This is a genomic window from Desulforamulus aeronauticus DSM 10349, assembly GCF_900142375.1.
In the GTDB taxonomy this organism is placed as follows: Bacteria; Bacillota; Desulfotomaculia; order Desulfotomaculales; family Desulfotomaculaceae; genus Desulfotomaculum; species Desulfotomaculum aeronauticum.
In genome coordinates this window covers 113,018-170,688 of the sequence record NZ_FRAR01000009.1, presented here as the reverse complement: position 1 = coordinate 170,688, position 57,671 = coordinate 113,018, and the positions used below count along the sequence as shown (strand labels likewise).

At 45.0% G+C, this 57,671-nt stretch carries 55 protein-coding genes (1 of these 55 cut by a window edge); 8 read left to right on the top strand and 47 right to left on the bottom strand.

The window, feature by feature from the left end; translation table 11 throughout:
• Window positions 1-281 precede the first annotated feature (281 nt).
• Complete coding sequence (locus tag BUA78_RS06190) at window positions 282-860, bottom strand: DUF4309 domain-containing protein (RefSeq protein WP_072912005.1); 579 nt, start codon at window positions 858-860, stop codon at window positions 282-284.
• 534 nt (window positions 861-1,394) lie between these two features.
• Here BUA78_RS06190 and BUA78_RS06185 point away from each other — a divergent pair.
• Window positions 1,395-1,619: an FmdB family zinc ribbon protein gene (locus BUA78_RS06185; RefSeq protein WP_072912002.1), complete on the top strand. Its 225-nt coding sequence runs from the start codon at window positions 1,395-1,397 to the stop codon at window positions 1,617-1,619.
• Window positions 1,620-1,794: 175 nt separating this feature from the next.
• On the opposite strand, the gene BUA78_RS06180 is transcribed toward BUA78_RS06185, so the two are convergent.
• From BUA78_RS06180 to BUA78_RS06160, 5 genes are all read right to left on the bottom strand, one after another.
• Complete coding sequence (locus BUA78_RS06180) at window positions 1,795-3,090, bottom strand: BsuPI-related putative proteinase inhibitor (protein ID WP_072911999.1); 1,296 nt, start codon at window positions 3,088-3,090, stop codon at window positions 1,795-1,797.
• 214 nt (window positions 3,091-3,304) lie between these two features.
• The gene (gene ccsB / locus BUA78_RS06175) at window positions 3,305-4,159 is read right to left on the bottom strand and encodes a c-type cytochrome biogenesis protein CcsB (RefSeq protein WP_072911996.1); all 855 of its coding nucleotides are present in this window, start codon (window positions 4,157-4,159) and stop codon (window positions 3,305-3,307) included.
• Window positions 4,156-5,343 carry a cytochrome c biogenesis ResB family protein gene (locus BUA78_RS06170; protein ID WP_238456742.1) on the bottom strand — a complete coding sequence of 396 codons (1,188 nt, stop codon included), beginning with the start codon at window positions 5,341-5,343 and terminating at the stop codon, window positions 4,156-4,158. The genes ccsB and BUA78_RS06170 overlap by 4 nt, the downstream gene beginning before the upstream one ends.
• Window positions 5,344-6,621, bottom strand: coding sequence for an ammonia-forming cytochrome c nitrite reductase subunit c552 (locus tag BUA78_RS06165; RefSeq protein ID WP_072911993.1), 1,278 nt, complete (start codon window positions 6,619-6,621; stop codon window positions 5,344-5,346).
• Between the two features lie 60 nt (window positions 6,622-6,681).
• The gene (locus tag BUA78_RS06160) at window positions 6,682-7,113 is read right to left on the bottom strand and encodes a NapC/NirT family cytochrome c (protein ID WP_072911990.1); all 432 of its coding nucleotides are present in this window, start codon (window positions 7,111-7,113) and stop codon (window positions 6,682-6,684) included.
• Window positions 7,114-7,303: 190 nt separating this feature from the next.
• On the opposite strand from BUA78_RS06160, the gene BUA78_RS06155 reads away from it, so the two are divergent.
• From BUA78_RS06155 to cooS, 3 genes are all read left to right on the top strand, one after another.
• The gene (locus BUA78_RS06155; RefSeq protein WP_072911988.1) at window positions 7,304-8,062 is read left to right on the top strand and encodes a class I SAM-dependent methyltransferase; all 759 of its coding nucleotides are present in this window, start codon (window positions 7,304-7,306) and stop codon (window positions 8,060-8,062) included.
• 10 nt (window positions 8,063-8,072) lie between these two features.
• Window positions 8,073-8,759: a Crp/Fnr family transcriptional regulator gene (locus tag BUA78_RS06150; RefSeq protein ID WP_072911985.1), complete on the top strand. Its 687-nt coding sequence runs from the start codon at window positions 8,073-8,075 to the stop codon at window positions 8,757-8,759.
• Between the two features lie 151 nt (window positions 8,760-8,910).
• Entirely contained in the window at window positions 8,911-11,013 is a 2,103-nt protein-coding gene (gene cooS, locus BUA78_RS06145) for an anaerobic carbon-monoxide dehydrogenase catalytic subunit (protein WP_072911984.1), read from the top strand.
• Between the two features lie 43 nt (window positions 11,014-11,056).
• Here the strand turns inward: cooS and BUA78_RS06140 are convergent, their stop codons facing one another.
• The 9 genes from BUA78_RS06140 to nrdR form a co-directional block, all read right to left on the bottom strand.
• Window positions 11,057-12,289 carry a discoidin domain-containing protein gene (locus BUA78_RS06140; RefSeq protein ID WP_072911981.1) on the bottom strand — a complete coding sequence of 411 codons (1,233 nt, stop codon included), beginning with the start codon at window positions 12,287-12,289 and terminating at the stop codon, window positions 11,057-11,059.
• Window positions 12,286-14,037, bottom strand: a complete 1,752-nt coding sequence (locus tag BUA78_RS06135) for a DUF2339 domain-containing protein (protein WP_072911980.1) — start codon at window positions 14,035-14,037, stop codon at window positions 12,286-12,288. Before BUA78_RS06135 ends, BUA78_RS06140 begins: the two co-directional genes overlap by 4 nt.
• A gap of 133 nt (window positions 14,038-14,170) precedes the next feature.
• The gene (locus BUA78_RS06130) at window positions 14,171-14,473 is read right to left on the bottom strand and encodes a carboxymuconolactone decarboxylase family protein (protein ID WP_072911977.1); all 303 of its coding nucleotides are present in this window, start codon (window positions 14,471-14,473) and stop codon (window positions 14,171-14,173) included.
• A 59-nt stretch (window positions 14,474-14,532) separates the two neighbouring features.
• Window positions 14,533-15,312, bottom strand: coding sequence for a DUF169 domain-containing protein (locus BUA78_RS06125; protein ID WP_072911967.1), 780 nt, complete (start codon window positions 15,310-15,312; stop codon window positions 14,533-14,535).
• A gap of 144 nt (window positions 15,313-15,456) precedes the next feature.
• Window positions 15,457-15,885, bottom strand: a complete 429-nt coding sequence (locus BUA78_RS06120; RefSeq protein ID WP_072911966.1) for a MarR family winged helix-turn-helix transcriptional regulator — start codon at window positions 15,883-15,885, stop codon at window positions 15,457-15,459.
• 348 nt (window positions 15,886-16,233) lie between these two features.
• Entirely contained in the window at window positions 16,234-16,866 is a 633-nt protein-coding gene (locus tag BUA78_RS06115) for a 4Fe-4S binding protein (protein WP_238456741.1), read from the bottom strand.
• Window positions 16,867-17,185: 319 nt separating this feature from the next.
• A complete protein-coding gene (gene nrdG, locus BUA78_RS06110; protein WP_072911963.1) occupies window positions 17,186-17,692 on the bottom strand; it encodes an anaerobic ribonucleoside-triphosphate reductase activating protein in 507 nt (168 codons plus the stop codon).
• Between the two features lie 12 nt (window positions 17,693-17,704).
• The gene (gene nrdD / locus BUA78_RS06105) at window positions 17,705-19,735 is read right to left on the bottom strand and encodes an anaerobic ribonucleoside-triphosphate reductase (RefSeq protein ID WP_072911961.1); all 2,031 of its coding nucleotides are present in this window, start codon (window positions 19,733-19,735) and stop codon (window positions 17,705-17,707) included.
• Window positions 19,736-19,750: 15 nt separating this feature from the next.
• Window positions 19,751-20,212: a transcriptional regulator NrdR gene (nrdR, locus tag BUA78_RS06100; RefSeq protein WP_072911959.1), complete on the bottom strand. Its 462-nt coding sequence runs from the start codon at window positions 20,210-20,212 to the stop codon at window positions 19,751-19,753.
• A 390-nt stretch (window positions 20,213-20,602) separates the two neighbouring features.
• Here nrdR and splB point away from each other — a divergent pair, with 390 nt between their 5' ends.
• Window positions 20,603-21,661 carry a spore photoproduct lyase gene (gene splB / locus BUA78_RS06095; RefSeq protein ID WP_072911956.1) on the top strand — a complete coding sequence of 353 codons (1,059 nt, stop codon included), beginning with the start codon at window positions 20,603-20,605 and terminating at the stop codon, window positions 21,659-21,661.
• A gap of 132 nt (window positions 21,662-21,793) precedes the next feature.
• Here the strand turns inward: splB and BUA78_RS06090 are convergent, their stop codons facing one another.
• Together BUA78_RS06090 and BUA78_RS06085 are read right to left on the bottom strand one after the other, a co-directional pair.
• Complete coding sequence (locus BUA78_RS06090; RefSeq protein ID WP_072911954.1) at window positions 21,794-22,492, bottom strand: winged helix-turn-helix domain-containing protein; 699 nt, start codon at window positions 22,490-22,492, stop codon at window positions 21,794-21,796.
• Between the two features lie 119 nt (window positions 22,493-22,611).
• On the bottom strand, window positions 22,612-24,213 hold the full coding sequence (locus tag BUA78_RS06085; RefSeq protein WP_072911951.1) for a methyl-accepting chemotaxis protein: 1,602 nt from the start codon (window positions 24,211-24,213) through the stop codon (window positions 22,612-22,614).
• A gap of 214 nt (window positions 24,214-24,427) precedes the next feature.
• On the opposite strand from BUA78_RS06085, the gene BUA78_RS06080 reads away from it, so the two are divergent.
• A complete protein-coding gene (locus BUA78_RS06080; RefSeq protein WP_238456740.1) occupies window positions 24,428-26,737 on the top strand; it encodes a GGDEF domain-containing protein in 2,310 nt (769 codons plus the stop codon).
• Window positions 26,738-26,818: 81 nt separating this feature from the next.
• On the opposite strand, the gene BUA78_RS06075 is transcribed toward BUA78_RS06080, so the two are convergent.
• The 29 genes from BUA78_RS06075 to BUA78_RS05940 all read right to left on the bottom strand — a co-directional run bounded on the left by BUA78_RS06075 (window position 26,819) and on the right by BUA78_RS05940 (window position 56,518).
• Window positions 26,819-27,394 carry a class I SAM-dependent methyltransferase gene (locus tag BUA78_RS06075; RefSeq protein ID WP_072911949.1) on the bottom strand — a complete coding sequence of 192 codons (576 nt, stop codon included), beginning with the start codon at window positions 27,392-27,394 and terminating at the stop codon, window positions 26,819-26,821.
• Window positions 27,395-27,572: 178 nt separating this feature from the next.
• A complete protein-coding gene (ldhH, locus tag BUA78_RS06070; RefSeq protein WP_072911946.1) occupies window positions 27,573-29,717 on the bottom strand; it encodes an L-lactate dehydrogenase (quinone) large subunit LdhH in 2,145 nt (714 codons plus the stop codon).
• A gap of 13 nt (window positions 29,718-29,730) precedes the next feature.
• Window positions 29,731-30,318, bottom strand: a complete 588-nt coding sequence (locus BUA78_RS06065) for a LutC/YkgG family protein (RefSeq protein WP_072911943.1) — start codon at window positions 30,316-30,318, stop codon at window positions 29,731-29,733.
• 296 nt (window positions 30,319-30,614) lie between these two features.
• Window positions 30,615-30,884 (bottom strand): YlmC/YmxH family sporulation protein, encoded by a 270-nt coding sequence (locus BUA78_RS06060; protein ID WP_072911940.1) that lies wholly within the window; start codon window positions 30,882-30,884, stop codon window positions 30,615-30,617.
• 160 nt (window positions 30,885-31,044) lie between these two features.
• A complete protein-coding gene (sigG, locus tag BUA78_RS06055) occupies window positions 31,045-31,818 on the bottom strand; it encodes an RNA polymerase sporulation sigma factor SigG (protein WP_072911938.1) in 774 nt (257 codons plus the stop codon).
• A gap of 193 nt (window positions 31,819-32,011) precedes the next feature.
• Complete coding sequence (gene sigE, locus BUA78_RS06050) at window positions 32,012-32,737, bottom strand: RNA polymerase sporulation sigma factor SigE (protein ID WP_072911935.1); 726 nt, start codon at window positions 32,735-32,737, stop codon at window positions 32,012-32,014.
• Between the two features lie 32 nt (window positions 32,738-32,769).
• Window positions 32,770-33,663 (bottom strand): sigma-E processing peptidase SpoIIGA, encoded by an 894-nt coding sequence (spoIIGA, locus tag BUA78_RS06045; RefSeq protein ID WP_072911932.1) that lies wholly within the window; start codon window positions 33,661-33,663, stop codon window positions 32,770-32,772.
• Window positions 33,664-33,881: 218 nt separating this feature from the next.
• A complete protein-coding gene (locus tag BUA78_RS06040; RefSeq protein WP_238456739.1) occupies window positions 33,882-34,115 on the bottom strand; it encodes a putative signal transducing protein in 234 nt (77 codons plus the stop codon).
• Between the two features lie 2 nt (window positions 34,116-34,117).
• Entirely contained in the window at window positions 34,118-34,267 is a 150-nt protein-coding gene (locus tag BUA78_RS20165; RefSeq protein WP_175548979.1) for a hypothetical protein, read from the bottom strand.
• A 156-nt stretch (window positions 34,268-34,423) separates the two neighbouring features.
• Window positions 34,424-35,476, bottom strand: a complete 1,053-nt coding sequence (gene ftsZ, locus BUA78_RS06035) for a cell division protein FtsZ (protein WP_072911927.1) — start codon at window positions 35,474-35,476, stop codon at window positions 34,424-34,426.
• Between the two features lie 43 nt (window positions 35,477-35,519).
• Complete coding sequence (locus BUA78_RS06030; RefSeq protein WP_072911925.1) at window positions 35,520-36,494, bottom strand: cell division protein FtsA; 975 nt, start codon at window positions 36,492-36,494, stop codon at window positions 35,520-35,522.
• 78 nt (window positions 36,495-36,572) lie between these two features.
• Window positions 36,573-36,914 (bottom strand): small basic family protein, encoded by a 342-nt coding sequence (locus BUA78_RS06025; protein ID WP_072911922.1) that lies wholly within the window; start codon window positions 36,912-36,914, stop codon window positions 36,573-36,575.
• Window positions 36,914-37,618 carry a DUF881 domain-containing protein gene (locus tag BUA78_RS06020; RefSeq protein ID WP_072911920.1) on the bottom strand — a complete coding sequence of 235 codons (705 nt, stop codon included), beginning with the start codon at window positions 37,616-37,618 and terminating at the stop codon, window positions 36,914-36,916. Before BUA78_RS06020 ends, BUA78_RS06025 begins: the two co-directional genes overlap by 1 nt.
• A gap of 12 nt (window positions 37,619-37,630) precedes the next feature.
• Window positions 37,631-38,335, bottom strand: a complete 705-nt coding sequence (locus BUA78_RS06015; protein WP_072911917.1) for a DUF881 domain-containing protein — start codon at window positions 38,333-38,335, stop codon at window positions 37,631-37,633.
• A gap of 11 nt (window positions 38,336-38,346) precedes the next feature.
• A complete protein-coding gene (locus BUA78_RS06010; protein ID WP_072911915.1) occupies window positions 38,347-39,084 on the bottom strand; it encodes a cell division protein FtsQ/DivIB in 738 nt (245 codons plus the stop codon).
• A gap of 286 nt (window positions 39,085-39,370) precedes the next feature.
• Window positions 39,371-40,624, bottom strand: coding sequence for a UDP-N-acetylglucosamine 1-carboxyvinyltransferase (gene murA, locus BUA78_RS06005; RefSeq protein WP_072911912.1), 1,254 nt, complete (start codon window positions 40,622-40,624; stop codon window positions 39,371-39,373).
• 14 nt (window positions 40,625-40,638) lie between these two features.
• Window positions 40,639-41,550 (bottom strand): UDP-N-acetylmuramate dehydrogenase, encoded by a 912-nt coding sequence (murB, locus tag BUA78_RS06000; RefSeq protein WP_072911911.1) that lies wholly within the window; start codon window positions 41,548-41,550, stop codon window positions 40,639-40,641.
• Window positions 41,551-41,552: 2 nt separating this feature from the next.
• Window positions 41,553-42,941, bottom strand: a complete 1,389-nt coding sequence (gene murC / locus BUA78_RS05995) for a UDP-N-acetylmuramate--L-alanine ligase (protein WP_175548978.1) — start codon at window positions 42,939-42,941, stop codon at window positions 41,553-41,555.
• A gap of 302 nt (window positions 42,942-43,243) precedes the next feature.
• The gene (gene murG, locus BUA78_RS05990; RefSeq protein ID WP_072911906.1) at window positions 43,244-44,359 is read right to left on the bottom strand and encodes an undecaprenyldiphospho-muramoylpentapeptide beta-N-acetylglucosaminyltransferase; all 1,116 of its coding nucleotides are present in this window, start codon (window positions 44,357-44,359) and stop codon (window positions 43,244-43,246) included.
• A gap of 104 nt (window positions 44,360-44,463) precedes the next feature.
• A complete protein-coding gene (spoVE, locus tag BUA78_RS05985) occupies window positions 44,464-45,567 on the bottom strand; it encodes a stage V sporulation protein E (RefSeq protein ID WP_072911903.1) in 1,104 nt (367 codons plus the stop codon).
• A gap of 38 nt (window positions 45,568-45,605) precedes the next feature.
• Window positions 45,606-46,967 (bottom strand): UDP-N-acetylmuramoyl-L-alanine--D-glutamate ligase, encoded by a 1,362-nt coding sequence (murD, locus tag BUA78_RS05980; RefSeq protein WP_072911902.1) that lies wholly within the window; start codon window positions 46,965-46,967, stop codon window positions 45,606-45,608.
• 238 nt (window positions 46,968-47,205) lie between these two features.
• Window positions 47,206-48,207, bottom strand: a complete 1,002-nt coding sequence (mraY, locus tag BUA78_RS05975) for a phospho-N-acetylmuramoyl-pentapeptide-transferase (RefSeq protein WP_072911899.1) — start codon at window positions 48,205-48,207, stop codon at window positions 47,206-47,208.
• Window positions 48,208-48,221: 14 nt separating this feature from the next.
• Window positions 48,222-49,589 (bottom strand): UDP-N-acetylmuramoyl-tripeptide--D-alanyl-D-alanine ligase, encoded by a 1,368-nt coding sequence (locus tag BUA78_RS05970; protein ID WP_072911897.1) that lies wholly within the window; start codon window positions 49,587-49,589, stop codon window positions 48,222-48,224.
• 78 nt (window positions 49,590-49,667) lie between these two features.
• Window positions 49,668-51,134 carry a UDP-N-acetylmuramoyl-L-alanyl-D-glutamate--2,6-diaminopimelate ligase gene (locus tag BUA78_RS05965; RefSeq protein WP_084082328.1) on the bottom strand — a complete coding sequence of 489 codons (1,467 nt, stop codon included), beginning with the start codon at window positions 51,132-51,134 and terminating at the stop codon, window positions 49,668-49,670.
• A gap of 123 nt (window positions 51,135-51,257) precedes the next feature.
• Window positions 51,258-53,402 carry a stage V sporulation protein D gene (locus BUA78_RS05960; protein WP_072911891.1) on the bottom strand — a complete coding sequence of 715 codons (2,145 nt, stop codon included), beginning with the start codon at window positions 53,400-53,402 and terminating at the stop codon, window positions 51,258-51,260.
• A 28-nt stretch (window positions 53,403-53,430) separates the two neighbouring features.
• On the bottom strand, window positions 53,431-53,970 hold the full coding sequence (locus BUA78_RS05955; protein ID WP_072911889.1) for a cell division protein FtsL: 540 nt from the start codon (window positions 53,968-53,970) through the stop codon (window positions 53,431-53,433).
• Between the two features lie 38 nt (window positions 53,971-54,008).
• Window positions 54,009-54,950 carry a 16S rRNA (cytosine(1402)-N(4))-methyltransferase RsmH gene (rsmH, locus tag BUA78_RS05950; protein ID WP_072911886.1) on the bottom strand — a complete coding sequence of 314 codons (942 nt, stop codon included), beginning with the start codon at window positions 54,948-54,950 and terminating at the stop codon, window positions 54,009-54,011.
• A gap of 173 nt (window positions 54,951-55,123) precedes the next feature.
• Entirely contained in the window at window positions 55,124-55,552 is a 429-nt protein-coding gene (gene mraZ, locus BUA78_RS05945) for a division/cell wall cluster transcriptional repressor MraZ (protein ID WP_072912053.1), read from the bottom strand.
• A gap of 162 nt (window positions 55,553-55,714) precedes the next feature.
• Window positions 55,715-56,518 (bottom strand): histidinol-phosphatase HisJ family protein, encoded by an 804-nt coding sequence (locus BUA78_RS05940; protein WP_072911884.1) that lies wholly within the window; start codon window positions 56,516-56,518, stop codon window positions 55,715-55,717.
• Between the two features lie 154 nt (window positions 56,519-56,672).
• Here BUA78_RS05940 and BUA78_RS05935 point away from each other — a divergent pair, with 154 nt between their 5' ends.
• Window positions 56,673-56,894 carry a hypothetical protein gene (locus tag BUA78_RS05935; protein ID WP_072911881.1) on the top strand — a complete coding sequence of 74 codons (222 nt, stop codon included), beginning with the start codon at window positions 56,673-56,675 and terminating at the stop codon, window positions 56,892-56,894.
• Between the two features lie 46 nt (window positions 56,895-56,940).
• On the opposite strand, the gene BUA78_RS05930 is transcribed toward BUA78_RS05935, so the two are convergent.
• A complete protein-coding gene (locus tag BUA78_RS05930; RefSeq protein ID WP_207650487.1) occupies window positions 56,941-57,303 on the bottom strand; it encodes a GNAT family N-acetyltransferase in 363 nt (120 codons plus the stop codon).
• Window positions 57,304-57,579: 276 nt separating this feature from the next.
• Here BUA78_RS05930 and BUA78_RS05925 point away from each other — a divergent pair, with 276 nt between their 5' ends.
• A protein-coding gene (locus BUA78_RS05925) for an Hsp20/alpha crystallin family protein (RefSeq protein ID WP_072911876.1) crosses the window boundary here: on the top strand, window positions 57,580-57,671 show its beginning. Its footprint extends 352 nt past the window's final position; 92 of the gene's 444 nt are visible here — the first part of the coding sequence; the start codon lies at window positions 57,580-57,582; the stop codon falls past the right edge of the window.

Genomic DNA, 57,671 nt, shown 5'->3' with positions numbered 1-57,671 from the left:
TTTCCTTTTTGGGTTATCTATTTACTTTTCTGCACAATTCCTCTATTGAGCTCTAGCAACAATATTTTAGTTTTATCGGCAAGTTGTGTTAAAAATTTCATTATTTTGGGTTGAAAAAAGAGCCAGTTTCTCTACAAACTGTTTGTTCTCTCCTTGATAAAGACACATAACTGCCATAACTAACAACTTAGGAATAAACGAAATGAATCATATACCTACCACATCTTTATCACATTAACCTTTGTTGCCAAAATATGTTGTCGGTACCCTTCTAGTAAATCTTACTCACTTTTGACTAAAGCACTGGTTGTCGGTGAGTTTTCATCCTTTGCGAAAAAAATAACTGAGTTATTTCCAATCTTGTAAAGTAAATAGTAATCTTTTTCTGGATTAACACCCTCCTCAAGAGGACTTCCAAGCTTCTTTTTAATATTATCCGGGGTCATCCCTATCGTTGCTCTCTCAATTTCCATTCCTTTCCAAACAGCAAATGATGCTACCCTCCCTTGCCGTTCCATCGAATCTAAGAAGAAGATAATTTGTTCATACGAGAGATAATAGCTTCCCTCAAAAATACCTTCCTCCTTTGGGCTACCCAGTGTAGTTAGAATATCTTCACACTGCGACCCAATGCCAAAATCCATTCCTTTTACCTTAACTTGCATACTCACTAAAGGACCATGCTTTTTTTCTGAAGGGATTTCTTTTGACTCTTGCTGTAGAGTTGGTGTCTCTGGAGAAAGACTATCATCCTTCCCAGGATCTTTTGAAACTTGTCTTTGATTTAAATTTAGTAGGTTATTTCCCACTAATACAAATAAAATTATTAGAAATATTGTGATTAGAAAGGTTTTTTTCAAAAATATACCCCCTTTTGGTAATCACTCTGAAACCCTTTCACATACTGCCCCGAGTCAGATTAAATGGGCCATATATGACTGACACCATAACTAATCCATAAAATGAAGGGTTATAGTTTATCACCTGCAAACCCAACCACGTCACAAAAACATTCCGGTTATTGAAAAAAGAGAATTACCATCCAAGATATATCGAGCATTCTCTACACCTCCAGCTCTTTTTACTGGAAGTTCGCCACAATTTTCTAAATCCCTTGGGAACATATTCCCATTTTTTAAGCGTAATCCTTTAAGGTTATCTCAAGCTGCTTGTTTAGAGGTTTAAAATCCTGTGTATGGAGCATTATATAGATGGATATACTAGTTAACTAAGAAACAAGATTTCAGAGTTGCAAATAAAAATGTATTTTTGTGAGGGTTGCTTGTTGTTTGTTTCTGACTTTTCCTTGAGTTCATTTTACGAGTAATTCGGTTTTATGATAAAATGATATGAGAATTGGCCCTTAACCAAAGGCTATCTTGGAGGTGTTTTTTATGCCAATGTATGAGTTCCGCTGTGAAAAATGTCAACACAAATTTGCCAAACTGTGTTCAATGGGGGACACTGGCGAGAATTTAGTTTGTCCTTCTTGCCAAGCCGCTGCCCCCAAAAGAATCATGTCTGGCTTTCGGGTAGATAATCCAGGTGCACTGGCTGGTAGCCGGGGGGACAGTTGTCACGGCTGTACTTCCAGTAATTGCAGTGCCTGCCGACATTAGAGCCTTAGTAGCTTTTAGCCAAAGTCTACCATCCAGTGTCTAAAGAAGCATGGCGGTGAATCGCCAAGCTATCTATGTGGATTTATCAAAAAGGCGCGAGTTTAAAGTACATTCTTCCTACTTTTATAATCCTATGAAATTGTTAAACTCCCCGGAGATCCCGGGGAGTTTAATTTTATCTACTGAGGCAGCGTATTTCTGCAAAATCGATTCTTACCCTGCTTCTGTTGCCGGTTGAAGGATTAAAGGTAAGTACCAGTTCTGCAGTTTCGGCGGTTCTGGGAACATCACCGGTGGTAAAGGAAAATAACTCATACCGCTCATCTTCCAGTAAAGCCGGTGAAAAAGGACCTTGGGGAACTACTCCCACCACAGTACCTGCCCGATTACGGAAAAGTACCTGTACGCCAAATTCGAAATTGCCTGGCAGACCACGCTCAACAGCTTCAGCCACCCGGAAACTTACTCGGTTGTTGCTGCCGGCCACGATAGGAATCCGCTGGGATAAGGTTGCGTTTTGGGTGGGAACATTGCCTAACAGGGCAGCATACCGGCCGGAGAAAGCTGCCGTCGTTTGGGTCACATTCGTAGCACTCCAATCTACAGGCCTAGAGGATGAAGTCCAGCTTTCAAAACTGGGATTTCTCAGTAAATTTGCCCCGGTACACTGAATGGGTCCTGGTGTGGGTCCCGGGGTTGGTCTGGGGGTTGGCCGGGGAGTTGGTCTAGGAGTTGGCCTGGGGGTTGTTGTGGGTGTTACGCCGCCCAAAATTCTAAAGGGTATGCTGATAATCTCATCCCGTAAGCCTCTGGCCACATTGCTAACATTTAAAACATATCTGCCCCCAGACACCTGACGACCAGAATTATCCCTTTGATCCCAGGTGTTTTCGTAAACGGCAAAGGCATTTCTCCCTATAATAACCGTTCCAGACGTCTGACTAAAACTGCGTCCCCGGGAATATCGCCAAACTTCGGCTAGATTTCTGGAATCCCGCACCACTAATTCTAAGCGCTGGCCGGTCGTATAGCGAAGCCTCATCTCCCCACCGGAAATATTAATCTTATACAAGCGAATGCGAAGCCGCTCACCCTGCCGAAGTTCGTCGTTGCTGATCACCAGAACATAGATTAAGTCATCCACTACTCTGGTAGTATAAGCTCCATAGGGTCTGGCGGACGCGAGAACCGCATTGATTCGATTTTGATTAGCCCGGATAGTTGCTTGCTCACCGGGTTGGCTCGATGTCGCTCCCAAAACGGGTGTATCGGTTACCTCCGGATCGGGTGTTGTAGGAGGTGCTGTGGTATCTGGCTCACTCAATTCAGGTACCGTAATTTCTTGCCCCACAAAAATAGTATCCGGGTTGGTGATTTGAGGGTTAGACTGTAGCAACTGCTCCAGTGTAAGACCATATCTAGTGGCAATAGCACCTAATGTATCCCCTGACTGAACAACATAAACTGCCATTCTCTATCCCTTCCTTTCCATAGTAGTACTAAAATATTTTATGAAGGAAGGAGTAAAAAGGTTCAGAAAAAACCATTGGACTGACTGATATTGCCTTGGAAACCAAAAATTCTGCTTGCCTACAAAAAACAGAGCCCCCGCTTCAGCTGCCGGCGGAGGCTTTGTTAGCTTTAAGGCCAATTGATGCACAGTGGTTCGTTGTGCAAGTCATTCTTTAAGTATAACTGTGTAAACCAGGCATAAGCCAGGTCACACCGAAGAGAGTGAACATGACTGCCGCAAAACCTAAAATGGCTAACCAAGCGGTTCTCCTGCCTTGCCAACCACGAGTAAAACGACCGTGCAGAAACAAGGCGTATACCAACCAAGTAATCAGTGCCCAGGTTTCCTTCGGGTCCCAACTCCACCAGGCACCCCAAACCTGTTCGGCCCAAACGGCCCCGGTGATGAGTACCAAGGTAAGGAAAACAAAGCCAAAGGCAATTATCCGATATAGAAGTTTATCCAGAGTTTCGCTGCTGGGTAGTAGAGACATACCCTGGGTGACTGCGGAAGCACCGTCACTAGTAGAGCTTAGGGCTACTGGCTGGGAATCACGAATTAAATAGAGCACCCCTACCCCAAAGGATACCCCAAAGGCCCCATAGGCAAGAATTGCGGTGGCGACATGAGATTGTAACCAGTAGCTTTGTAGCGCTGGCATGAGAGGCCGTACCACAGTTGTTGTCATCATACTGGCCGCTGACATTAAAACCACTGCCACCGGTATTACCACAATACCCAGCAAGGGTACCGGATGTTTTTTCTGGGTAATTAAAAAAGCCAAAATCACTCCCCAGGCAAAGAGCACCGTAAACTCGTACATATTGGCAAAGGGCAGACGCCCTACAGTGACTGTACGTTCCACCAGTCCAACCGTATGAACCAACAGACCTAAGCCTACCACCCCTAAAGCCGTAGTGATCAATCTTTTTCTTTCGGTCAGGGTATAGGCTAGAAAGATGAGGGTACCCAGAGCGTAAAGATAAAGGGTTGTATCAAAGGCATATCTTTCTACCAGTTCTATCATGATTGTAAGGCACGCTCCTCCCAGGTAATGCCGCTTAATTTTTCCAGTATCAGATCTTCCTGCTCCTTACCTTTTATTCTATGGCGGGCAGCCAGACGAACCTCTGTGCCCGTTGTACTGGCAGAAAGCAACAGCCAGATTTGATTGGATCTCACATATAACCGCATGGGTAGAGCGAGCAGAAAGAGGATAAAACCTGCCCAGATCAGTGGTAAGCCTGGGTCCTTCTTTACTTGCAGCCCGGTATAGGTAGTTCGTTTGGTAAAGACGATTTCTTGACTCAGAATATTGATCGGCTCTCCCAGCTCCGCAATACCCATGGTAAAAGGAACTCCGTTGCTAAAGACATAATACCTGGGCCACTGTACGGCCAATTCCAATTTAGCCGGTCCGCCAAGAAAAATAGGATCTCCTTCCTCTACATCGAAGTCGACACTGCGATTTTCCTCCCTCACCGCACCCTGCAGATGGTAGCCAAAGGCGGTTTGATACACTTTAACACCTTGATACTGGAGTGGATTGTTGACTGAAACAGTTTTTTCCAGTGCTTTTTGGTTGGCTGATAACACTTCAATATGGGAAGTGTACTGCTTTGCTGTACCATCCTCATAGGTATCCACATGAAACTTCTTGATATTTAAATCAAAGGGATAGCCATCGTGACTTAACAGAGCCTTACCGGGTACTGCTACTTCATAATACTTCTCTTGGCCGAAAACTCCCCCCACCACACTACCGGCAATTACAAAAACCATCGCCAGGTGCAATAGCGGTGAGCCTAAAACAGCCCAACCATTTTTGCTGCCGGAGATCATGGTTCCTTGTTGGACGCTTTGTACCCTTAAACGGAAACCTAACCGGCGAAGCTCTGCACCGGCTTCCTTAACTGCCCGTTCGGGGGAACAATTTGCCAGTTCTAAGCATCTGTATTTTCCTTCTTGCTCTAAAGCCGCAGGAAAGTTACGCCTATTTTTCAGTAGGGTAGCTAATCTTCTACAGGTGCAGGCTAACAGATTTATGGTTAGTAGAGCACTGGTGGTCAAAAACCAGGGAGATGTAAAGATACCCACGTAAAAAGTCCCTATAATGGAAAGAACAATCACTAAACATAAAAGAGCTAACCCCAGGGACATGGAGGTAAAAACCTTCCATGCCCCTGTCATCATTAACTTCAGCTTAAACATTTACTCTGCCCCCCGTGCTCTGCGGGCTGCGGCAATGGCCTGGTGGGCCAAATCAATGGATTTACTCAAGTTTTTCATACCCTCCTGAGTGTTGTGAAAGCCCATACTGTTTTCAGCAGACATGTAATCCCAACGCCACTGGGAGGAACGGTGTAAGGCTCTGGCCTCCTCCAGAATTTTCGGATTAACTCCCGCTGTTTTAGAAGATTTTTCGATTTCGTTAATCGCCTCAACGTTTAGTGTACCAGCCCTTCTTAAGGCTTCAAAGTTGCGATCCTGGTAATAGTGAATACGATTTAACAGCCACTCTTCACCCTCGCGGTGACACTGGGTGCAACTCTTGTTAATGGTACGGGTTGGACTTACCCACCAGTGGGAAGTCACTTTAACATTGCCAATCCTTTCATAGGGCATATGGCAATCTGCACAAGCGACCCCGGCAGCAGCGTGTACACCACCCTGGGAAAACTCATAGTCCGGGTGCTGTGCTTTGAGCAGGTTGGTGCCGGATTGTGGTTGCGTCCAATCAACGTGGATGGAATTTTGATAATTGCCGTAGTATTCTTCCATCTGATCGGCGGTCCAACCCTTATCCCAGGGGAAGGTTACCTTCTTTTCTTTGTTAAAGTAGTACTCCACATGGCACTGGGCGCAAACCAGTGAGCGCATTTCTTGGCGAGAGGCGAGCTTCCAGTCCTTATCGATACGCTGCAGGGCTTCGACCAAAGCCGGTCGGGTAATGCGCAGGCTCATATCCTTTGGATCGTGGCAGTCGGAGCAGCCGATGGCGAATTTTACCTGCTTATACATCTCTTCATACGTAAATTTACCAAAGTCGTCACCATATTTCTCCAGTAAGCCCGGTATGGCAGGGGATTTGCAATACAAGCAAACTGCCCCGGCCTTTCTCCGGGCGGGAGTGATCTTGGAGTTATCCTCCAGGGCATAGAAATGGCTTCTTTCTTCGTTATATTCCTCAGAGAAACCATAACCGGCAAAGAGAGTTTTCATTTCAGGTTGTTGTTCCGCCTTGGAATATTTATCACTACCGCCATATTTCGTGCGAACCCCGGTTTCCTTACCCTTTAAAAAGCTGTCATACGTCCTTGGGTAGTGTTTTCCCCAGACAGAGGAATCAATTTCCTTTTCTCCGATCGGTGGAAGTTTTGCCGTTTCCGCCTGGACCCGGTTGTTCTTTTGGAAGGACATATACATAGCCCCCAACACGACGATGCCAGCAATGGCCACCAGGGCCAGAATAAAACCCTTTGACTTCACATAATGCGCCCCTTTCAGAAGTAATGATTCACTGTTTTTACTTTGAAATGCGGATTCGTATTACAGCGAATGTGGTGTGTTGCGGTGACAGTCCCAGCAATTTCGGGTTTTGCCCTGGGGTGTTTCGTTGGTTGGTTCCAGTAGTGTCTCATGACAACGATAGCAATTTTCCTGTGTCACCACCCCACCATGATGGCTTAGTTTAATGGGTGTCGGCCAGTTTCCTAAAATCATTTCAATAACGTCCCGAGATCCTACATAGGCTTTATAGTAGGCCCCACGCACCATATCATGAGGAATATGACAGTCGCTGCAGGAGGCTGCCTGCATGTGAGCACTGTGAACCCAGGTATCCACCCAGGATTCCATCACATGGCAGGCACCGCAAAAACCCGGTCCATCCAGCCGTTTATTGATAGCTGGTATTTTCGTAACAAGTGGACTCAGCAGGAGCAGCACTCCCACACCGGCAATTAGGAGGGTTTTCTTCATAATGACCCCCTTATCTGTTAATTTTTTGGATAAACAAACATATTCTGTAGCAAAAAAACAATCTCTATGCATTTATAAACCAGCATTGCCATATTTTCCAGCTTCTATTACAATGAAGACATCCATTGACGCAATGATGCAAGACAGAAACGCTGGGTAAACTAAAAGAAAAAAGCTTTGAGGTGTCATAATGTATAAAGACTTAAGTCCGTATTACGATGATATTTTCCCAGCCGGACAGGCTCAATTAAAGTTCTTTCGCCAACTGTTCACCGATCACGGTGTCAGCAGGGTATTGGACTTGGCTTGTGGCTCCGGTAATTATGCTCTGGAATTTGCCAGATGGGGTCTTACTGTGGTAGGAATTGATTACGAACAAAACATGATTAAATTGGCCCGGGAAAAGGCCCGCAAAGAAGGACTAACGGTGGATTTCCGTACAGGTGACATGAGAAAATTGGAGGATATAGAAGGTAAATTTGATGCCGTTATCTGTATTGGCAATTCCATTGTCCACCTCTTAACTGATAAAGACTTGTTGACAGCTCTCAAGCAAATGAAAGAACGGCTGTATCATGGGGGAGTATTGCTCCTGCAAACGGTTAACTATGACCGTATTCTCAAAGGTAATATTACTCAGTTGCCAGATATTATTAACCGCCAGGCAGGCCTCGTTTTTACCCGCCAATACGAGTTTCGTGCAGATGGCTTAATTGACTTTATAACTTCTCTAGCGAAAAATGGTAATAACGGCAGCCAAGAATCCTTGGGCAGCGGTCAGGTACCCCTACGTCCTTTAACCCGTGCCGATCTGGAACAGAACTTAGCCGCTGCTGGTTTTGAAGGAACCGAAGTGTTTGGCGGGTTCGATGGAAAACCCCACAGTTGGGACAGCCAAGCAACGGTCATCAAAACCTTTCGTCGCAGATCCTGCAGTTTAAGTAAGTAGAGTAGGAGGCATGTCATTGGAAAATCTGAAATACTTAAAAAGGATTCCCCTGTTTTATGGCTTGGCTGATGAGCAACTTTTAGAAATTTCTAGCGTGCTTTTGGAACGCAGCTATCATAAGGGACGTTTTATTTTTATGGAAGGCGAACCAGGCGAGGCTATCTATATCCTGAAATCCGGTTTAATTAAATTAACCAAACGACTGGAGGACGGTCGGGAACATATTTTACATTTTGTCAATGCCGGGGAAATCTTTGCAGAAGTAGTGCTGTTTGACGGCGGTACTTATCCGGCCACTTCAGAAGTTCAGGAGGACTCTGTGGTAGGAGTGCTGCGCAACCAGGACATTGAAAGACTCATCAGTAAGAACCCTGTGATGGCTGTGGAAATGCTGCGTATCATGTCCCGGCGTTTGCGCACCGCTCAGGAAAAGGTGATGAACCTTGCCCTGCATGATACCACCCGCCGGCTAGCCTTTGCCCTCATCAAGATGGCCGAAGACCATGGCATTAAAAAATCAAAGGGAATCTTTATTAACATGAGCCTAACCAATCAAGAGTTGGCCAATTTAACAGGCAGTTCCCGGGAAACGGTCAACCGGATGCTGAATGGTTTTAAGCGGTCCGGTGCCATTGATGTGGAGCGGCAGCAAATTGTGGTGTTGGATAAAGCAAAATTGGAAGATTTATTGAGATAAGGAAGCCTGCGGATACTTCCCTTTGAAATACTCTGTTAGTTACTATACTTTCAGCAACAAGTAACACCTTGTACTATACGGGGTGTTTTTTATTGCATAATAATTCCTTCTTAGGGAATAATCACATCAGAAATCCTTAAGGAGGGTTATCATGTCTGACTTAATCCACAACAGCGATCCCACTCACCGTTCGGATACCAACGATCCCAGTGCCCATCAGGATCGCAATCAAAAGGAAGTACCCTATAACTATCGCAAATTTGAACCCTCCCCCCAGGGGGAGGCCATGCATCACTGGCAACGGGAGCATATCAAAAACAAGGATGACCAATCTAAAGAAGGTTACCCCTTAAACGTCATTGTAGATCCAGCCATGCGGGAAATGTACCAGGTAGTCCATAACCAGGGCTTAACCAACGTATTTGATCGTTTCTCGGAACAACAGCCCCAGTGTAATTTCTGTGCTCCCGGCCTCTCCTGCCAGTTGTGCGCCAACGGCCCCTGTCGTATCTCGAAGAAGGCCCAACGTGGTGTTTGCGGTGTTGATGCCCATGTCATGGTATCCCGGAACTTCACCTACCGCCATACCACCATCGGCACCTCTGCTAACTGCTATCATGCCATGCAGGCAGCCCGTACCTTAAGAGCCGCAGGCACCAGCCCTGAAAGCGGTCTGAAAATTCGAGAACCGGAAAAACTGAAAAAATATGCCGAGTTCCTGGGCCTGGACACCAATAAACCCATTGAAAAGTTAGCCGTGGAATTCGCCGATTTCTTTCTGGAAGATCTGCATCGACCTAACTTCATGGAATCAAAACTGGTGGAAGCCTTTGCCCCCTCTCGCCGTAAGGAGCTGTGGCGCAAACTGGGGCTATTCCCCGGTGGTGTCTTTTCCGAGGTAGGCTTTGCCCAGACTAAGTGTATGACCAACCTGGGGGCAGACCCGGTGGATTTCCTGCTAACCTGTGTACGTCTCGGGGTGGCCAACGAGTTTCAGGGTCTGTTTGCCCTGGATATCTTACAAGAGATTCTCATTGGTACCCAGGAAATCACTCAACAGAAAATGAATATGGGTCTCTTGGATCCCAAAAAGGTAAACATCATCACCAACGGTCATATGCCCTTACTCGCCCACGTGGTCATTGATCTAGCCTCTACTGACAAATGGCAGCAGAAGGCCAAAGAGATCGGGGCAGAGGGCATCCAGATCATGGGCCATGTCTGCGAAGGCCAGCAGCTCATCAACTACTCTGGTTCCCACCATATGTCGGCCCTGGCTGGTCAGGAAGGGGAGTGGTTATCGGAAGAATATCTGCTGGCCACTGGCTGTGTGGATCTGTTCATGTTTGATTATAACTGTTCCGTGCCTACCTTGCCTCTGTATGCCGAACGGTTTGGTACCAAACTGATGAGTGTCGACCCGGTTATTCGTATGCCGGATACCGAAGCGTTGGCTTTTATGCCCGAGCAAATGGCCAAACAAGCCGAGAAATGTCTGGAACGGGCGCTGGAATTCTTTAAAAAGAGGCAAGAAGAAAATCGCGACGTCTATGTACCGCCCCATGTCAGTGATTGCATGGTGGGCTTCTCCACTGAATCGATTAAACAAGCCCTAGGTGGCAGTTGGCAGCCACTAATCGACCAGATTGCCAATGGTAATATTCGCGGTATTGCCACCATGGTGGGCTGCACCACCGCCCGTTATGGTCAGGGCGGCAGCAACGCCTTTAAGTTGGCTAAAGCCCTGATTGAGCGAGATGTTTTAATCTTGTCCGGTGGCTGTGTTTCTGCCGTTTACGAATATACCGGCTTATGCAAACCCGAGGCCGCCAAGGAAGCAGGCTCCGGCTTGCAGCAGGTTTGCCAATCTCTGGGCATTCCACCGGTTCTGTCCTATGGGGCTTGTGTGGATGTGGGTAAAATGACCCATACGGCGATGGAACTGGCCGATGCTTTGGATGTGGATACCAACGCCCTGCCGCTGGTCATCGGTGCCCCGGAATACCTGGAACAAAAGGCGGTAGCCGATGCTTGCACCGCTGTGGCCATGGGTTGGTTGGTTCACGTTGCCCCGGTACCCTCGGTAACCGGTAGTGAAGTGGTGGTAAAAACCCTGACTGAAACCACCGAAACCTTGGGTCTCGGGAAAGTAATGATCGAGCTGGATGCTGAGAAGGCTGCAGATATTTATCTGGAACATATCGAGAAAAAACGGGCAGAACTAGGCTTGTCTTCCAATCTGCCAAAGCATTAGAAAAAGCAGTGCCGGCTGTTTCATTCAACAACCGGCACTGCTTTTATCTCTTACTCTTCATATTGTTGATAATGATTAGTCCTAACAACAGCGCTACCGAAATAATGGCTGCATTCAACAGCCAGCGATTTCGTTCAGTCCAGGGTTTTTCTTGCGGCTTGTAATTTTCATTAACCTGCTGTTCTGCCGGTGCAATAACAGGCAAATCTTGTTTCTGTACCAAGTGAGAAAATTGCTGCACATCATAATTGACCATTTTCGCTTCCGGATTGCCGTACCAAATCCGGTGCTTACCTGTTGGTAAGTCCACCAGCAGTTTAGGAGCTTGCCCCCAGACTGCTACTCCTTTGATTATTAGTGGTGGGCTATCCTGGTTGTGAATAATCAATCTTAGATACCTGCCACAGTTTTGTTGGAGGGCTATCGTAGTATGGGTCACTTGGTGTTCCGACCATTGATGCTGATAAATACTACTGGAACCTAAACCAATCCAATCGCTGCCGTTAAAACTATGAAAGGCTTCCACTTGTCGCTGATAGTTTCTCCCTTCGATTTGCAGTTCCAGGTGATCTAGATTATATCCCTTAACTGCCAAATCGAGATCCACAAGGGTGCGCTTTGCTGCCTGTTCAGTCTTTAACAGAGTAGCCGGTAAAGAGGTAAAATCCTGGTCCGCCACGGGGATAAGGTTGATTGATGCTTCGTTGACAACCAGCGGCTTCTCATCTTTGCCCTGAATGGTGACCCGGACCAGGCGAAAATCTACCGTGGGATAAAGCAATTCGGTATCTTTAATAGCAGACCCCACTGAGAAGATTTTATCCTTCTTTATCAGGCTCCAGTTTTGATTATCCGTACTTCCTTCAATGATTACTTCTCTGAGGTAATCATCCTTCGAATCTATCTCCAGAGTAATACAATTAGTTACGGTAGGTTCTGACATGTTAAAGGTTAAAGAGGTAAAGTCCTTCCCGGTAACATGATTAATAATTCCCTCATTTTCTAGAACATAAGTTCCCAGGCCATGAATTTCACCCCCGGTAAAGGGCACTATTTGGTAGGGTAACTCCTGCCCCTGTTCGCTCACAATACGGATATCGGCAAAATCTTGCCGGGTGTGTTTTAGTATTTCCTCGTCCAATTGAAGGAGGGTTAAGCCTTCCTCTGAGGCCGACAGTGGCTTATTAAACTGCCACTGCGCCACCTGAAAATCTGCAAAGGCAGGCAGTGCCAGTAGTAGCACGAAAACTAACGTTAACAGCCGGGCATGCTTCATGCCTCATCCCCCTTGCCCCGACGTTGATAAACAAAAGAAACGGTAACTAGAATAGCTCCCACAATAAACAGAATTAGTACCCGGAAAAGCATGGCCAAATCACTTAGATCGTGCAGCATGACTTTTAGGGTAGTTAGGCAAAACAAAGCTAAGGCCAGGAGACGCAAACCCTTGATGTTTCTGGTCATTCCCAGCACCATCAGGAGCACCGCCAAAGCCACCCAGGCCAGGGATACGGAAAAGTCTATGGAATAAGCCAGTTTAAAATAGTGTATGGCGTTTTCCACTTCCCACGTGATTTGTTTAAGGGCCAACAGGGTGCCGATAACTGCAGCGGGCCATACCTTCTTCCTTTCATCCTCTGCCAGATCTGGCTCGTAATAAAACAAATAAGCCACTAGAAAGAAACCCACCACCGATAAATTCGCTGCCAGAGAGTAGGTGTTGATAAGTGGTAGCGGGGTTTCTTGAAAATAGGGGGTTCCATCCAGATGTAGGCTAAGGGCTACAAATCCCAGCAGGACAATACCCGCACGACACACCCAGACGTTTTTCGCTCGCATACCACTATAGATGAGTATTATCGCCTCCACCAACCAAGCGGCAGCAATAACCTCTTCCTTTTCTAGCTGCAACGGAATGGCCAATGTTACAAAAGCCAAGCCAGTGCCCAGCAGGGCAAGCAACAGCAATTCATCGCCGTGCTTTCTTTTTTGCAACGTAAGAGCCACCACTAGATAAAGAACTGCCAGCAGGACTGCAAATAAGCCTAACCAGTCACCATAATGACTGTCTACGTTAGCTGCACTGGCCCCAAAATAAAAGGCGGCATTAAGCACCAGTAAGACAATATCCCACCCTCCGGTGGGTTGACGATGTTTGATATTATGTAAGAAAACCAGGGTGCCAAAAATAATAAAATAGACGGTCAGAAACCCTTGGTTAATCCACAAAGCTGTCATCTCAGGTTGATAGCTAGCATTTGCACTGACAATGTAAACCAGCACCGTACCCACGAAGGCTAAAAGCTTCAAACTGCGCCATTGTTTGAAATAGGCTAAATAAAGGACAGCCAAGTCTAACACGGTCACATAGCCCAACAGTGCGACGGGGTTGGCCTCTTTACTGCCAATCAAGAAGGGGGTTAAAAAACCACCCACCGTGGCCAGGATCGCTACCCCAAAAGCTTGCTGCCGAACAGCCAGGAGCCCACCGGCCAGGGCGGTAAGCACCAGCAGACCAAAGGCAACGCCGGAACCAATAAGGTGATAGAAGTTTGCCGCAGCAAAGGTCGTTAAATAAATAATACCAATGCCACCACCGGTAAATCCCTGAGAAAAATACCGGTATTGGCGTCTCATGACAATATCACCGGCCAATAACAGGCCCAGTCCCCCGATATAACCAATAACCACCCGGCCTAACTCACCAATCCACTGGTTATCGAAGGAATATTTTAAAAAGTAGGCCATAGCAAACAATAAAACCACAATCCCTACTCTGTTTAATAATTTTCCTCCAATGGCATGCTCCAGGCTTTCTTTGTTTAGTGTTATTTTTTTTAATGGTGAGGCTCCTTGCCGTTTCGTTTCGGTTTTATCACTCAAGACTACTTCTGTTGGAAGTGTTTTGGGGGTGCTAATCTTCTCTACCTTTTCTGCCTCTAAAGCAGCTACCCTAGCGGTGAGTTGCTTCACCTCTGTCCTCAGATATTCTATTTGATCTAGTAGTTCTCTTTGATCAGACATTGCACCAACTCCTTTGCAGTAAAATTCAAGAGTGGTGATCAAAAACCCTGTCAAAGTTAGAAAAACTTGGCTTACGCCAAGTCCTTAATACAGGCCAAAAAGACCCGAGCCAAAGTAAGCTCGGGTCTTTCTATTAATAGGCTTTCCAAGCCTGAGGTAAGGCACTTAAGGTACTGGGTACGCCAGTGGAAGGCAGTGCCAGAAGAATGGCTCCCACCACTTCATCTTGGGTTGCTCCAGCTTCTTTCGCCAATTGGATATGGCCTGTTAGCGCCTCTTGGTTTCGAATAGCGGCTGCAATACCGATAGCCACTAAATTAGCTGTCTTTGCATCCAAAGTGCATTCGGCCAGGACAGCTTGCCGTAAGCCCTGAATGGCCCCGGCAACCTGAGGCTTTTCCTGGCTTAGCTGTTTTAGAATCGTTAAGAGTTCCATCAAGTCCCCCCATTATCAAAGACATTTTTGAATCGTATCAAAACCCCTGGTCAATTCTACTAGTTATTTCTTTCCTTTATTTTTAGCCATACGTCTTGAGTTAAAAAGGATTCTTCTACATGTTCTTCCATCTCAAGAAACATTTTATACGGTACACTAAAGGAAAGAATATCTTTGTCGACCTTATTACGAGCCGAAATATCAAAAAGCCCAATCACACCGCGTGGGTTTTCAGATTTTCCTTCATTGAGCGGTATAATACAAATACTGTGACACCCAGCCCCGAAGGGAGAAATTACATTATCGCCACCGTGCCGGTTATAATTTGCCAGAACTACAAGAGCGGAAATTTGATCAGGTGTCGCTAGGAAAACAACGACTTCTGGTTTTTCAGTAGGTAAAACTTGTTCAAGAGGTTTAAATACCACGTACTCCGTAGGAACATCGTAATAGGGCAGGGCATCCGTAAAGGATTTAGCGAGTTCAGGGGTCTTTTTATAAGCCTCCCCGTGGCTAATTGCGGGCATGTTCCTAACAACCGCTTGACCAAATTCGGTTTGGCAAAATTCAGGATTACCTATTGACAAGAAGTATTCTATGCCGCCGGGAAAATTAACATAGGTATTGCCAAAACCCAACCCAGCACCGCCGCCAATACAGCCGTAGGTTTTCCGGTCAAATACTACCGTCTTTCCCTTTGCTGCACCTGCCAACATGGCAATTACACAACCCCAACGACCTTCCTTAAATTGCAGTGCTCCTTCAGGTTTTTCATCTGTAAAAACAATCGCTACCGGGGAATACTTTAAATTAATGGAATCAGCAATTTTACCTCTCATCTCTATCATCTCCTAGTTGATAATTTTGGGGGTTCTGATTTGGGCTATGAATCAAGATGCTTAAACACTTCTTACAACTAATGTTGGATTTTTTTAAACTACCTAACCTCTTAGTTGTCATAACAATTATTTAGGAATAAAAAATCATCGATCAAGGTTTGCATATATTTTGTTAAGAATAACTATAGCCTCCTTCACTTGTTTTTTATCAATATCTTTTAATGCCTTATCAAGCACTTCCAATGCTAAAGGAATAAGTTTATCTTTTAATTCCCGCCCCTCATTTGTCAGGGAAATTAGAAAAGCTCTGTTATCATCTGGATTCACTTTTCTTGCAATAAATCCTTTTCTTTCGAGCTTTGTAAGAATTCTTACTGTTGTGGGTTGATCCTTCGAGGTCAGTTCTGCCAACTCTTTAGGGGAAACTTCTTCTCTCTCCCATAAACGATTTAAAACCGCCCACTGCTCGGGGGTTACATCGTAAGCTTTGATACTGTGTAGTAAATGATTCTTCATGCGTGTGCTTGTTCGACTTAAAATAAAACCGAGGCTATTATCAAGCTGAAATGTCATTCTCGACTCCTCTATGCAAACTATTGTCAAGACAATTATATGTTTATAGCCTTAATTATGCAACCCTTTTTACACTTTCAGAAAGCATAAAATTTCTATTGACGAAAATATAAGAAAAACTAAGGCTTCCGCCTAGGTCAAAAGCTTAGCGTACCCTAAAGGGCATAACCTAAAGGTCACAAGTAAACAACAAACCAAGTTTTTCTAACAGGTATTGGGGAATTTTCTATTGTCTATTTACTACTTTCTTACCCCTATAAAAAGAAAAAAGACTCGGCAAAATGCCGAGTGATTAAAAAGGCGGGATGTGTAATTTAATATCACACACTTGTCAATTATATGGCATAATTAGACACGTGTCGAGATTTTTTTATCATTTTTTTGCTTTATTCTTTCCAGTAAAGCACCAAATCTTTCACCAGGCTGCCCTTCCTTTAATAAGAGCTCAATAGCCTGCTGCAGATAACTTACTGCCCCCTGTTCATCCGTCAATAAACAAACGTCTTTAGCCAGCATAGGACGGCGACCCAGCTTACCTCCCCAGATCACCCGGTAACCCCTCAGTCTAGTGTGAATGGTTCCAGTGGGACAACTACGGGCACATTGACCACAGTTAAGGCACAATGAACGGTCTATCTGCGGACCAGCTTCATTGATCACAATACTGTTGTCCGGGCAAACTGTTACACACAATCCGCAGCCCGTGCAACCTTCCCCCACTTCCGGTACACTCTGCCCCTGCAATCCGAAATCCTTCACCTGAGGCTGACTGCAAGAGTTTGGACAGCCAGCAATAGCTATTTTAAAAATATCATGGTATTTCGCTTTGACTCCACCCAAGTGCCGCCTCTGTCTGGCGGAAAAATCATGCTCTTGCAAAAGATCTTGGCAAGCCTTTTCTATTTGAGCCAAATCTATTATGGCATTGTGGCAATCTCGACAGCAAGTAATCTCATACATCTCAGAACCATGAAAATCCAACCCTTCACCTCCCCGGTAATCTCCTGATAGATAACTACGTTATCTAATAATTAACATTACATTCTTAGGATCCTCTTTCCGTCTTAATCTTACTCCCTACGGATGATTCAAGAAGTGAGTTACCCTACGTAACACCTGTAATGTTAGTCACAGTTAGAAAAACTTGGCTTGTTTACCCGTGACCTTTAGGTTATGCCCTTTTATGCCAAGTCTTTAGACGCCAGCGGAAACTTAGTTTACCCTTAGGCATATCGGAAAGTTTTATACTTTCCGATATGAAAAAATCCCTGTGCTTTGCACAGGGATACATACGTCAATTTTACCACGTCGGTGGCTGCCATTGCACCACTTCAGCAGCTTGACGGGTCTTTACCAAATCAATCAACCGTTGATTGGCAGACCCCCGAAAGACCAACTCCAGGTCTTTTTTATCTTGTACAAAGGGACCATCTACCAGTACATCCACCAGTTGCAGAACAGGCAAGTCTTTGACTTCTTCGTACAAATAGCCGGTGTACATCCAAACATCTAATGACGGGTAGTCTGCTCTTAATTGCCGCACCAAAGCAGACACCGCTTCCGGCTGCAGCAGTGGATCACCGCCGCTAAAGGTAATGCCCTGGGTTAAAGGAGAAATGGAAGCCTTGATCTCTGCCAAAACTTCCTCCAGAGTTACTTCCCTGCCTGCCTGTGGGTTTAATAACGCTTCATTGTGGCAACCCGGACAATGGCGTGGGCACCCCTGTAGAAATACCACTGTCCGTAATCCTGGCCCATCCACTACACTGTTAGCGGTAATGCCGCCCAGGCGAAGTTTTATGGTCAAGGGGTACACCTCCTAGCCTCTGGGATCAAACCCGGAGTGTACGGTCCTATCGTTAAGTTCTGCTACTTTAGCATCGTTAAAGCGATCCACCGTGCTAAGATAACCGGTGATGCGGCGCACCCGGCGAATTTCTTGAGATTCGCAACGGGGGCAACTGTCCTGGTTAATGACGCCTGTCACACTGCAAGAAATGCAGTAATCCACGGGGAAGTTGATGGCGGCATACCCCATGTCACTGGCCTTCATATGTTTAATGATGGCCTCCATAGCTTGGGGATTATGCAGTGGCGGTGAAGCCATTTCAATATAACTAATGTGCCCGGCGTTGCAATACTTATGATAGGGGCCTTCCAATGAGATCTTGGCAAAGGTATCAATGGGATAACCCACCGGCACATGGAAGGAATTTGTATAGTACGCCTTATCCGTTACACCAGGTATAATCCCAAACTCTTTACGGTCTATCTTGGCAAAGCGACCGGAAACACTCTCCGCCGGGGTGGCCAGCAGGGTATAGTTTAGATCATATTGCTCGGAGGCTTCCTCTGCCTTACGGCGCAGATAAGAAATAATCTCCAGTCCCAGTGCCTGAGCTTCCTCACTTTGGCCGTGGTGCTGGCCGGTTAAGGCCACCAGTGCCTCGGCCAGTCCGATAAAGCCCGGAGCGAGGGTACCATGTTTAATAACTTCTGCAATCGTGTCATTGGGTTGTAGGCTTTGAGAATCTAGGTACAGCCCCTGCCCCATGACAAAGGGCATATCCCGCACTTTCAACTTGGCCTGCACTTTATAACGGTGATATAACTGGCGGCAGGTTAAGTCGAAGGTTTCATCCAATAGGCGATAAAACTTCTCCAGGTTCCGTTCGGCCTTAATAGCTATCCTGGGCAGGTTAATGGTGGTAAAGGATAGGTTGCCGCGTCCGTCGGTGACGGCTGGGCCTTTGCGGTTGGCCATTACCCTGGTACGGCAGCCCATATAGCCCACCTGATCCCCATACTCCTTGTTAAAGGAGGAATCCATAAAGCTAAAAGTGGGGTTCAATCGCTTCGCAGACACCTTCATGGCTAATTGGAATAAATCATAGTTAGGGTCCTCAGGATTTAAGTTAATGCCCTCTTTTAATTTAAAAATAATGTTGGGAAAGATGGGGTTTTCCCCTCTGCCCAGACCAGCTTCGTAGGCTAACAGCAGGTTACGGGTAACCCGGCGGGCAGCTTCGGAAGTTTCGGTGCCCAGGTTTAGACTGGAGAAGGGCACCTGGGCCCCAGCCCGGCTGTGCATACTGTTTAAATTATAGATTAAGGCTTCCATAGCCTGGTAAGTCTCATGATCGGTGGCATCTTCCACAAAGGGGGCAATGTCCCGGTCAAAGAAAGCAAAGGATTGACCACCGTGCATGTCGTTTTGGGAACTCTGCAGAATAATAGCTGCCAACGCAGTGGCTGAGGTGGGCCGTTTAGGTGGACGAATATGTCCATGCCCGGTATTAAAGCCTTCTTGCAGTAGTCTTCCTAAGGGAATTTGAATACAAGTTAGGGTTTTTCCATAGAAATCCAAATCATGTATATGCACATCCCCCCTGGCATGGGCCTGGGAAATTTCTTCAGGGATTAAGCGAGTTAGGTAGTACTTTTTGCTGGCAGCACTGGCAATTTGCAGCATTTTTGCTGAAGGGGAATTGGAAACATTGGCATTTTCTCGGTTGGTTTCTTCTAGAATCTCCTCCACGGCATCCATCAAATCACTCTTGGAATCGCGTAGGCGGGTCCGTTGATGACGGTACAAGATGTAGGCCTTAGCGGTACGGGCATGACCTGACTCAATTAGCACCTTTTCTACCATATCCTGTACTTCTTCTACCCCAAAAATGTGACCATTATATTGTTTCTTTAGCATTTTTAAGACTTCTAAGGTTAGCTCCATAGCAGTCTGGCGGTCTTCCCCACCTACCGCTTTGGCAGACCTAAAAATAGCATCGGTAATTTTCGTTTCATCAAAGGGTAGTTCTCGGCCGTCCCTTTTTCTAATCTTTGCAAACATCTCTACAGGGCCCCCTTATCTCTCTTTACTCTTCAACAGCTTCTCCACTTCGTGGAGAAAACTATAGATATTGCCAAACTGTCGGTATACCGAGGCAAAACGAACATAAGCCACCTCATCCAGCTCTAACAGTTGGTTCATAACCAGTTCCCCCACCGCTTGGCTGGGGATTTCCGGTTCCATCTGGCTGCGTAATTCCCTTTCAATATAGTTCACAGTATCTTCTATTTTCTGGATCGGAACCGGTCTTTTTTCGCAGGCCTTCATAAAACCCGCCACTAGTTTAGTCCGGTCAAACACTTCTCGACGTCCATCTTTTTTAACCACTACCAGTGGACGTTCCTCCAGCCGCTCATACGTGGTAAACCTTTTACCACAATCATTGCATTCCCTACGGCGACGTATACTGCTACCTTCATCGGCAGGCCGGGAGTCTAAGACCCGACTTTCCGGAAAATTGCAAAAGGGACAATGCATTAAACTCACCCCCCAGATATAGGGCTAAAACACAAATAGGCGCAACCACAACAACATCTTGTAGTCAGTCTAATTATAAAATACCATATATAGTGAGTCAAAACCTCTCTGCAGTAATATTTGCCAACCAGAGAGACTAAGGTTGTCTATACCTTTCATTTTCTTCCATTTTCTTTAACAGTTATCATCCAGTTAAAATAGGGCAGAAGTCCTAGCTTACATATTCTCTTCTGCCGGTGACATACTGTTAGAAAAACTTGGCTTTGACACACAGACCAAAAGTTAGTTTTTCTATCCTGATAATAATAACTGTAAAGTCAGGATAGGTAGGTAACCAAATTTAGTGGCATCCCTCTAGAAGTTAACTAAAAACAAGGAAGGTTTAATTTTATGACAAAAGCGGTCTTAGAAAAGTCAGCTGCCAGACATATTTTCATACCTAAGAGAGTTTTTATTGAACCCGCCGCCCTACATTATGAGCTGGGCCAACACTTGCGGGATTATTTCAGTGCTGAGGGTATTCCTGTCACAGTCACCGGTTCCCATAATCGCATTGTAGGTATACCAGGAAAAACACCTCAGGAAGGATTTTTTGAGGCCAAACGGACCCTGGTCATTGGAGTGCGCAAAGGTAAAGAATTTCAAACTTGTAAACCTTCGGCTCATTATCAACTCCCCCTGGTTACCAGTTGCCCAGGCAAGTGTGAATATTGCTATCTGCTAACCAATTTAGGTAAAAAACCTTACCTTCGCATCTATGTCAATCTAGATGAAATACTAAGCCGAGCCAGTGACTATATCCAGGAACACCTGCCTCGGGAAACCATCTTCGAAGGAGCCGCCACCTCCGACCCCATTCCCGTAGAGCGTTATACCGGCGCCTTAAAGCAAGCTATCGAATTCTTTGGACAGCAGGAACATGCTCGTTTCCGTTTTGTGACCAAATTTACCGATATTGATTCCTTATTGGAAGCCAAACACCACGGACGCACCCGTTTCCGTTTTAGTTTGAATACTGATTACGTCATTACTAAATTTGAACATGACACCCCTTCTATGACAGAACGAGTGGCCGCAGCCAGTAAAGTAGCTCGTGCTGGCTATCCGCTGGGCTTTCTGGTGGCACCCATAATGATCTATGCGGGTTGGCAGCAGGGCTACAGTGAGCTTTTTGCTGAACTGGATCGGGTTTTAGATCCGTTATCCCGCAAAGACCTAACCTTTGAGCTAATCACCCATCGCTTTACCCGACGGGCCAAGAACAATATTCAGGAAATCTTCCCTAAGTCCCAGTTAGATATGAATGAAGAGTACCGCCAGTTTAAGTACGGGCAGTTTGGTTATGGTAAATACATCTATCCCAAAGAAAGTATGTCTGAGGTAAAAGTACATCTGGAAAATCTGCTGAACAGATATTTTCCAGAGGCTAAGGTAGAGTATTTAGTGTAGGGGGTCGCCAAAAATCGAATAGGTCGCCTTGACAGGGACAAAATAGGCTTAGTTGAGAATACAACTAAGCCTACGCATTTCTATGTTCATTAATAGTTAAACTCGGTAATAAGCCCCTCAAGACAACATCATTTAGTCAAATTTATAGCCAACTCCCCGAACTGTAATGATATACTTCGGAACCGCCGGGTCTTTTTCGATTTTTTGGCGAATATAGCGTATATGAACATCTACTGTACGGCTGTCATTATGGTATTCAAAGCCCCATACACGATCTAGCAAAACGTCTCTGGTAAAGACCTTACCGGGATGAGTTATTAGGATCTTCAATAATTTAAATTCCTTTGGCGTAAAACTAACCAATTGTCCAGCTACGGTAACTTCATACTTATCTAAATCTAATACTACATCCCTCACACTTACCTTTCGAGTGCTATCAACCACTTTATTGGCATCGGCATACCTAAGTCGCCTGAGATTGGCCTTTACCCGGGCCGCTAACTCCCTGGTGCTAAAGGGTTTGGCTATATAGTCATCGGCACCCATTTCCAGTCCGAGGATATTATCTATCGTTTCCCCTCGGGCCGAAACCATTAAAATGGGTACCACTGTTGTCGGTTGTTGGCTGCGCAGACGCCGGCAAACCTCCAAACCATCTAGTTTAGGCAACATAATATCCAGTATAATTAAATCCGGGGCTTCTAGTTGTGCTAACTGGAGTCCTTCTTCGCCGTCAAAAGCAACTATAACCTCATGATTATCTTTCTCCAGTGTATACTTGATGAGTTCTGTGATATTACTTTCATCATCAATCACTAAAATTTTAGACATCCAGCCACCTCAATTAATAGTCTTGATTAATTATACTTTGTACGTGTTAAGAGTTGGCAAAGAGAGTATTAAAACAATATTAAAACCGTCCATAAAGTCATTTTAAAAGCTGTTGAAAGTTATATTTTAAACTTGAGGAGCACGCCTTGTAATCCCTCTGATAAATTTTTCAGACCTATGGCAGCCGTTTTAGCTTCTTGCATGGCCACCGTTTGTCTTTGGGAAGTAACCGCCATTATTTTGCCCCCGGCTTCAATTTGCTGGGTATCCGTTACTACATTGCGCACGTGTTCAGAAAGATACTGTACCTCTTGGATAATTTTATGAAAAAGTCCTCCCACTTCACCAACCATTTTATTGCCTTCCTGAACCTTTTGATTACCACTGGCTAAGGATATACGCGATTTGGTAGCTGCATTTTGGATTTCCAGCATTAACTTGTTAACTTCTCCGACGGACTGTGCGGCTTGCTCTGCTAACTTTCTCACTTCATCTGATACAATCGAAAAACCTTTACCCGCCTCTCCTGCCCGTGCAGCCTCAATGGCCGCATTTAAGGCCAGTAGATGGGTCCTCTCCGCAATACTACTAATTACCTCCACGAACTGGCTTGTCTTGTTAATGGCAGAATGAAGATCCTGCACAGAGGTTTCAACTTCGTTAGATACTTCTAGTATGTCCTGCATCTGGTTGATCACCAATGAAATCCCCTGATAACCTTGTTTAGCCTGCTGACAGGCTGAATCTGCTTGTTGGAGCATTTGTTGCGAGCGCTGGGACAGATCTGTGATCCTACAGGCATTTTGATTTGTGGTGGCAGAAATAGACTCGGCCCCTTGGGATGTTTGTTCTGATTGAATGACCAATTGATTGGCTGCTTCATCCAAATTACCCGATAATTGACCTAAATTTTGCAGTATCTCTCTAAAACTCAGTCGCATTTGATTCAGGGTACGAGTCAATTGCCCTACTTCATCGGAGGAGGTACAATGAATCTCCTGTCTAAAATCTCCTATAACAAACTTTTCAGCCTCTTTAGCGGTGTGTATGATTGGACTTCTAATCATTTTTGTCAAGAAAACACTAAGGATCATACCTACCACAATCGTAAAAAAATTCAGGAGCAGGGTGGCAGTAATAACTTTATCCTGTTCGGAAAGTGAGGCTGACAAGCTACGGTTAAATAAGTCGTTGTTCTTCTTGGCTATAGTGCCTAATTCACTTTCGATTTGCCCCTGCAGAATAGAAATTTCGTTCGACAGAGATAACGTTTTATTTCTCAACTCTTGGGCCTTATCAATCTCTCCGGTAGCCACTGTGTGGTGGAAGTTTCGAGCTAAGGGAAACAATTCATCGGATACCCTTTTTTTATAATTTCCTAAAAGTGTAATAACTAGCTGCATCTTAGACTTATCTTTTTCATCAACAATTTGTAGTAAAGCTTTCATCTTCTTGTCTACATCAGCTATTTTCTGATTCTCTTTGGTAATAAAACTCTCATCTCCATAACCCATATAAGCTCGCGTAGAGGAAACAGCTTCTTTAAATTCTTTCTCAGTCTCTAGGGCTAATTGCACTTGCTTGGTTGAATTCTCTATAACCCTGGTTTTTTCTTTAATGGAATTTATGAAAAAGAACGATGTCCCACCTATGAACATAATCAAAGCAAGCATTACGGAGAAACCTAACCCGATTTTGGTGCCAATTTTAATAGTAATCATTTAGAAGACTTTTTCGCCCCTTCCCTGGTTGGTTTTACCAGTATTTTTCTTCTTTACTCTAGCGAAAAAGTATTGGTTTCCGGTTAAGCCATTGTTAAAACCACTTTAAATTCTATTGATATTTTTAATCCCCTCCTAACACTGAATTAACCTGTGGCTAAATATAACGTTATACGATGAATGGGATAATTCGGTAGGGTAGGGGGTATTCATATTGCTTGTTAGCAAGGTAATACGCAAAATAGAAAGTTTATTTAATAAAAGACCCTCCCCAAAAAATCTACTGGGAGAATTGCTGCAAGGATCTTCTTTAATGGGTAATCTTACCACCATGTTATCTCATAAAAACCCAATACTTCTTTTCTATGTGGATGTTACAGATTTTCATCAGGTAGTGCAGGTACAAGGGGATTATTGGGCTAGGCAGGTTCTAGATCTACTTCAATCCGTCCTACAGGAGAAGGCTAAGGTCATTGTGAATTGTTCTGAGGAGATATTGGTACAAAATATCTGGGGTGATGATTTTCTGCTGCTCTGTCAGCCTATAACAAACATCCAATCAAATCAGCTTATTAAGCTGTCCACTGCCATGCGCATAGCCTTAGAAGAAGATTTACGAAGAGAGTTGATAAAACTAACAGGCATAAACCTAAGACTTCATGTTGGTTGTACAACCATTGACCAAAATACAAACCACACCCCGGAACATAGACTTTATAATGCTATTAAAGAAGCACAAAAGGTTGCTAAGGGTACTTGGAGCCAGCAAACTGTGCACCTATTACCAGAATTTAACGATCTATTGTCTCAAAAAGCTTTTCACATTGTTTATCAACCCATTGTTTCTCTGCAAACAGGTGAAATATTTGGTTGGGAAGCACTAACCCGTGGCCCTAAGGACAGTTTTTTTGGTTCCCCTTCTGTTATCTTTAATTTTGCTGAGGAAGTAGGGCTTTTGTTCCCATTGGAAAAGATCTGTCGTGAACTGGCCATTAAAAATTTCGGTATTTCCATGGGAAACCAAAAACTCTTCCTTAACATCCATCCTTATACCGTGAATGATCCTCAATTTGTTGCAGGAGAAACTAGACGATTACTGAGGGACAATCATTTTTCTGAAGCCAATCTGGTTTTTGAGATAACGGAACGTCAGAGCATTCAAGACTTTGGGCAGTTCAATAAAACTCTTTCTCACTACCGACGACAGGGCTACCGGGTGGCAGTTGATGATGCCGGTGCCGGTTTTTCCAGCTTGCAAGCTATCGCTGAAGTCCGCCCAGAATTCATCAAAATTGACTCTTCTCTGGTGCGGGATATTCATACCAATAGAGTCAGGCAGGCTCTTTTAGAAACCTTTGTTATCTTTGCCCAGAAAATTGGCTGCAGTATTATTGCCGAGGGTATCGAGACCGAAGAGGAGTTGACCACCCTTTATTCCATTGGTGTTCATTATGGCCAAGGTTATTATTTGGGACGCCCTGCCTTTCCAAAACCAGCTGTTACTAAGACTGCTTTAAACAAAATCGCTTCCTTAACCTATCGTAACCCAACCGGGGTATGGCAACGGGCTTTTCCCATTGGCGAGATTTGCGAACCCTCGGTTCAGGTGAATATTGGTACCCCGGTGAAAAACATTAAAGAAATCCTTGATGCAAATGAACTTTTAAGCGGCATTGTGGTTACCGATGATGGTCAACCCGCAGGGTTAATTATGCGCCATCACCTGGCTCGCTACCTAGGAACCCAGTACGGAGCAGCTCTTTACTTTCAACGCTCTGCCTATGCCATTATGGACCCTCACCCGCTAGTGGTGGATGCAACCGATCCCATCGAACAAGTATCACAGCAGGCTATGTGCCGAGATAAAATTAAAATCTATGATTATATCATCGTAACTCATGGCAATAAATTCCACGGCATTGTCTCTGTGGAAATCCTACTGGATACCATGACCAAGATTCGCATAGAAATGGCCCGAGGGGCCAACCCCTTAACCGGCTTGCCCGGCAACCTTACTATAGAAAGAGAGATCAATACCAGACTCGTTGAACAATCACCCTTTTCACTAATCTACCTCGATTTGGATCATTTTAAGTGCTACAATGACCGTTATGGCTTTGAAAACGGTGACCGCTTAATCTTATTGGCTGCCCGTCTATTGACCAGTGTGGTACGAAATTTTGGACTTCCTACAGATTTTATTGGACATGTCGGCGGTGATGATTTTGTGGTTATTACCCGGCAAGACAGGTCTGAAGAAATTTGTCGGAAATACATTCGTTACTTTGATCGCCTAGTGAGAAATTTTTATTCTATAGAAGATAAGCAAATTGGAGGGTTCTATTGGTTGGATCGTCAGGGGCAGGAAAACTGGTTTCCGCTAGTCTCAGCTTCTTTCTCTATCTTGGACTGTTCCGGTCATTGCACTCCCGAAGCATTAGCACAAAAGGCGGCCCATTTAAAGCATCTTGCCAAGAAAAAGGTTGGCAGTGTTTATGTACGTGGTTGTAACAAAGAGGTCTAAACCAGAGGGGTCTTGCAATATTGCATTTAGAATTTATGCAATATCACAAGACCCCTCTGGTTACATCGTATCACATCATTACTATTTCTTAGTACCTACTGCTAGATAAACCCCCAGGCTGATGTCATGAACGACTGTCTCACCAAATCCTAGCTTTATCAGGATATCCTGCAAAGTCTCCGGTTTTAGCCGATGATCCAGTGGCGGACCCATTTCAGTAAAGGTTTGGTTCCATTCCACAACCCCAATTCTGCCACCCTGTTTGAGAACTCTTCTGCATTCAGCTAGCATCTGTGTTAAATCCGGTGCTTCGTGAGCCACCATACCCAACATAGCACAATCTACGCTGGCTGAAGGTAACGTTATTTTATCAGGATGCGTTAAGACCCAGGCAATAGTAAAAAGCTTTTCTTGCTTACTGCGGTCCAAGGCTTCTACCAACATACCCTCTTGAATATCCACCCCATAGACAAATCCGGTATCACCCACCATTTTAGCCGCTGGCAGGGTCAAAAAACCAATACCACAGCCCACATCCAGCACCTGTTCTCCTGCCTTAACTCCTAATAAAGACAGTATCTGGTCCTGTGGTATAAGTTCTTTTCTGCGAGGGTTATCTAATTTAGCCAGCTTTTTAGCATCGAATACGTGAGACAATTTGCTCCACCGCCTTTTTAGCCTTTAGCCATTCAGGCAAATTATGGCTTGCCTGAATAGTATCTGTCAAGTGCCATTTACTATCCATTTCTACATAGTAAACGTCTTTAAAAGACTACCGCCTGGGCCTATGACGCAAAAAGAGGCTGGGACAGCTCCCAACCTCCAGATCTAGCATCTACTCTTTGATCGCTTCTGCCAATAACTCGGCAGTATGTCTTACCCTAATATTCTTGCCTTTGGCGTCCAAGCCACCAGCGATTTGCATCTTACAGCCGGGACAATCAAGAGCCAGTACATTGGCACCGGTGTCTTCAATATTGGTTATTTTCTTATCCAAGATAGCCTTCGAGATCTCCGGCATCTTAATGGAGTAAGAACCACCAAAACCGCAGCAATCGTCACAGCCTTTCATTTCGGTCAAAGTAACCCCTGCTTTAGTCAGCAGTTCCCGGGGTTCTTGCCAAACACCCAGGGCCCGTTTCATATGGCAGGAATCATGATAGGTTACGCTGGTTGACAGCTTGTTGAATTGCAGATCCTGGCCGTGTTGAGCGACAAAAGAAGGAAAATCAACCATTTTGGCAGATATTTTCTCAGCCCGTGCACGCCAAGCCGGATCATCTTTAAAGTGATCCAAATAATGATGCTTGAGCACCTCTATGCAAGTTGGGCAAAGAGATACAATGTAATCCACATTTTCCTTTTCTAGTGCCTCAATATTTTGCTTGGCTAGTTTAACAGCCACTTCCGGTGCACCCATCTGGCTGGCCGGAATGCCGCAGCAGGTTTGCTCTAAGGGGAAGACAACCTCCATCCCCATCTTGTTTAATACTTTATAAGCAGCTTCACCCTGTTCGGGGTAAACGAAATCACCCAGGCAACCGGCATAGTAGGCAACCCTAGCCTTTACTTTACCTTTGGGTACAGAACGTCCAACTCGATCGCGCAGCGGTTTATCAGTTACCGCTGGTAGACTGCGTCCCTCGGTTAGGCCCGAGAAGAACAGGGGCAGGTGACGAATCGTGTTCCCTTTGACAAAGGGCTTTTGAGCCACGGAGGCAGTTCTAATCAAACTGTGGAACAGTTTACGGTTAGTCAGCACCTTTTCTAAAATAAGCTTTTGACCCAAGGGCATACCTTCTTTTTTCACCGTACGACGACGCAGTTCGGTAATTAAAGCAGGTAGATCAATCTTACCGGGGCAGTAGGCCTTGCAGCGTTCACAACGAAGGCAAAGGTTCTGCAGTTCTCCAGCCTTTTCAAAACTATTTAAGAAAGCGGTAAGAATGGTACCAATACCACCGGTATAGACATCACCATACACGTGTCCTCCTACCTTTTGGAAAACAGGGCAAACATTGAGGCAGGAGGCGCAGCGAATGCATTGTAAGGCCTGTTTAAATAAGGGATCTTCCCGCATTTCGGTACGACCATTATCCATCAATACAATGTGCATTTCTTTTTGTTCGACAATATTGCCATCTAGGTCAATGGCCGGCGTCGACCCGGACATCATGGTGACGTAGGTCGTAAGCTTCTGAGCAGTAGCACTACGGGGTAGGGCCTCTAAAATAGGTCCGACATCCTCAAACTTTGCCACCAGCTTCTCTAAACCTACCAGTACCACGTGAATAGGGGGTACCGTGGTAGTTAAACGGCCATTTCCTTCATTAGTACACATAACCAGGGTACCCGTTTCTGCCACAGCTATATTGGCTCCGGAAATACCCATTTTAGCCTTTAAAAACTTTTCACGCAGGTTTTCCCTGGCCACCTTAACCAGTTTGGCAATATCCGGTTCTAACTGTTGATTGGTTTCTTTAGAAAAAATTTCTGCCACTTCACCCCGGGTCATGTGAATCGCTGGCATTACCATGTGAGAGGGACGCTGACCGCACAACTGGATAATCCATTCCCCTAAATCTGTCTCGGCAACTTCATTGACATCCGTATTTTTCAGAAGATAATCATTGAGGTGAATTTCCTCGGAAGCCATCGATTTCGACTTAATTACACTTTTAACGTTATGCTCTGTGATCAACTTGGCAATGTATTCTTTGGCCTCCTGACCCGTTTTGGCACGGAATACCTTCGCACCGTTTTTCTCTGCCTGAGCTAAAAATTGTTGGGCCAGTGCCTCCATATTTTCAGCAGCATGGCTCTTAATTTGTGCGATCTTTTCCCTGGTCGCCTCAAAGTCCTTGCCTTCGTAGGCTTTTTCCCGTGCAGGAAGGTAAGCTTCCCCGAATCTTCCCAGAGCCCCGGTAAGGTTGTCGTTATTTAAAGCATTATTAATTTCATTTTTAAGAACTGTAGCCACTAATTTTCACCCCTTAGTCAATAAATACGATGATCAGTCTGCCGGGCCCGTGAACACCGATGGTTAATACCCGTTCAATATCCGAGGTACGGCTGGGGCCACTGACAAAGGTCAAATAGCGTGGTAGTTCACCTAATTTTTCATTATAGGTTGCGATGGTTTCTAACAGGTTGGGTAAGATATTTTTCGTCCTAATTACAGCCATGTGAATGGGAGGTAAAATGGACACCATTCGGCTTTCAATGCTGTTGGCATTACCCGCCAATGTACCAATTTCAGCAATGGCATAATCCAGCTGAGAAATACCCAGTCCTGCATCGGCAGCCTGTTGCCGTAGGTTTTCTGCTGTCATTGTCACACCGGCTGCTTGTCCGATGGATTTAACATCCAGAGTATCCATTAATTCTGAGGGAGCATAAACAACCTTGGGGGTGTCCAGATCTTTGATGATCTGGGTCACCAGTTGGCGTGCCTCCTCCATATTGGCAGCTCTGTGAACCTCTGCAGACAATAACTCTGCACTGGCCTTAAATCTATCGTACAAAGCAGCACCTGTTGCCTCATTGTACGACTTTTCTGCCTTATCCTGTACTGCAGTCATGTAACACACCTCTTTTTTGTTGTTTTGGCAATTCTCTTTGAAATAAAAGTGGAATAGATTAGATGAGTTTGATGATAAAGGATTTTTAGGCATGATGGTCTGACCACGATTAGCAAATTAAGCCATATAACTACAACATAATTAAAGAAATGTTAAACCTTTTTAACATTTCTTTACCTGTGGAAAGACCCTTATAAACTAACTAAAGTATATTAAAACTTTCGACAAAATGCAATATTATTTTTATTTGATAATTGTTAATATTCATGACATATTGTTAATTCTTCTTCCATTCTTTAATACCGATAGCCCTCTTCTCTAGGATTGTGGTAGGGTGGTAGTTCAACCAATATAATATCAAGTCCAATTTTCTTAATTTTATCCCAAGGTACAACCAGTTCATCGTCCCTGCCAAACAGTCCCAAAAACCGACCTTGTCCAGGCAATATTAAAGCAGCAATACGACCGGCTTCTAAGTCTATATCAATATCTCTAATAAGCCCCAGCCTTCTACCATCCACCACATTAACAACTTCTCTCATGCGTAGGTCTGAAATTTTAATCAAGCCGGCCACCTCCCTTTCTTATTTATATGCAGAGGTAGCCTGCTTCTGCACAAAAAAATAAGGCTTCGGGCCTTATTTTTTGGACAAACTTTGCTTTGGAGTATTTCTTCGGGGTCAGCCTTTGGCCCTACCCTTTAGCCACAGGAAAGGCTAAAGCTGTTTACACATATTTTTTCATATGGCTCAGGGCTGCTTTTTCCAGGCGTGATACTTGAGCTTGGGAGATGCCGATTTCTTCTGCTACTTCCATTTGAGTTTTGCCTTCGAAGAAACGCAAGGTTAAAATGTGCTTTTCTCTATCACTTAATCTTCTTAAGGCATCTTTAATAGATATCTCTTCAAGCCAACTAAGATCAACATTTTTTTCATCACTAATCTGATCCATCACAAAAATGGGATCTCCACCATCATGGTAAATGGGCTCAAAGAGGGAAATCGGCTCTTGTATGGCATCCAAGGCAAAAACAATTTCCTCACGGGGCATTTTTAATTCCCCGGCAATCTCATTAATAGATGGTTCCCGAGAATATTTGTTAACCAAGCTGTCTCTTACTTGCAATGCCTTGTAGGCCACATCCCGCAAGGAACGGCTGACCCGAATGGGGTTATTGTCCCTTAAATAGCGTCTAATCTCGCCAATAATCATGGGTACCGCATAGGTGGAAAATTTGACATTCTGGCTCAAATCGAAATTATCAATGGCTTTCATCAGACCAATGCAGCCCACCTGAAATAAATCATCAACATACTCGCCACGATTGGTAAAACGCTGAATCACACTCAGTACCAGTCTTAAATTACCATTAATGAGTTGCGCTCTGGCATCTTTATCTCCTTGCTGCATAACTTCAAACAAAGTTCTCATCTGACTGTTGGTTAGTACAGGCAGTTTCGATGTATTGACTCCGCAGATCTCGACCTTGTTTACGAGCATGTACTGGCCTCCCGACGTTGTTCTAATACAGCAGCGGTATCAGTTTAGTAAACGTTCGAACTTGACCTTACAGGTTCATTATTACCTTGGTAAAATTCTTATATACATGCCATCGAGCTCAGGAAAAAACCCCAAAAACACCATTAAATAGGTGTTTAAGGGGTTAAATCTGTTGTTTTCTCTGTTTTTTACATTACTCCATTCTATGAATTTCTTTTTTTAAGCGCTTAATAATACGCTTTTCCAAGCGAGAAATATAGGATTGGGAGATACCTAGCATATCTGCAACTTCTTTTTGGGTTTTTTCCGTACCATTGTTTAACCCAAAACGCAGTTCCATAATACGCCTTTCTCGACCGGATAATTTTAAGAGGGCCTGATGCAGCAGTTTTTTGTCAACTTCTTCTTCCAAATTTTTATAAATAATATCGTTTTCGGTTCCCAGTACATCTGATAGCAGAAGTTCATTGCCATCCCAATCAATATTTAGAGGTTCATCAAAGGAAACCTCCGAGCGAGTCTTGTTATTTCTTCTTAAGTGCATGAGAATTTCATTTTCAATACAACGGGAAGCATACGTAGCTAGTTTAATCTTTTTATGGGGATCAAAGGTATTTACTGCTTTAATTAAGCCAATGGTGCCAATGGATACCAAGTCTTCGATTCCCACACCTGTATTCTCAAATTTTCTGGCGATGTACACTACGAGCCTCAGATTTCGCTCAATGAGGACGCTTTTAACTTGACCGTCACCTTGCCCAAGCCGTTCAATCAAATCGTTTTCTTCATCATTAGACAGCGGAGGAGGTAATGCTTCACTGCTGCCAACATAGTAAATTTCCTGCTGTTGCCCAAGCCACTGAAATACCCGAGCCAAGTAAAGCCTAATAAGTATCTTAAAATGCCAGGTGTTTTTCAAGCATCTCCCTCCCTGAACCCCATTCCCCAAAATTAGGAAACCAGTAACCGTGGGGGCAATAATGCCCTGTAACTTTGCTCCGGACTTAACTGCTGATGGTAAACTCCCACTACTACATTGGTAACTCTTTGTGGGGTATCCCTCACCTGAATTTCAACTTCATCAGGACGAATTCCTAACAACATACCATGATCCTGTCCTAGAGATTGAAAGGGTATTAATCTTACACGATTGGCATAAGGAGTGTTTGACACAGCAAGAATGGTATTGCCGGTCCCCTCTCCAAACGCCCCATAAAGTTCTTCCGGCAACACACATTTAAGTACTTCATATTCCAAAATGATGACCGGATGTTGGCTTAAGGGATCAATTAATTGGTTACCTGTATCAACCAGAGCCAAAACTGAGACTTTTTTCCCCCAGAAGGTTATGGTAAGGGGAATCTTTGTTGCTATTTGTGCAGATCCTTTGCGCCATCCTGTAACACCCCAGTGACCCAGAAACATGGCAATAAGTATAGTAGCGGTTAACACTGCCCATTTATTAAATTCTCCTAATCCTAGCTTGTTTTCCAAATCGATAACTGCTGTGTGCCAAAGATAATGTAAACCCGTGGCAATACCACCCAGGCAAAAGCTACTGAGAAATAAATAGCCTAGCTGTCGGATGAACTTTCGCCAACTCCTAAACCCAAAGGCAATTACAACCATGAGAGTGGCCACCAATATCTTGGCAAAAAAATGTAACATCATCGTAAAGCCTGGCCATAGCACTAAAAAAGCATAAATACACCCCACTGCCGCACCAGCTAACATCCTGGCAAAGGAACGTTCATTGCCCGTGAATCTGGATGTCAGCCATAGAGCAGTAAGGTTCATGGCAAGATTCACTATCAATACCTCATCTATATAGACCACTTGTCTCATCGCTGCTTCTCCCGGCTCTATAAAAACAGAGGGTCACTACCATGATATGGGGTAAGTTAATGAAATATGCCAGTTAACCCAATTAAAGGCTTGTCTTACGAGAATAAAATAAAAAACCCTGGCAGTATTATACACCACCAGGGTAAGGGAAACTTGTCAATATCTGGAAATCAATTCTAACTTTTTTCCCTCTTCGTTCGACAGTTTCATTCAACAATCTAGTCTGTGAATGTGAGATATGCCTGCGCTTCTTCCCAAACTTCCTCCGGCACAAATACATCAACTTGTGTGCCGGGTCCATTGGCAGATGTACCAAAAAGCACCGCATTAAAACTCTCCCATTTCAAGCTTACCGGAATATCCGCGCTTTCCAGTGCACTCTTAAGAATTTCAGCTTCCACCATGTTGGCAACACTGGTTAATAGACGCCATTTAGGAGCCAAGGAATTCACCTCTATCCGATGGGGTCGTTGATGTCATTACGGTTGGAGTCCTTGTGTGCCGGACCTTTATTACGATCCTCAAAGAATTGTTGACCCCTTACCTTATCCAAACCTTTTTTCGTAGTAAGAGTCTGTTTATCTGCATTGATTCGAGTGGTCATCTAGTTTCACCTGCCTCACTTTTTTATTATTTTTCCCGTAGCTTTAAAGAGTTATCCAAGGGAAGAGGTACTGTCAATAATGCCCATGCCGGGCGCGCGTAAGTAAGGGAAAGAAGTCGATGAAAAAACCTCCTGCTTCTGCAGGAGGTTCGTTACTTAGCGGCGACGTAGGAAAGCCGGAATGTCCAGATCGTCGTGGCTAGCAAAGGGTTTAATTTCCATCTCTGGTTTTTTCTTATCTTTTTTGGGAGCTACCCGTTGGTCAAAGCCGGTAGCAATAACGGTTACACGAACTTCTTCATTCATTCTCTCGTCAATTACCGCACCAAAAATAATGTTAGCCTCGGGATCTGCAGCCTGAGCAATAATTTCGGCTGCTTCATTTACTTCGAACAAGCCTAAGGAGGAACCGCCGGTGATGTTCAACAATACACCTCTGGCACCCTCAATGGAAGTTTCCAACAGGGGGCTGGAGATCGCCATCCGAGCAGCCTCGGTGGCACGATTTTCGCCAGTGGAGGCACCGATACCCATCAAGGCAGAGCCGGTATCCTTCATAATGGTCTTCACGTCGGCAAAGTCTAAGTTAATTAATCCCGGAACAGCTATCAGGTCTGAAATGCCCTGTACACCTTGACGTAGTACATCATCTGCAATACGGAAGGCTTCTACAATGGATGTATTTTTATCGATTACCTGTAACAGTCGATCGTTAGGGATGGTAATCAATGTATCTACTCTGCTTTTTAAGTTTTCGATACCTAACTCGGCCTGGGTTAGTCTTTTTCTGCCCTCAAAGGTGAATGGCTTGGTAACTACACCTACGGTAAGAGCACCCATTTCCTTCGCAATTTCGGCTACCACAGGAGCAGCACCTGTACCCGTGCCACCACCCATGCCGGCAGTGACAAAGACCATGTCAGCACCCTTTAATGCCTGCATAATTTCGTCACGGCTTTCCTCCGCTGCTTTACCACCAATTTCCGGGTTAGCACCGGCACCCAAGCCTTTCGTTAACTTAGTACCTATTTGTATTTTATGGTTACTTTGAGACAAGAACAGAGATTGGGCATCGGTATTGACCGCTACAAACTCAACACCCTTGAGCCCAGCAGTGATCATTCGGTTAACTGCGTTGTTTCCGCCGCCACCCACACCGATTACCTTAATGTTTGCAAAATGGTCCAGGTCCAGTTCAAAGTCCAGCATAAAGTTATCCTCCTCCGTATTTACCATCAAGCACCTTATCTTATTACGTAAACTTATCCAGAACTTGACGCCATCCTGAAGTGCGTCCTGATCGGCGGAAATCTCTTTTGGCACCATAAATGACCAGCCCAATAGCCGAAGCATATACTGGGCTAATCCACTTTTCGCCGGGTACACCCACTTTACCCGGAGAACCAATGGAGACCTGGGATACCTGTAATACATTCTTGGCCATAGGTAATAATCCTTCAAGCAGAGAGCCGCCACCGGTAAATATAGCACCGCCTGGTAGAGACTCTGGCCTACAGGACTGATGTATGGCCTGAAGTGCTAATTCAAGAATTTCCTTTACTCTAGATTCAATAATATCTCTGGCAGCGCTTGGCGATACTTTTCTCTGTTCATGCCCTCCCACGCTGCTGATTTCCAGATCATCTGCTGCTTCTGGGGTAGAGAGCCCCAGAGCCTTTTTTATCCGCTCTCCTTCACTAATAGTAGTTCTTAGGCAAAGAGCTAAATCGCTTGATATATGTTCGCTGCCCACAGCTAGGGAATAAGTGTGGACTAACAGCCCTCCATCAAAAATGGCTAAGCTACTGGTCGATCCCCCAAGATCCATTAATACGGTACCGATTTTTTTGTCGATATCCGTTAACAGGGCTTCCGCCGCCGCTACTACCGAGGGGATTATTTCAGCTAGCCGTAACCCGGTAAGTCTAACGCTATTTGCAAGTTGCTCCTCAAATACTTCCCAACCAGTTAGTTGGATTGCCACTGGTGACGCCACGTATACCTTTTCAATCGTCTCTTTGGCCATTGTTTCCGCTAGTAAAACAGCTTGGGATATGGACTTAGTCAAAGCAGTTTCATCAAATACTGATCCCTTACGTATACCAAGCGTTGGGCATTCGCCCATCCCCAGAATTTGGGGATAACCGTTAGGTCCTACTTCGGCAATAACTGAGACGATTTTGGTGGTACCAACGTCAAGTCCACAGACTATATGTCTCCTGGCCAAGCCAGGCACCTCCTAATGCAAAAGGGTTTACTTAAAATGTAAATTCAACATAGAATAAAAATTCCCTTTTACAAATACTTATTTTTTTAATAAATGACGTCGTATGATCGCAAGATTCTGAAATAAACGCACTCCAAAGGCCACCACAGCGGCTGTACTTAAGGGGACACCCAGTTTTGTACCAATGTAGGCTAAACCGGCAGCCAGCAAAATATTGCTAAAAAAACCGGTAATAAAAATGTGATTATCGTAATGGTTCTCCATCGCAGCACGAATACCACCAAAAACGGAATCTAATGCCGCCAGTACTCCTAAGCCAAGATATTGGGCATAGGCCTGTGGTAGTACCAGGGGAACGTTAAGCCCAACCAATGCTCCTAGAGCTAACCCCAACAGAGCTAATAAAACTCCGATCCACATTATTGTGCCTCCTTAAGTGGTTTGGCGTATTCCAGATGAATCCGGTGATTATAAGCAGGAATCACTAGAGACGGTTTCTTGGTGACGGTGACGGATACTCCCCAATCTCGCATGGTATCCACCAAGCCCCCCTTGATTAACAAACCACTTTCCAGTTGATCCGCAGAACCAATGGCCAATACTGAATAGGGGGGAGAAATTCGGGTCAAGTTGATATCGATAAAGGAGCCTGCTAATCTGATTTCACTCGTGGAAATAATTCTTTGTCCGTTAATGGCCAATGCTTCAGCCCCAGAAGCCCTCAACTCGTTTACCACCCTTAATAAGTCTTCATCCCTTACGGTAAATAAGTTATCACCTTGCTCAGGTTCCCGCCTAATGGGAGCCAAGTTAACTTCTACACCGGGTCCTTCCAGTTTGGTCATTCCTGCCAACTGGCGAACCTTAACCAGTTCATCAAACACTGCTTGAGATGCTTCGGGACGGCCTTTTTCTGCCTTTGCCACCTTCTCCTCAAGATCGCTGGCCTCAATCAAGAGATTGGCATATTCCTTTTCCAATTGTTTTAATTCCGTCGTAAGAAGCTGTACACGGTCGTAGGGTACGCCGGAGTCCACTCTTCCGGCAGTACGAAATTGGAGAGCCATCATCAAGCCCATTACCAATGAAACTAACGTAATGGAAACATATAACGTTTTATTCATTTATCTCCCGCCTTATTCTGCCTCCGGCGCCTGTGCGTACTCAAAGGTAGTTGGCCCAGTGTATTGCGGCACTTCTAAATTATTTTTCTTGCGAACTTGAACCTGAATTCCCCAAATCTTTAATTGTTCTACCACCCCACCCTTCATGTAAAGAGAGTTCTCCAATGTTTCCGGATTGCCGATGGCAGTAATGATAAAGGGGGCTGGTAATCTCTTGTTTTTATTCGTGAGAATGGTGGGACCAATGCAACGAATTTCACTGGTGGCAATTAGGCGCACACCATTTAAGGCAATGGCCTCTGCTCCAGCTGCCTTTAATTCATTTAAGACACGTAGAACATCCTCATCGTGCAAAACGTATAAATTAGGATCTTGTCCGGCGGGTAGGGCAACATTGCTATCATTTAGAGATACTTCTACCCCTGTACCGCTGACAGCTTTACTTCCGGCAATGATCCGTAGGGCCTCTAACTCTTCCCGCGTGGTGTTTGACTGTCCATTGGCCTTTTTATCGAGCTTTTCCCGCAGCTGGTTTACTTTCTTTTGTAGTTGATTTCTCTCTTCACGTTTTTGATTAATTTCATTCACCAGGGTTTGAACCCTGGCCACTGGGGGTGTCTCGTTAATTTCCTTGGAGGAACGATATTGCATAGCCAACATAAGTCCCAAAACCAGGCCAACCAGAATAATACCCCATTGATATTCTTTCAGTTTCACTGGCTAACCTCCTATTGCCTGGTGTATTTCACTACAGGCACCCTTGGATTGGATAAATCTACATACTCTATTTTATCCCCAGGTTGCTTTAGGCTACTTAATACCTGTTGAAAAACGCTAGCTTTATAAGGAAGTTCCTTGGGCAAGCCCATCCGTGCCTGGACTCCGTCAATGGTGTAAAGATAAATCTGGCCCGCTTCATTAATATTCATCTCAGACAGTTTCATAGTAAGTGAACGAGGAAGTTGTGATAGGGCATTGAGAGCCATTGGTAAATTTTCTGACTCTATTATTTTGCCAGGTCCATTTACCTTTAACTCCAGTCCGGTAATAATCGGTAAAGCAGAGGCAATTTGACCCTTTTGCAAGTATACCCCGTCGGAATCCACTTTAATAAAACTATTTTGCCAGGGAATCAATGCTACAGCCTTTCGTTCTACCACATTGATCACTATCTTATCGGGCAACACACGCTGCAGTGTAGCTTTTTTGATCAGTGGGACCAGACTAAGTTTCTCTTCTGCTTCGGAAAGATTAACTTTAAAAAGATTTTCTCCATTATTTAGACCGGAGAATTTTACAAGTTCTTCCTTGGTTAGCTGACGACTACCCGTTACTGCAAAGGCTCGTATTTCAAATATCGGTGACTGTAATGTGACATAGGCCGCCACTGCTACCAGCAAAATAAAAAAAACACTTTGTACTAAGTGGTTTTTTTTTCGCGGCGCCCCTGTACGCGGTCGATACACAGCACCCTCTCCTTGCCTAATATTTTCCGTCTGTAGTACATTTTGACAATATTATAGCGAAGATATGATAACTTGTCCAAGATAATACTAAAAAAAGAGTCATCTGACTCTTGGCAATTGTTGAAATAGTGCACGCCGGCAGATTGGAGCAGGTATAATGATCCCTACCTTAGTACAGGCACCTACAGATACAAATTTTCTGAATTTCACCTTACAGGATCTAAAGCTTATAGCCACTCCCTTTGAAATCCAGTTTATCCTAAACGGGAGCTTGCCTGTTGCACAATTAGCTATTCACTCTGATAATCCGTGCCCCCAGGGAGTTATATTTCTTTTCAATCCGTTCATACCCCCGGTCAATATGCTCAATTTGGCTTAGCACGGTACCATCTTCTGCAGCCAAGGCCGCCAGAATTAGTGCTGCACCAGCCCTTAAATCTGTGGCCTCCACACAGGCTCCTGTGAGGCGTTCTACCCCTTTCACCACTGCGGTATGCCCTTCCAGATAAATGTCTGCTCCCATTCTACGGAATTCAGAGATATGTTTAAATCGGTTTTCAAAGATGGTTTCCGTGATTACACTGGTTCCCTCGGCCACGGTGAGAAGGGCCATCATTTGAGATTGCATATCGGTGGGGAAACCGGGATAAGGCATCGTCTTTAGATCCACTGCCTTCAGGGTACCGCTCCCCTGGACTCTCACCCAATCATCTCCTACCTCTACCAGTACCCCAACCTCTCTCAACTTATAAATCAAGGGATCCAAGTGTTCAGGAATTACATTGGTTACCGTCACATCCCCCTGGGTAATCGCACCGGCTATTAAATGAGTTCCTGCCTCGATACGATCTGGGATAACAGTATGGGTAACAGAATTTAATTCTTTCACTCCTTCAATACGAATCACATCAGTCCCTGCTCCCACTACTTTTGCGCCCATAGCATTAAGAAAATTCTGCAAATCAACAATCTCCGGCTCTTTAGCTGCATTGCGTATGGTTGTTATTCCTTCTGCCAGGACACCGGCCATCATTAAATTTTCCGTTGCTCCCACACTGGGAACATCAAAATGAATGACTGATCCAGTTAATTGACTAGCTTCTGCTGTAATATAACCAAATCTTTCAGTAATTTTTGTTCCCAATGCAGTTAAACCCTTAAAATGAAGGTTCATCGGGCGGGAGCCAATATTACAGCCCCCGGGATGAGATATTTTCACGCTACCGAATCGTCCCAGCAGTGGGCCTAAGACTAAATTCGATGCTCTCATTTTTCGCATGAGATCCTCGGATATTTCCTGCTGTTGGACTCGAGAAGAGTCAACTGTCATGGTGTTCCCCTCAAAGGTTACTTTAGCTCCCAAGTAATTGAGTAATTCCTGCATCACCAGAACATCTCTTAACCTGGGTACCTGATGCACTGTACATACACCGCCAGTAAGCAAAGTTGCAGCGAGAATCGGTAAGGATGCATTTTTAGAACCATTGGCCTTAATACTGCCTTTCAGGCGGTTACCACCTACAATGACAAATTTTTCCATGTTGTCACCTCCGCCTAATCTTCTCCTAACACTCTTACTTCCAGGTGCAGAGTAGTACCAAAACGCTCCTGCACCTGCCTCTTTATTTTTTCGATTAGGGTTAATACATCCTGGGCCGTAGCCTGACCCAAATTGACGATCCAGTTAGCGTGTTTTTGGGATACCTCTGCATCCCCCACCCGCAGCCCTTTACAAGCACAGGCTTCAATAAGCCTCCCGGCGTAATCTCCGTCCGGATTCTTAAAAACACTGCCCGCAGTGGGATATCCCTGGGGTTGAGCAGCCTTTCTCTTGCTCAAGTATTGCTGGGTTTCTTCTTTGATGGTTTCACTTTTTTTGGGAAAGCCCTGCCAGATGGTTTCCAAACAAACAATAGGTTTTCCCTGCAAAATACTGGAACGGTAGGAAAAATTCAATTCGTCCTTTGGCAATATAATAAACCGGTTTTCTTCATCTAAAGCAACAACAGAAACCAGCACATCTGCCACACAACCGTTGATAGCTCCGGCATTCATCAGGACGGCACCGCCCAAGGAACCTGGAATACCGGCCGCAAATTCAAAACCACCGACGCCAGCCTGCCGGGCCGCCGCTGCCAACTCTGGTAGCAAAGCCCCGGCGCCAGCCTTAAGAGTAGTACCTTCCAAAGAAATGCCGGCCAAACCTCGCCCCACTTTAAGAACCATACCTCGAATACCGCCATCCTTCACTAAAAGATTCGAGCCATTACCGATGACAGTAAGGGGTATCTGATTATTTCTGGCAAACTCCACTGCTTGACGAACATCCTCTTTATCCGCAGGATTTATAAAAAGATCCGCATTACCACCAATTCGCCAAGTAGTATGTTTCTTCATTGGCTCTTTGACTAGTACAGTCCCTTTCACCAATGACTGGAGTTCGCCAGCCAGTGAGGTGTAGTTCATGGTTACTTTTCCTCCAGTCTCTTGAGCAATTCCCCACCCAACGTCCAAACATCACCAGCACCCATGGTCAGTACCAAATCCCCTTCTCGAACACGGTTTTGCAAAAAATTCACAGCATCCTGTAAGGTAGCCAGGTAGTGTACCTCCTGCCCCTCTCGGTGGGGTATATGATCAATAATCAACTGCGTATTGATACCCTCAAGGGGTGTTTCACTGGCTGCATAGATATCTGTCAAAATTAATAAATCCGCGTTGTTAAAGGCCCCGGCAAATTCCCGATACAATTGACGCGTACGGGTGTACCTGTGAGGTTGGAAAACCACTATAATTCTTCCTCTGTGAGCGGACCTGGCCGCCTGTAGAGTGGCTTTTATTTCGGTAGGATGGTGAGCATAGTCATCCACAATTTTAATGCCGTCTATTTCTCCAATAGCCTGGAAACGCCGCTTGGCACCCCTAAACTCTTTTAACGCGTTGGCTATCCCGGAAAATGGCAAACCAACATATTGCCCAACGGCCACAGTTGCCATGGCATTAAGGAGATTATGAGTTCCCGGCACATAGAGTTCCAGTTCACCCAGTCTGTCTCCTTGGTAATATATTTCCCCCCGGGAGATGCCGTTTTCCACTCTGTAAGAATGAAGGGTGAAATCCGCTCCCGAATCCCGGGAACCATAGGTCACCACTTGACAGGGCAAACCAGGTATCATTTGTTTTAAAATTGGGTCATCCAAGCAGACAATAGCCAACCCTTCGGCAGGCACTTTATGCAAAAACTCCCGAAAAGCCGTGATAATATTTTCCTGAGAGCCATAATAATCCATGTGGTCATCTTCTATATTCGTTACGATAGCGATCTCGGGATTCAACAACAAAAATGAACCGTCACTTTCATCCGCTTCCGCCACTAGAAATTCTCCCTGACCCACTTTGGCATTGCCACCAATATTGCTTAAGTCACCTCCAATAAGAATGGTTGGATCCAATCCGTTCCCTTCAAGAACTAGGGCGGTCATGGATGTTGTGGTGGTCTTACCGTGGGCACCTGCCACAGCAATGCCTCGCTTACTACGCATTAGCCGGGCCAGCATTTCCCCTCTTCTTACCAGAGGCAAGCCTCGCCGTTGTGCCTCCAAAATCTCTGGATTAGTGGAAGAAATGGCTGTTGATACAACCACTTCATCAGTTTGGTCGCTGATATTAGCCTCATTATGCCCGATGTGACAAACCGCACCCAAAGCCTCTAATCTTTCTACCACAGGCGAGGTTTTAATATCTGAACCTGACACCCGGTAGTCCTCCATACCCAGCAGAACGGTAGCAATTCCACTCATACCGGCACCACCGATGCCAACAAAATGAATCCCTTTTTGGTCTCCCTGCACTTGCATCACTCCTTCCCGAAACAGGACTACCTCTTGAAACTCACTGATTATCAAGAGTGTTTCTGTAAGTCATACTATGCATGGCGCCTGAGAGGTGTTACTGACCGCTAGGCGACAGCGAAGTAGCTTGTCCTGCTTCGACTTAAAAAACTTTACTTGTTGTCTTGATGGGAGTGTCGCCAAACTACTTTTTTGCGCACTCCCTTTTAGGGCCTTCTGCCCTTAGCTTTTAGCTTTGCAATCAGTTTGTTATAACTGAAACCTATACAGTAATAAAATAGGGTTCTTCTAATTTAAACTAACCAAGTCTACTGCCGTGGCAAGATTTTTTCCACACATTTTATAATATCATCAAGAGCCTCGGGCCGTCCTAATTTTTCACTGGCCAGAGACATGTTTCTTAAACGGTTCTCATTTGAAATAATCTTTTGTAGCTCTGCTATTAGTGTAGCCCCGGTTAATTCTGCGTCTTTAATAAGTACCGCCGCCCCCCGGTCAGCGAGAGCTTTGGCATTAAACTCCTGGTGATTTTCCGCTGCATAGGGGTACGGTATTAAAATTGAGGGTAAGCCTAAAACCGTGAGTTCTGCTAACGTTGCAGCCCCGGCCCGACTAACAACCAAATCCGCAGCAGCCAAAGCTTCTTGCATGTTATACAAATAAGGTTTTATTATAATATTAACATATTTATCCAATTCAATACCCCGGTCTTTAGCCGCATCAAGAAACTCTTGGTAACCCGCCTGACCGGTGGCATGAATGATTTGTATGGCCGGTTGATTACCATAATGCTGGATCACTTCTACCATCGCCTGATTGATTCTTCTGGCTCCCCGGCTGCCACCAAAAACCAAGAGTGTCAGCCTTTCTTCGTCCAACCCTAAGGCTTTTAAGGCTTCCCGGCGATGGGACTCAGTAATTTCTGGCCGCACCGGCAAACCTGTAACCGCAATTTTATCCCTATTGGAAAAGTATTGCACGGAGTCTTCAAAGGTAACGGCAACCCCTTTGGCCACCCGGGATAAGATCCGATTGGTAATACCCGGCAGAGCATTTTGCTCGTGGATCAAGGTTGGAATGCCCCTACGAGCGGCCGCTAAAACCACCGGCCCACAAACATACCCCCCGGTTCCTATCACCACATCGGGACGAAAATTCTGGATAATCCGAGCTGCCTCACGATAGCCTTGCCAGGCTTGCCAAAAAACCTTTAGGTTAGACAGCGAAAGTTTCCTTTCCAGCCCGGATACAGTAATGGCCTGAAACGACAAATTGGCCTTGGGGACTATGTCCGCCTCAAGACCATGATTGGTTCCAACATAAAGAATTTCTGTATGGCTAAAATGGCTTTGCAGTCCTTTGGCAATGGCCAGGGCCGGATAAATGTGGCCCCCGGTTCCACCACCTGTTACTATGGCACGCACTTGATTCACCTCTTCTTGAGGTTCGAAGTTCAAATTTCGCTAGGACTACGAATACCTCTTGTTTACTGTATGTTCTTACATGAGTAATCATACGGCCTGATTCGCTATCTTGGATTGGTAAACCGCGAAATATTTAACACAATACCAATCCCTATCAGGGTAAAGAGTAGGGAGGTACCACCATAACTTATAAAGGGTAAAGGTACTCCGGTTACCGGCATGGAACCTGTCACAACACTCATATTCATTAATGCTTGCAGGGAGATCCCGCTGGTAATCCCTGCGGCCAGCAAGCTGGCAAAGGGATCCGGTGATGTGACGGCAATTTTTAGTCCACGCCAGACAAACATAATAAAGAGCAAAACAATTAAAGATGCACCAATAAAGCCTAACTCTTCACCGGTGATGGCAAAAATAAAATCGGTATGGTTTTCCGGCAAATAGAGAAATTTTTGTTTACTTTGCCCTAATCCCATACCAAATAGACCACCGGAACCAAGGGCATATAAAGATTGGATAATGTGATATCCGGTCCCCTGGGGGTCCGCCTCAGGATGCAAAAAGGCCAAAAAACGGCTCATCCGATAGGGTTCCAGGGCAATCGCCAAACCCACCATGACAACCCCGGCACCGCCTAATGCTCCTAAATGAAATAATCGTGCTCCCGCGGCAAAAAGCATAATAAAAATGGTGCCACACAAAACCATGGCGGTTCCCAGATCGGGCTGCTTTAAAATAAGGCCCGCAGCAATGGCCATCACCACTAAATAAGGCAGTAGACCTTCCTTAAAGTCTCGTATTCTTTCACCCTTTTTGGCTAAGCCAAAGGCCACAAACATAATTAAGCACAGCTTTACCATTTCCGCTGGTGAAAAAGACATAAAACCTAAATCAATCCATCGTTGAGAACCATTTGTTTCGGTGCCCACTCCAGGGATGAGCACTACGGTTAGTAAGACAAAACCTGTAACAACAATGGGTCCTATCCAACGCTTTAAATTATTATAATTAAAATTCATCATAAAGACCATCGCACCCAGCCCAAGCAAAGCCCAGAGCAGTTGTCTTTTAAAGAAGTAGAAACTATCTCCGTACCGGACCATTGTAACATATTGACTGGCGGAAAAAACCATTACCAGGCCCACGCATAAAAGCATGAGGACTGTCAGGAACAGTACAAAATCCGGGGGACGTTTTTTGAGACGCAATAGATTCTACCTCCTTTTGGGCCATTGGCTTTAAGCCTTTACTCTTTTCCCAGTTCCAGTACCAACTGCCTAAACAGCTCCCCGCGTTCTTCAAAGTTTTTAAACATATCCCAACTGGTACAGGCTGGGGAGAGGAGCACTACTTCACCGGGTTTGGCCTGTTGGTAGGCCAACGTAACCGCCTGAGTATAGTCCTCGGCGGGGAATATGTTGGTAAAGCCTTGTTGCCGGGCAGCTTCTTCAATTTGGTAGCCATGTATGCCTACCGTAATCAGTACCCGAACCTTTTCCCTGATCTTTTGGGCAAAGTTGTTAAAGGACACCCCTTTATTCTTTCCACCGGCAATGAGAACAATGGGAACATCATAGGCTTCCAGAGCTTTCATAGCAGCATCTGGATTGGTTCCTTTGGAATCGTTAACATATGCCACTCCATTCAGAGTGGCAATATACTCCAAACGATGAGCAACTCCCATAAAACTTACCAGAGTTTGGGCAATATCTGCCGGAGCCAGTCCCATAGCATAGCCTACGGCGGCGGCGGCCAAAGCATTTTCCAGGTTGTGGCCGCCAGGGATTTTCAAGTTTGCTACAGCGGTAATTTCATAGTTGCCACGCATCCCGTTAACCATGATTTTCCCTTCTTGGATAAAACTACCTTGTCCTAAGATATGCTGCCGACTAAAAAATATGACTCTATCTTGGCATTTTCGTGCAAAATCACGGGTAATGGGATCATCGTAGTTTAACACAAGCCAATCCCCGGCCTGCTGGTGAGCAAAAATACGAGCCTTAGCCCTACTGTATTCTTCCATTGTTCCGTGGCGATCCAGGTGATCCGGGGTGATATTTAGGATCACTGCTACCCGCGGTCTAAACTGCTCCGTAGTTTCTAACTGAAAACTGGATACTTCCGCCACTACCACGTCTTTTTCCGTGTATTTTTCCACTTCACTGACAAGGGGTAACCCGATATTGCCAGCTACCAGGGTTTGGTACCCAGCATCCCGAAACATTTGACCGATTAAAGAGGTGGTTGTTGTTTTACCATTGGTACCCGTAATAGCCACAATGGGCGATTTGGTAAAATGGTAACTGAGCTCCAACTCGCCAATCACCGGCACACCCTTTTCCCTAGCCTGCACCACTGGTGACACAGTTAAAGGTACACCAGGACTCACCACCACCAGATCATAATTCTCTTGGTCAACCACAGGACTAGCTCCTAAATACAGGGTGACTCCTTGAGAAGCTAATTGCTCTGCCAACGCTCCCATTTGTTCCTTGCTACGGGAGTCAGTTAAAGTAACCGTAGCCTTTTTCCTGAGGAGAAATTCACTCACCGCTTGACCACTAACACCTGCTCCAACAACTAATACGCGTTTGTTTTCTAAATTCACTTGGTATGCTCCTTTATTGGCTGTCGGCCATCAGCCATCGACCGTCGGCCTTGTTTAGACTTAGTCCAGGGCCTGTGAAAATATTGGCCTTAGGCTGTAAGCCATAGGCCTTAGGCTTTTTCAAAAAACTTCTCGGTATATAGTATTGCAACTAAAGTAACTTCTCAAATCTAATAGATCTTCAAAATAAATCTTTTAGGCCTAAGGCTTATGGCCTGGAACCGCCCCAAGGCCCTTCCTACCCCAACCCGCCAATCGATAGCAACCCCAGTACAGAAAAGAAAAAACTCAATAGCCAAAAGGTCACCACCACCCGGGTTTCCGACCAACCGGACAGTTCAAAATGATGGTGCAAAGGACTCATGCGAAACACTCGCTTGCCAGTTGTTTTAAAAGAAATGACTTGGATAATTACCGAAAGGGTTTCCAGTACATACAAGCCACCGATCACGATCAGCAGTAATTCATTGCGAGTTACCACCGCAGCAGCTCCTAAAGCCCCTCCTAGGGCTAACGATCCGGTATCACCCATAAACACTTTGGCTGGATGCCGATTGTAAAACAGAAAACCGAGACAGCCGCCTGCAACAGCAGCCATGACTACCGCAGTACCCAATTTGCCACTGATTAAGGCCAACAAGGCAAAGGCAGCCGCTGTAAAAATCGTTGCTCCTGCAGCTAAACCGTCTAAACCATCCGTTAAGTTGACGGCATTACTGCTGGCCATGAGTACAATCAGGGTAATCCCAAAAAAGGGCCACCAACCAAGATCAAAGCTGATCCCACCATGGACAAAGAAACCGGAAAAGGGAATTACATAATCCGTACCTCTCCCCAGTTGAAAAACAACTACCACTGCTAAGACCGTGGCTAAAATCACTTGTCCCAGTATTTTCTCCCGGGCCTTCAAACCGAGATTCCTTTTTAACACTACTTTAATAAAATCGTCAATAAAGCCAATTAGACCGTAACCTAATGTTACCGCCAAAACAACTAACCCCTCCGCCCGACCTTGAATTCCGGACGTCAATACTATGCCCCCGGCCACAGCTATCCCAATTAAAAACATGATGCCACCCATCGTAGGGGTTCCGGATTTAGCCATGTGTGCTGCAGGCCCCTCAGCCCGTATCGTTTGACCAAATTTTAGTCTCCGCAGCAACGGTATCGTAAAGGGGCCCAAAAGGACTGTCACCAGCAGACTAATGCCTGCAGCTAACCAAATCACTGAATAATCCATCTTAGGTTCCCCCTTTACGTTAATTCTTTTACGATTTGTTCCATTGTCATGCCCCGGGAACCCTTCACCAGGATCGTATCACCGGATTTAATGATGGTTCGAAGTACAGCGATTGCTTGGGAATTGTCCTCACAGTGATGAACCTGTTCTTGGGTAAGTCCTCCGGTAATGCCTCCCGCGGCGATCCACTGGGCCAGGTTACCTACAGCTATCAAGTGATCCACTCCGGCTCTAGCCGCTGCCTCTCCAACCTCCCGGTGACCAACTTCTTCCATCGCACCCAATTCATACATGTTACCCAATACAGCAATTTTCCTGCCACGGTTGGTTTCTTGCAAAACGCCAATAGCCGCTTTGGTAGAAGAGGGACTGGCATTATAGGTATCATTAATAATCGTCATACCATGAGACTGGAGAATTTCCAGTCTCATATGAGAAAGGGCTACCTGTGCCAGCCCCCGGGTAATTTCCTCAAAAGTTAATCCCAATTGTAAACCTACACCAATGGCTGCTAAGCTGTTCATTACATTATGACTTCCTGGAACAGGCAAGTAAATTTCCCCTGCTCCGCCGGGGTAGGTGACTTCATACCGTACACCGCCCTCCTCTGGCCTAATGTTATGGGCTACAATGTCGGCATTGCCTTGCAAGGAGTAAAACCATACTTTACCCCGGCAGCGGGTGGCCAGCTCTCGGAGCCAAGGGCTGTCTCCATTCAACAGAGCAAACCCCTCTTCACGAATGTGCTCCAACACCTCTGTCTTGGCCAGGGCAATATTGTGTACCGAACCCAAACGCTCCAGATGGGCTTCACCAATAGTCGTGATGACTGCCCCGGTAGGTTTAGCCAGTCCTGCCAGGAAATCGATCTCCCCGGAACCACGCATACCCATTTCCACCACCGCAGCCTGATGTTCCTGTTGGAGATTTAACAGAGTTAAAGGCAAACCCAGTTCATTGTTATAATTAGCCTCTGTCTTAAGAGTATGATAGCGGATTTGTAAGACAGCAGCGATCATATCTTTGGTGGAGGTTTTGCCGTTACTGCCGGTTATGGCCACTACTGGAATAGCTTTTCGTAGACGATTGTAAGCAGCCAACTCTTGCAACGCTTGTAACGTATTGGTCACTTGGATAACAGGAACCGTTGCCGGAACAGTCTCCACCCGATGAGCTACCAGCAAGGCAACGGCTCCTAGTTCCACTGCTTTTTGGATAAAATCATGGCCATCCACCTGCTGCCCCTGTAAAGCTACAAAAATATCTCCACTCTTCACTTTACGGCTATCCGTTGCAACCCCATCTACTAAAACATCTGGGGTTCCCTGCAAGAGAGTTCCCTCAGTTACCGTTATGATTTCTTTAATAGTACAAGTAAGCATCTATAAGTCCCTCCCCACCTAGCTACCAGATGTCTATCTTTGTTCTTAAGCTGAGGGCTAAAAACTGAAGACTGACAGCTATCCCGGATACCCTCTGGCAGCTAACGCCTCGGTAGCCACCAATCGATCATCAAAGGGATATTTCGTCTTGCCAATAATTTGATAGTCCTCGTGACCTTTGCCGGCAATGACCACTACATCACCATCCTGAGCCATCTCAATGGCTCGCATAATGGCTTGGCGGCGGTCCACAATTACTAGGTAATCCTTAGGAGAAGCTACCCTTTGCACTCCCGGCACCACATCTTGAAGAATTGCCTCAGGATCTTCCGTACGCGGATTATCGGAGGTAACCACAGACAAATCACTGTACCGGGCAGCAATTTCCCCCATGATGGGACGCTTGGTGCGGTCCCGGTCACCACCACAACCAAATACCGTGATTAATCTGCCACTGGTGATCTGGCGGGCGGTAGTGAGAATATTTTCTAAACCATCCGGCGTATGGGCATAGTCCACCACCACAGCGAATCCCTGGCCTTTATCTACCAATTCAAAACGACCGGCTACACCAGGCACCTGATTGAGAGCAGCCGTAACGGTTTGGGCCGGATAACCCATGGCCATAGCAGCAGTATAGGCCGCCAAGCTGTTATAGACATTAAAGCGCCCGGTGAGCTTTAATGCCAGTTTATGTTCACCCCAAGGTCCCTGAACTGTGTAGCTAACTCCCTGGGGAGTAATCTCAATATCTTTGGCTACAACATCAGCCGGTTGATCAATGCCATAAGTATATACTTTACCTCGACTTACTTGGGTTAGTTTCACAGCTGCCGGATCGTCAATATTAATGACAGCGTATTCTATATCAGTCTGAAAAAGTGTTGCTTTGGCTGCCAGATACTCTTCCATGGTGCCATGAAAATCTAAGTGGTCCTGGGTCAGGTTGGTAAATACCGCCACTCGATAGTCCACTCCGTTCACCCGGTTCAAAGCCAATGCATGTGACGAAACTTCCATCGCCACACCACCAACCCCTTCATCAACCATTTGAGCCAATAGTTTTTGTAAATCTAGGGATTCCGGGGTGGTATTGGTAACCGACAACACCTTATCGCCCACTACATTATGAATAGTACCGATAACACCGGGTTTAATACCGGCCTTTCGCCAAATAGCTGCAATTAAATGGGTGGTAGTCGTTTTCCCATTGGTGCCGGTAACCCCCACCATCGTCATTTTTTGGGAAGGAAATTCATAAAAGGTATCCGCTAGTAAAGCCAACGCCTTTCTGCTATCGGATACCTTAATTACAACAACCCCTGGAGCTACGGGAACTTCCTCCTGCAGCACCACAGCAATGGCCCCTGCCGCCAATGCCTGATCAATATATTTATGTCCATCCGTTTGATACCCCTTGACAGCTACAAACAGATCCCCTGCTTGGGCCTGTCTGGAGTCGTAACAAAGGCCTTCTATATTCATTTCCACATTACCGTAGACAGATAAAACCTCAATCTTCTCCAGTAATTGTTTAAGAAACAAGACAATCCCCCCAAACTTATTACATTTCCTATTCTTACCAATTATCCATCATTTATGCTTAGCAGGTTGCCACAAAAACCCTGGCCCCCCTGTATGGGAGGCCAGGGTTTAATTGGCCTATGGTCATGTCTTTTGATCAGAGGAAGGAGGTTTAAATTCAACCTTTACAGCACTCCCTCGGGTTAATTTTGCGCCTTCCGCCGGGTTCTGGGTTTCCGCCAAGCCGCTGCCGGAAGGTTCTAATTTGAGGCCTAAACTCTCAAGCAAATTGCCAGCTTCTCGAATGGTCTTTCCTTTTAGATTAGGCACCGAGACTTGCTCACCCTGTTTAGTTTGACTTGTTCCGCTACTTAGATCCAGGATAACTGTAGTTCCGCTCAATACCAGTGCTCCGCTTTCCGGTATTTGACCGTAGACCATTTTCCCTTGACCTTTGCTTTCAAAAGCCAGACCAGCTTCCCTCAAGAGCTTTTGAGCTTCTTCCAGTGGTAAGTTTACCACATTGGGTACGGCAACCTCAATTCTTTCTTCTTCTACATCCCAGGGATTAATCTTGGTAGGTTTAGGCAGATTCTTCTGCTCCGGCACCCCCAGGTAACGAAGCACATCCAAAGCCAGGGACGAAAATACCGGGGCTGCCACCTGACCACCGTAATAATTACCGCCCTGAGGTTCTGCAATCATAATCAGTACCGAGATTTTCGGATCATTCACCGGTGCGAAACCGGCAAAGGAAGCTACATATTTGCCACTGGCATAGCCGCCTCGTTCCGCTACCACCTGGGCCGTTCCGGTTTTACCGGCAACCCGGTAGCCATCCACATAAGCATTTCTACCAGTACCTTTAAAAACAACGTTCTCCAATAGTTGATTGGTTGTAGTCGTTGTTTCGTTAGAAATTACCTTACGAACCTGCTCAGGTTTAAATTCCCTAACCACATTTCCTTTGTAATCTTCAACTCTTTTTACCAGTTGGGGCTTCATTAAGTTACCACCATTAGCCACCGCACCTATCGCGGTGATTAGCTGAATGGGGGTCACTGCAATGGATTGACCAATGGACATCGTACCAATATTCAGGTTGGTAGCATCTTTCTCAGGTATCATGATACCCCTAGCTTCACCCGGCAAGCCGATACCAGTGGTTTGGCCAAAACCAAAGGCCCGAATATATTTGTAAAATTTTTCTTTTCCTAGATTCAGCCCTGTCTGAATAAACCCAGGGTTGCAAGAGTTTTCTACTACCTCGGCGAAACTCTGACTGCCATGTCCACCGTCTTTCCAACAGCGTATTTTGCGATCCGCTATTTGGTAATATCCCGGATCATAGAACCTGTCGTTTGGCTTAACTGCATTTTCCTCCAAGGCAGAGGCAGCCGTAATAATCTTAAAGGTGGAACCAGGTTCATAGTTATACCACACCGCCGGGTTACGATCCCAAACACTTTGCGGGACTTCCCTCCATTTAGTAGGACTAAAGGTGGGACGGTTGCCCATTGCCAACACTTCACCCGTCTTAGGATCCATCACAATGATCACTGCCATTTTAGGATTATAGGAGGCAACGATCTTGTCTAATTCTCTCTCTACAAAATGTTGAATTGTCTGATCCAGAGTAAGCACTAGGTTGTTTCCCTGGGTGGCTGGGATATATTGGTGCAGAGCTTGGGGAATTTCCCGACCGGCAGCATCATGTTCAATCACAATCCGCCCTTGAATCCCTTTTAATTCTTTATTATATGCGGCCTCCATTCCCATCAGTCCTTGGTTGTCGGTCCCGGTAAACCCAAGAATATGAGGGGCCAGGGTTTCCTGCTTATAATAGCGCTTACTTTCTTCGGCAAAACCTATGCCATCTATCTTCAATGCTTTAATTTTCTCGGAGGTTTCAAAATCAACCTTGCGTTTGAGCCATTCAAAACGAGACTTTTTAGTAATGATTTGTTTTACCTTAGCCTCATCCATCAGCAAAATGGGGGCCAATTGAGCAGCTACTTGATCGGGCTTTTCTATGTGGTTGGGTATAGCGTAAACAGAATCGGCACTAATACTGGTCACCAGCTCATTGCCGTTACGATCTAGAATGCTGCCTCTTTTGGCTTCTACCGGGACATCTCTCATTCTGTTTACCATACCTTGTTCACGAAGCTCATCACCTCGGACGAATTGAATCCAGGCAAGACGTACAACAATTAAGGATAAGAAAGCGGCGGCCAGTAGAAAAAGACAGGTTATCCTCCTGCGAACAAGTATATTGGTAGTTTTCAACCCGATTCCTCCCTAACAGGCCTGACGATTACCCCTTCCCTACGGTTTTTCCCCAGCGATCTACCAGTTTGACAAAGGCCTCTATAACAGGATTCTGAGAGTTCCCCCCCACCTGATTGTCCTTCTTTTGAAGGGTATCTTCTTGAACCCCAGGAGACACTTTTTCACTGGCTGGGTCTTTCGTTCCCCCTGTGGAAGCCATAGGTAAGGCGTCTACCAAAACCACTTCATTGGGATCTGGTTTTACCATGCCCAGTTTAGTGGTGGCGATGGCCTCGATTCTTTGTAAAGACAGCAACTGATTCGCTTGAGTTTCCAAGTATTCTTGTTCAGCCTGTAAAACATTTAGTTGGTTTTGTAGTTGACTAATTTGATAACCTACAGTTGATACCTGGGCAAAATAATAAGACACGATAATACCTATCATAAATAATGCAAAAATGCAGCTAATTAATAGCATTCTGCCCCTGCGAACAGCCCGCTTAGATAGCCTCTGCGCCACTTTGGGTTGCTCTGGTTGTCTTTCCTGCTGTGGCAAATAGCTAAATTTTTCCTGTGCTACACTCAAGCTTATGCACCTTCCATTCTATATAGAACCTGGTATCTCTATATACTTAATTTTTCCACAATCCTAAGTTTTGCACTGCGGGCCCGAGGATTGGTCTCTACTTCCTCTTTGGATGGTTCAATGGGCTTATTGGTGATAATCTTAACCTGTGCTGTTTTGCCACAGGCACACACAGGAAAAGCAGGCGGACAGGTACAAGGGTTAGCCAATTCCTTAAAAGTGTCTTTAATAATTCGGTCTTCCAGAGAGTGGAAGGTGATTACACTAATTCGACCGCCTGGATGTAGTGCTTCTACGGCGTCTTTCATAGTTTTGTTTAAAATATCTAATTCTTGGTTGACGGCTATGCGTAAAGCCTGAAAGGTTCTTTTGGCGGGGTGTGGACCCTCCCGGCGTGCTGCAGCAGGAACCGCTGCTTTAATAATTTCCACCAATTTACCAGTGGTGGTAATAGGCTGTCTGGCTCTCTCCGCAACAATAAAGGTAGCTATTCGTTTGGCCCATTTTTCTTCACCGTATCGGCGAATGATATCGGCTAATTCTTGCTCAGAAAACTTATTTACCAAATCTTTAGCACTGGTAGCAATGTCTGGTGACATACGCATATCCAGTTCTGCATCATGCATATAACTGAATCCCCGGTTCGGTGTGTCTAACTGGTAAGAAGAGACTCCCAAATCAAACAACACACCATCCACTTTATCAATTCCCAGTTCCTGTAATATGTACTTTAATTCATAAAAGTTTCTTTGCACCGCATGAAACTGACCGGCGAAACTCTGAAGACGCACAGCAGCATTATGAATGGCTGCCGGGTCCTGGTCTATACCAATCAGTCGTCCCTCCGGTCCTAATTTACGCAATATTTCCGAGCTGTGTCCAGCTCCCCCGAGGGTACAGTCCACATAGATGCCCTGTGGTTTTATTTTTAAACCTGCTATTGATTCATGCAATAGCACAGATACATGTTTAAATTCCATTGTTTCGCCTTTCAAGAAAGATTGATCATCGGCTGTCAGCCTGTAGGTCCCTTACATTTTCATAGTAGTAGGTTCTTTTAAGTCATGACAGATTTATTGTAAACAATTCTGCTATGTTCAATACTGTTTTATAGTAGAACTGTTTTATAGTAGAGTAAATTTCGAATCTCCAGTTACAATAGATCAACGATTTTCTCTGCTAACTCTTCAAAGGAGGCTTCCGCCTGTGTATTGTAACGATCCCACTCTTCCTTAGACCATATTTCTACACGGGTGGATACCCCAACAACCATTGTTTCTTTATCCAATTTGGCATATTCTCGCAGATTATTAGGCAGCAAAATGCGCCCCTGTTTGTCTGCTTCACATTCAGTGGCTCCAGAAAAGAAAAAACGTACAAAGGCCCGGGCATCTGCCCTGGCAAAGGGCAGCGACTTGAGCTTTTGTTCAACCTCTGCCCATTCTTGCAAAGGGTAAACAAAAAGACAGTTGTCAAGTCCCTTGGTGACAATAAACCGGTCACCCAGGCCTTCACGGAAGCGGGCTGGGACTATTAAGCGACCCTTTGGGTCGATGTTGTGTTGGAATTCCCCCATAAACATGTTATCATGCTCCACTTTGTGGGTATATCCTACCACTTACTACCACTTTACACCACTTATTCGCTGCCTTGCAGAAAATTCCTTCCTACTCTCGGTACTTTTTGATATTTTTGGGAAAAAATAAAACCAAACCCAATTGGTTTGGTTAGTACATGTCTTTACTTATAGCTCCACCATCGACCGCTTTCTTTTCTTAAATACTGCCACCTGTCGGAAACCAATTTCCTTTAATAACTCTGCTGCCCGACACAAACCCTCCCCTACCAGTTCGGGTTTATGGGCATCGGAGCCTAGTGTTACTGGAACACCATATTCCAGGCAAAGCCTGAGAAACTCCGGTGCCGGATAAAGCTCAGCGCAAGGGTAGCGCCAACCGGCGGCATTTACATCAATACAGACATTATGTTCTTGAAAAACCTTGACGGTCTCCTGATACAACCCAGTGATCGGAGAGGAAGGCTTAAAACCAAACTTTTTAATCAAATCCGGATGAGATATGATATCGAACAGACCCGTTGCAGCAGACTGTTGGAGAAGTTTAAAGTAACTGTGATACAATTCATCAATATCGCGATGGTTGTATTCTTCTATCAAGGACGGGTCATCAAAGGCCCATTCTCCAAAAAAGTGTACCGACCCCAAAACATGATCCAAGGGTAAGGATAACAATATTTTTTTAAGCTCCTCTTCATAACCGGGAATATAGTCAGCCTCCACCCCTAGTTTAATAGCTAAATCCGGGTTATCTTGTTGGGCTTGTTGCACTTCGTTAATATACAACGGGAGATCAGAAAAGGGCATGGCCAATTCCGAGTTCCGCCGTGATTCCGGTAGCCAGTAAAGGGGTAAATGTTCTGAGAAACCTAGCTCAGTCATTCCTTTTTTGCGAGCTGCCTCTACATATTCTTTAACAGTGCCTACCCCGTGGCCACTTCTAAAAGTATGGATATGGTAATCTACCAACATATTAGCCACTCCTTGGATTTTATTTGCTTCAAGTTTAGCTTATTCCGTGGAACTTGCCAAGTTGTTACTAGGTCCATAAAGCCAGCTCCATATTGAAGCCAGTTAAATATTTCGGTATGATAGGTAAAATAAATAATGATTAGGTGACATGAATATGAGTCAATTAAGAGTTGGTAGTAGACTTCGCTTATGGCCTAAGGATACCTATGCCAAGTATGGTATCGTGCGGGAGATCAATGCCAATTATATCTTGGTTGAATTAACAGAAAAGGATCCCCGTGATCACTGCCGCCACCAAGTGGGAGATATCATTAAACTGCCTTCCAGGGGACTGCAGGTGCTAAATGAAAAAGAATTTAAAGAACGGTATTGTTAACACGTTTTCATTAAGTACACAGCAACTATATTTCAAATATTTCATTTTACCTTCCTATGGTAAAACAAAATAAAGGTAAGAAACGACCTGGTATTGACTTGGAAGAAACTTCACCTTTAAATTTGGCACCCATAGCCAGGTAAAACCCTTTTGCATTTGGGTCAGAATCAATGAGTATGTATTGGAAGTTCAATTCGGCTGCTTTTTTAACTGCATGCAGCCACAATTTTTTACCATATCCACAATTCATTTGGGATGGCTCGATGAATAAAAAGTCAAGAGAGCCTTCCAACCCCTTTCCACTCAAACCATAAAAGCCCAAAACTTCCCCCTTCTCCTCCATAACATATACCTGGGAGCTGGCAATGTAATCCGTCGAAAGAGTAAGTTCACGGCAACATTGTTCCATAAAGGTATCGTCATAACCCCACGTTTTTTTGGATCGCAAGGCAAGGGAACTAAGCTGCTCTGATTCATCGGGTAATGCACATCTTATTTTCAAATCTTCACCTTCACTTGAAATACTCCACTAAAAATATCTTTATAGTTTTAGTAGAGCATTATTGGCGTTCAATTTGTCAAATTAAACAGTGGGTTATTCCTAGGTAAATACTTGGATAACTGTTGATCTATAGGGAAATATACTTATATAAATTTTATTACGTATTTAGGAGGTCATGAAAACATGTCTTTAATTCCTTATGAACCATTCCGTCATCTTGATAACATTAGACGTGAGTTTGATCGTTTCTTTACAACTGAAATCCCTGCTATTAG

What these genes read in the sequence shown, in the direction of transcription:
- nrdD (WP_072911961.1), bottom strand. Translation starts at nt 19,735, where the DNA reads ATGTTTGCAAAGATTAGAAAAAGGGACGGCCGAGAACTACCCTTTGAT.
- BUA78_RS06020 (WP_072911920.1), bottom strand. Translation starts at nt 37,618, where the DNA reads ATGAATAAAACGTTATATGTTTCCATTACGTTAGTTTCATTGGTAATG.
- murC (WP_175548978.1), bottom strand. Translation starts at nt 42,941, where the DNA reads ATGCAAGTGCAGGGAGACCAAAAAGGGATTCATTTTGTTGGCATCGGT.
- BUA78_RS05930 (WP_207650487.1), bottom strand. Translation starts at nt 57,303, where the DNA reads ATGGAACAATGTTGCCGTGAACTTACTCTTTCGACGGATTACATTGCC.
- BUA78_RS20165 (WP_175548979.1), bottom strand. Translation starts at nt 34,267, where the DNA reads ATGACCACTCGAATCAATGCAGATAAACAGACTCTTACTACGAAAAAA.
- BUA78_RS06130 (WP_072911977.1), bottom strand. Translation starts at nt 14,473, where the DNA reads ATGGAACTCTTAACGATTCTAAAACAGCTAAGCCAGGAAAAGCCTCAG.
- BUA78_RS06160 (WP_072911990.1), bottom strand. Translation starts at nt 7,113, where the DNA reads ATGAAGAAAACCCTCCTAATTGCCGGTGTGGGAGTGCTGCTCCTGCTG.
- BUA78_RS05935 (WP_072911881.1), top strand. Translation starts at nt 56,673, where the DNA reads ATGAGTCAATTAAGAGTTGGTAGTAGACTTCGCTTATGGCCTAAGGAT.
- murB (WP_072911911.1), bottom strand. Translation starts at nt 41,550, where the DNA reads ATGAACTACACCTCACTGGCTGGCGAACTCCAGTCATTGGTGAAAGGG.
- mraY (WP_072911899.1), bottom strand. Translation starts at nt 48,207, where the DNA reads ATGGATTATTCAGTGATTTGGTTAGCTGCAGGCATTAGTCTGCTGGTG.
- BUA78_RS06065 (WP_072911943.1), bottom strand. Translation starts at nt 30,318, where the DNA reads ATGACTGCAGTACAGGATAAGGCAGAAAAGTCGTACAATGAGGCAACA.
- ccsB (WP_072911996.1), bottom strand. Translation starts at nt 4,159, where the DNA reads ATGATAGAACTGGTAGAAAGATATGCCTTTGATACAACCCTTTATCTT.
- sigG (WP_072911938.1), bottom strand. Translation starts at nt 31,818, where the DNA reads ATGCTCGTAAACAAGGTCGAGATCTGCGGAGTCAATACATCGAAACTG.
- BUA78_RS06090 (WP_072911954.1), bottom strand. Translation starts at nt 22,492, where the DNA reads ATGTCTAAAATTTTAGTGATTGATGATGAAAGTAATATCACAGAACTC.
- BUA78_RS06170 (WP_238456742.1), bottom strand. Translation starts at nt 5,343, where the DNA reads ATGTTTAAGCTGAAGTTAATGATGACAGGGGCATGGAAGGTTTTTACC.
- BUA78_RS06120 (WP_072911966.1), bottom strand. Translation starts at nt 15,885, where the DNA reads ATGACATTTCAGCTTGATAATAGCCTCGGTTTTATTTTAAGTCGAACA.
- BUA78_RS06135 (WP_072911980.1), bottom strand. Translation starts at nt 14,037, where the DNA reads ATGTCTGATCAAAGAGAACTACTAGATCAAATAGAATATCTGAGGACA.
- BUA78_RS06085 (WP_072911951.1), bottom strand. Translation starts at nt 24,213, where the DNA reads ATGATTACTATTAAAATTGGCACCAAAATCGGGTTAGGTTTCTCCGTA.
- ftsZ (WP_072911927.1), bottom strand. Translation starts at nt 35,476, where the DNA reads ATGCTGGACTTTGAACTGGACCTGGACCATTTTGCAAACATTAAGGTA.
- BUA78_RS05940 (WP_072911884.1), bottom strand. Translation starts at nt 56,518, where the DNA reads ATGTTGGTAGATTACCATATCCATACTTTTAGAAGTGGCCACGGGGTA.
- rsmH (WP_072911886.1), bottom strand. Translation starts at nt 54,950, where the DNA reads ATGGAATTTAAACATGTATCTGTGCTATTGCATGAATCAATAGCAGGT.
- nrdR (WP_072911959.1), bottom strand. Translation starts at nt 20,212, where the DNA reads ATGCATTGTCCCTTTTGCAATTTTCCGGAAAGTCGGGTCTTAGACTCC.
- BUA78_RS06140 (WP_072911981.1), bottom strand. Translation starts at nt 12,289, where the DNA reads ATGAAGCATGCCCGGCTGTTAACGTTAGTTTTCGTGCTACTACTGGCA.
- BUA78_RS06185 (WP_072912002.1), top strand. Translation starts at nt 1,395, where the DNA reads ATGCCAATGTATGAGTTCCGCTGTGAAAAATGTCAACACAAATTTGCC.
- BUA78_RS06150 (WP_072911985.1), top strand. Translation starts at nt 8,073, where the DNA reads ATGTCATTGGAAAATCTGAAATACTTAAAAAGGATTCCCCTGTTTTAT.
- spoIIGA (WP_072911932.1), bottom strand. Translation starts at nt 33,663, where the DNA reads ATGAGACAAGTGGTCTATATAGATGAGGTATTGATAGTGAATCTTGCC.
- mraZ (WP_072912053.1), bottom strand. Translation starts at nt 55,552, where the DNA reads ATGTTTATGGGGGAATTCCAACACAACATCGACCCAAAGGGTCGCTTA.
- murA (WP_072911912.1), bottom strand. Translation starts at nt 40,624, where the DNA reads ATGGAAAAATTTGTCATTGTAGGTGGTAACCGCCTGAAAGGCAGTATT.
- BUA78_RS06155 (WP_072911988.1), top strand. Translation starts at nt 7,304, where the DNA reads ATGTATAAAGACTTAAGTCCGTATTACGATGATATTTTCCCAGCCGGA.
- BUA78_RS05970 (WP_072911897.1), bottom strand. Translation starts at nt 49,589, where the DNA reads ATGCTTACTTGTACTATTAAAGAAATCATAACGGTAACTGAGGGAACT.
- BUA78_RS06180 (WP_072911999.1), bottom strand. Translation starts at nt 3,090, where the DNA reads ATGGCAGTTTATGTTGTTCAGTCAGGGGATACATTAGGTGCTATTGCC.
- cooS (WP_072911984.1), top strand. Translation starts at nt 8,911, where the DNA reads ATGTCTGACTTAATCCACAACAGCGATCCCACTCACCGTTCGGATACC.
- splB (WP_072911956.1), top strand. Translation starts at nt 20,603, where the DNA reads ATGACAAAAGCGGTCTTAGAAAAGTCAGCTGCCAGACATATTTTCATA.
- BUA78_RS06125 (WP_072911967.1), bottom strand. Translation starts at nt 15,312, where the DNA reads ATGAGAGGTAAAATTGCTGATTCCATTAATTTAAAGTATTCCCCGGTA.
- BUA78_RS06025 (WP_072911922.1), bottom strand. Translation starts at nt 36,914, where the DNA reads ATGTGGATCGGAGTTTTATTAGCTCTGTTGGGGTTAGCTCTAGGAGCA.